Consider the following 57671-nt stretch of genomic DNA (forward strand, 5'->3'; position numbering starts at 1 on the left):
GCCCGATCGCTGCACCGCAAGCTCGGCACTTGCCGTTCTGGGAAAGCCACGACAAGATCGGCAGAAGCTCGATTACGGTCAGTGCCTTGCCGCAGCCGTCACAGGCCGATCGCCCGGTCACCACCGACTTTCCCGTCGGCAGCCGCTCAAGCACTGCTCCCAGGAAACTGCCAATCACCGCACCAAGCACCGCCGCTGCCGAAACCAGCAGGGCCAGCGGCAAGGACGAAAAAGCGCCGTCATCCATGGGTTCAACCCCCGCCCCATTTGCTTTCGTTGCGCTGCAGCACTATTGACGACAGTGTCGTCGGGTGCAGCAGCATCCACACAGCGCTTAATCCATCAGGGGCAATCAAGCCATGGCACAGTTCTCTTCCGCCGATCCGGTCGTCATCCTTTCCTATGCCCGCACGCCCATGGGCGCGATGCAGGGCTCGCTTGCCGATGTCGCAGCGACCGATCTTGGCGCCACCGCCGTCAAGGCCGCGGTCGAGCGCGCAGGCGTTGCCCCCGATTCCATCGAACGCCTCTACATGGGCTGCGTCCTTCCCGCAGGTCTTGGCCAGGCCCCCGCGCGCCAGGCTGCGATCAAGGCCGGCCTGCCCAAGTCGGTCGAAGCGACGACGGTCAACAAGGTCTGCGGCTCGGGCATGCAGACGATCATCATGGGAGCCGAAGCGCTCGCCTCGGGCAGCGTCGACATGATCGTCGCCGGCGGCATGGAAAGCATGACGAACGCGCCCTACCTGCTCAAGAAGCACCGCTCGGGCGCTCGCATTGGCCATGACACCGCCTACGACCACATGTTCCTCGACGGTCTCGAAGACGCCTACGAAGCCGGACGCGCCATGGGCACATTCGCGCAGGACACCGCCAACGCCTATCAGCTGACGCGCGAACAGCAGGATACCTACACGGTCGAATCGCTCCGCCGCGCTCAGACGGCGGTTACGGATGGCACCTTCAAGGACGAAATCGCCCCGGTCACCGTCAAGAGCCGCGCCGGCGAAACCATCGTCGATACCGACGAAGCCCCCGGCAAGGGTCGGCCCGACAAGATCCCGTCGCTCCGCCCTGCCTTCGCCAAGGATGGCACGATCACCGCGGCTACCTCGTCGTCGATCTCTGACGGTGCTGCCGCCGTCACGCTGACGCGCGAAAGCGTTGCCAAGGCTGCAGGCCTCACGCCCGTTGCCCGCATCGTCGCCCTTGCCGCGCACGCGCAGGAGCCCAAGGACTTCACCGTCGCCCCCGTCGGCGCCATGAAGAAGGTTCTCGAAAAGGCCGGCTGGTCGATTGCCGACGTTGATCTGTTCGAAGTGAACGAAGCCTTCGCGTGCGTCGCCATGTTCGCCATGCACGATCTCGGCATCCCGCACGACAAGATCAACGTCCACGGCGGTGCCACCGCACTTGGCCACCCGATCGGCGCGTCGGGCACCCGCATCGTCACCACGCTGCTCGCCGCGCTGAAGAAGCACGGCAAGACCAGGGGCGTTGCCAGCCTGTGCATCGGCGGTGGCGAAGCCACTGCCCTCGCGGTCGAACTGGTCTGATCTGATCGGGTAACTCCCCGGTCGCAAGACCGGGGAGACCTGCCCTGAAACCTCAGGCGATCAGGGCTTCTGTGCGCCCCACACGCTCGAAGCGCGAACAAAGCCCTTGCGGCCATCCACGTCGAAAGCGCACCAAGCGCCGGCGCATTCGCCAAGTTTTCCGATGACGCCGGGCGCAACCCGCCACAGGATCTGGCCCGTGCCGTCCTTGTTGGCACGAATGCCGGTAATCGAACCTTCGACGATCCCGGCGCGCTCGCGCGTCAGGAACTGCGACAGGATCCATCCGCGCGATCCGTCCTTGTCCTCGACAAGGCGCCAGCTTCCCATCACGCGCAGGACTTTCAGCGGAACGCCCTTGCGCACGTACTTCCAGCTGATCCGGTATTCGCGACCGGGACCGACACGCATGTTGGCTTCGTTCTTGGCGGTCGCGACCCAGTAGGGCACGCCCTGATCGTCGTCCTGCGCAAACGCGGGCGATGCCATGGCAAGCAAGGCCGCACCGCCAGCCGCGATGCCCGCCGAGACGCCAGCCGAAACAATTGCAGAATGTCTGAGCGCATATCGGATGTTCATGCGCCAGCCGTCGCAAAATTGAGGGTCGAGGGCAACACCTTGGCGCTCGCTGTCCACCGCATCGGCATGGCTTGCCTGCGTTACGCTGCGGGTGCTTGACCCGCTCCCCTCCCAGCGCCTAGCCTCGTGGAGCCATGCCAAGTTCTGCAGACTATCGCCCGACGCGCCGCATCGAGGGCAAGCCCCGCGTGATCGTCACGCGGCGTCTCCTGCCCGAGACCGAAGCCCGGATGAGCGAACTTTTCGACGTCACGCTTAACGCGACCGACGGGCCGATGTCGCGTGCCGAGCTCGTGGCGGCCATGCAGCAGGCGCACGTACTCGTCCCCACGGTGACCGATCAGATCGATGCATCGATGATCGCCGAGGCCGGACCACAATTCGGCCTGATCGCCAATTTCGGCGCAGGCACCGAACATATCGACCTTGCGGCGGCGCGCGCTCGCAAGATCATGGTCACCAACACTCCCGGCGTCTTCACCGACGACACCGCGGACATGACCATCGCGCTGATCATCTCGGTCACACGGCGCCTCAACCACGGGGGCCGCGTCCTGCGCGCAGGGAAGTGGGAAGGCTGGGCACCCTCGACGATGCTCGGTCATCGCCTTGCCGGAAAGACGCTCGGCATCGTCGGAATGGGCCGCATCGGACAGGCCGTGGCCTGGCGCGCACGCGCTTTCGGCCTGAAGGTCGTCTACAACAACCGTCACCGCCTGCCCGAGGCGCAGGAAACGATGTTCGGTGCGCAGTTCGAACCCGATCTCGATGCCCTGGTGGCAAACGCGGACATTCTCACCCTGCACTGCCCCGCCAACGCCGATACCCACCACATCATTGATGCCCGCCGCATTTCCCTGATGAAGCCCGAAGCCTACCTCGTGAACACCGCGCGCGGACAGCTCGTGGAAGAAGACGCATTGATCGCGGCGCTGGTCGATGGCCGCATCGGCGGCGCCGGACTCGATGTGTTCGAACATGAACCCCAGGTCGATGCGCGCCTGCTCGGCCATCATAACGTCGCGATCCTGCCGCATATGGGAAGTGCCACGTTCGAGGGCCGCATCGCCTCGGGCGACAAGGTCATAGCGAACATCCGGTTCTGGGCCGACGGTCATCGCCCGCCGGATCAGGTGCTCGAAGGTCTCGTCTGAGACTAACCTTTTCGCACAACAATCGTTCGCAACCCCGCTTGTGCGCTGGTGCAATATTGCTCTAGAGGCTCGAACGGAGAGGATCTGGCGTCGACCTGTCGGCGCGAGGGGGAGATGTCTATGCGTAAAATACTCGCGACGGCGCTGGCCGCCGCAACGGCGCTGCTGCCGGTGCTTGCCCATGCGCAGGTTGATGCGATCAGCATCGAAGATGTTGCCGATACCGGCGATACCGCGTGGATCCTCGTCTCGTCTGCCTTCGTCCTGCTCATGGCCATGCCGGGCCTGACGCTGTTCTACGGCGGCCTCGTCCGCGCCAAGGGCTTCCTCGCCGTGCTGGTGCAAGTCGGCGCGATCGCTGCGGTCGCATCGGTCCTTTGGATCATGGTCGGTTATACGCTTGCTTTCGGCAACGTCAGTGGTGGCTGGCTCGGTGGCGGCAATGCCTGGATGCTGCTCGATCTGGGCAACGTCCGCGCCAACACCGCCATCCCCGAAAGCGCCTTCGCACTCTACCAGATGTGCTTTGCCCTGATCACGCCCGCGCTGATGGTCGGCGCCTGGGTCGATCGCGCGCGCTTCGGCTGGGTCGTCGCGTTCTGCGCGCTCTGGGGCCTGATCGTCTATGCCCCGTCCGCCCACTGGATCTGGGGTGGCGGTTGGCTCTCCTCGAAGTTCGGCACGCTCGATTTCGCAGGCGGCATCGTCGTGCACACCACTGCTGGCATCTCCGCGCTCGTCGTCGCCATGCTGCTCGGCAAGCGCAACGGCTTTCCCAAGACGCTGATGCTGCCGCACAGCCCCGCGCTCACCATGGCCGGTGCCGCCCTGCTCTGGGTCGGCTGGTTCGGTTTCAACGGCGGCTCGGCCCTTGCCGCCAACGATGATGCCGCCTCGGCCATCATCAACACCCACGCAGCCGCCTGCGTCGCCGCGCTGGTCTGGCTGGTGATCGAGAAGTTCTCGGTGGGCAAGCCCACGTCTGTCGGCTTTGCCACCGGCGCGGTCGCTGGCCTCGCCACGGTAACCCCTGCTGCGGGCTTCATTGCGCCGGGCGCGGCCATGCTGTTCGGCGCCATCGCGGCCATCGTCTGCTACCCGATGATCCAGATCGTCAAGCAACGCCTGCAGGTCGACGATTCGCTCGACGTCTTTGCCGTTCACGGCGTGGGCGGCATGATCGGGTCGATCCTGCTGGCGGTGTTCATCGCGCCCCAGTTTGGCGGCACCGGCTATGCCGAAGGCATGGACCTCACCCGCCAGCTCGTGGCGCAATTCGCCGGCGTCGGCGTCGTTGCCGTGTGGAGTGCTTTTGCCACGGTCGTCTGCGCGCTGATGGTCTCGATGATCATTCCGATGCGCGTCACCGACGACGAGGAACGTGAAGGCCTCGACATCACCAGCCACGGCGAACGCGCCTGGGAGTTCGATTGACACCCGGCCGCCCTTCGTCGCCACGCAGCTTGCGCGGCGGTCGTGCGGTCCATAGTCTGACCGCATGACCGCCGCCTCGCAGACGCTCCCGGACGACCAGCATCTGTGCACAAGTTGCGGCATGTGCTGCGATGGCACCCTGTTCGAATACGTCGAGATCGAAGATAGCGAGCGCGCGCAGGTAGCGCCGCTGTTCGATCTGAAAGACGGAGCCAAGGGGCCGGTATTCCTGCAGCCCTGCCCCCACGCCGTCGCGCGCGTCTGCACCGTCTACGACAGCCGACCCGCCACCTGCCGCGCCTACCGTTGCAAGACGCTGATCGCGCTCGAAGCCGGTGAAATCGCCCCGGCCGAAGCCTTGCGCCGCGTCGACGAAGCACTCCATGCGCGCGAAACCCTGCGGCCGTTCATGACCGAGGGCGAGACCATGTTCCAGGCCCGGCAGCGCCGCGCCACGATCGCAGCCGAACCGGTACGCGCGCCCGGCGCACTTCAGCTCGTCCTGAAACTGACCGCGCTTGACCTGATGCTCGACCGATATTTCCGCAAGCAGGGCAAGACGATGCTCCGCTGATACGAACTTTAATTCAATCTTGTTCTCACTTTAGATAAATAGCCGATCCGGACATACCGACATAAACTTCCGTCATGTCGGAGCCTACGGAAGACCTGTCGCTGGCAAGCCGCCTGTGCCTTGCCTGCGCGATGTGCTGCGACGGGACAATCTTCGACGTCGCCATAATGCGTGAAGGTGACGCCGCTCCCGCCCTTGCATGCGGTTTTCAGCTAACCGTGGCCGATGATGGTCGCGAAGCCTTCCGCCTGCCATGTCACTACCTCGAAGGCACCGCCTGCACGCGCTACGACCAATGGCGTCCGTCGACATGCGGAAAGTTCCAGTGCCAGACGCAGGTCCGCGCCCTTGCGGGCGAAATCTCGGAAACCGACGCGCTTGCGCGCATTTCCAGCGCCCTGCGCGCGCGCGGCGATGTGCTTTCGCTATTGCCGGAGGGCCAGACGCTGGCACAGGCGCGCACCCGCGTCGAAACCATCGCCACTGCCAGTGGTACACTCGACCCCGTCGACGCACGGCTCGTTGTAAAGCTCTTCGCGCTTGAGCGGTTGCTCGACCAGCATTTCCGCAAGCCCGGCAAGGGACGGCTGCCCTAAAACTGGCCACCATGGACTGTGGCGCGCGCTAGACCCAACGAAAGTTGGCGATTAACCGTTGAAATAGTTGAATTACATACTCCAATTAGGCTGGTCATCAAACTTACGCATGCCAAATGGTTGTGCTGTTTGCGGCGCGGTAGAACAACCGCAATGGATGAATGCGCCGAACCTTCCCTTGCGAGCCGCCTGTGTCTCGCCTGCGGCATGTGCTGCGATGGAACCGTCCACGATTTCGCCTTCCTGCAGGAAGAAGACATGGCGCCCGCCGGCGCTTGCGGCTTCCAGACTTATCGTCGTGCCGACGGCACCCCGGCCATGCGGTTGCCGTGTCACTATCTCGATGGCGCGGCCTGCCGCCGATATGACCAATGGCGCCCGTCGATCTGCGGCGACTACATGTGCCGCCTGCAGAAGCGCACGGCTGCGGGCGAGGTAACCGAGGCGCAGGCCCTCGAAACGATCGGGATCACGCTTGCCAGCCGCGCGCAGGTCGAGGCATTGCTGCAGCCTGGCGAAACCCTGGCGCAGGCGCGCGCGCGGTTCGACGCCATTGCCGAATCCGGTGACACCCTCTCGCCTGATGACGCAAAACTCGTGGTCCGGCTCTTCGTGCTCGATCGCCTGATCGACCAGCATTTCCGCAAGCCCGGCAAGGGCCGCCTGCCCGACGCGCAGACACGCCGGGCCTGACCCGAGCGGGCGCGTCAGTCGCCCGTCAGGATACGGTCGACCAGTTGCTTCACCGTGGGGGTGAAGTTGTTCGAATAGAACGGGTCCTGCTTGAACCGATAGGCGGCATGGCCCGCGAACATCAGGTTGCGGTCGATGTCGCCGCCATGCGCGATATCCTGCAGCGTCTTCTGGATGCAGAAGCTGCGCGGATCGGCGAGCCGTCCGGTGGTGTAGTCGTCGTGGTCCTTCCACGAAGAGAACCCGCAGTGCGACAGGCAGCCCATGCAGTCCTTCTGGTCCTGCTGGATAACCGCGCGCTCGTCGGGCGCAACGAACACGACCGTATCGTCAGGCGTGCGCAGCGCATGGGTATAGCCTGCGCCAAACCAGTTGCGCGCTCGCTCCAGATCCTTGGGGGTCACCCAGAAGTTCTTGCCCTTTACGCCTACGTCGAGCTGCGCGGTATGTTCGCCTGCCTCGACCTTGGAATAGGGGATCTGCCGCTCGGACCGGGCCTCCAGTTCGCGCAGGAACGGGTTGCGCACCGCCGAGGAATAGAATCCCGTCGGCGAGAAGCGATGCAGCAGAACGTCGCCCGGCTCGAGCGTGCGCAGATGATCCTTCCACCCCTGCGGGATCGGGCTTTCCTCGGTCAGCAACGGTCGCGTGCCGAACTGGAACGCGATCGATCCGAGCTCGGGATTGTCGATCCAGTTGTCCCATTCGCGCAGGAACCACACGCCGCCCGCCATCACGATCGGCACCTCGTCCGAAATGCCCTCGGCGCGCATGACATCGCGCAGCGCCTTGACGCGCGGATAGGGGTCCTCCGGCTTCTTCGGATCTTCGGCGTTGGAAAGGCCATTGTGCCCGCCCGCCAGCCATGGGTCTTCATAAACCACTGCACCCAGCAGTTCGGGCACCTTGTTGTAGGCGCGTTTCCACAAGGCGCGGAAGGCTCGTCCTGATGATACGATCGGCAGGTAATAGACGTTGTAACGCGACGCGATCTCGGACAGCTTGTAGGGCATGCCCGCGCCGCAGGTCACGCCGGTCACCAGCCCGCGCGTCTGCTCTAGCACGCCTTCGAGCACGGCTTGCGCCCCGCCCATTTCCCACAGGACGTTGATGTTGATCGCGCCATTGCCGCCCGAGATCTCGTGTGCGCGCTTGACCTGTTCGACAGCGCCGTCAATCGCATACTGGATCAGTTGCTCATGCCGTTCGCGACGGGTCAGGGCATCATAAACCTGTGGAATGATTTTGCCTTCTGCGTCGTAGCTGTCGGCGTTGACCGCACTCACCGTGCCGATGCCCCCGGCTGCCGCCCAGGCACCCGAACTCATATGGTTCGTCGCTGCCACACCCTTGCCGCCCTCGACCAGTGGCCAGACCTCACGGCCACCATAGAGAATCGGCTTCAACCCCTTGAACGCAGACATTAATTCCCTTTCAGCGCCGCTTCGCGCTCACATTCTTTGCCGGCGCGAGCCGGCATGGCTTGATACCCGACGGTTCCGGTCGCGCCGAGGCGACCACGAACTGCGCATAGTACCCGGCGATTTCCGGCTTACGGTGAAATTCCTCCAAGCGAAAGCCCACCGACTCCAACTCGCAGAACAGCAGTGCCGGTGGAATGCCATGGCGGTCGCTCGACCTGTCGACATCCACGACGATAACCCGGCCACCCTGCTTCAGCGACGGCCACAGCCGCCACAGGAACGCATAAGGCTCGGCCACCTCGTGATACATGTGGATCAGGAAGACCCGATCGAACCCGCCTGCAGGCAGCCTTGGGTCGTCGGTCGCGCCCGGTTTGATCGAGACGTTGTCGAGCCGGTCCTTTTCCACGCGTGCGCCTAGCCGGCTGAGCGCATCGCCGTCGATGTCCTGCGCCAGCACGCGACCGCTTGACCCGACTCTCTCTGCCAGGCGCACGGTGTAGTAGCCCTCGCCCGCGCCGATGTCGGCCACGCTCATGCCGGGCTTGACCTCGGCAAGGTCCATGACCGTGTTGGCCTCGTTGCGGTCATCGCGGTCGGCCTCGGTCGAGAAGGCGTTGCTGCCCAGCTTGGAAACCGGCCGGTCGGCCTTGGGAAACGCGCGTGACGTTTCGGCGCGGTCGTCCTTGGCTGCCGGGTGGCAGGCAACCAGAGCAAGCGATGCCAGCACCGCCAGCGATGAGCAAGCAAGGGCCCCCGCCCTGCTCAATCGTCGTCCTCCACCGTCACCTTCTCGCCGGTTACCTTCTGCGAGAGCGCGGCGGCCATGAACGGATCGAGCGCCCCATCGAGCACTTCGGCGGGATTTGTCGAGACGACGCCCGTGCGCAAGTCCTTGATCTGCTGATAGGGCTGCAACACGTAGGACCGAATCTGGTGGCCCCAGCCGATCTCGGTCTTGGCCTGGTATTCGCCGCTTGCCGCCGCTTCGCGCTTGGCCAGTTCCGCCTCGTAGATGCGCGCCTTGAGCATGCCCATCGCGGTCGCACGGTTCTTGTGCTGGCTGCGATCGTTCTGGCTGGCCACCACGATCCCGGTCGGCATGTGCGTGATGCGTACCGCCGAATCGGTCGTGTTGACGTGCTGCCCGCCCGCGCCCGAAGCGCGATAGGTGTCGATCTTCAGATCCGACGGGTTGATCTCGACCTCGATGTTGTCGTCGATCTCGGGATAGACCCAGACCGAGCTGAACGAGGTGTGGCGCCGAGCCGAACTGTCGTAGGGGCTGATGCGCACGAGACGATGCACGCCGCTCTCGGTCTTGGCATAGCCATAGGCGTTCTCGCCCTTGATCAGCAGCGTCGCGCTCTTGATCCCGGCGGCTTCGCCAGCGTGGTAATCGACGAGATCGACCTTGTAGCCATGGCGCTCGGCCCAGCGCGTATACATCCGCTGGAGCATTTCCGCCCAATCCTGGCTCTCTGTCCCGCCGGCCCCGGCATGGACTTCGAGGAAGGCGTTGTTGGCGTCGGCTTCACCCGCCAGAAGTGCCTGGACCTTGTCGTTGTCGGCTCGGGCAGCCAGTGCAGACAGCGTTGCGAGGCCCTCGTTGATGGTGGCCTCGTCGTCTTCCATTTCACCCAGTTCGATGAATTCGATCGCATCGGCCATTTCCTGGCCGATTTCCCTGACCGTGCCGATCGAAGCCTCGAGGCGGCGACGCTCGCGCATCACTTCCTCGGCCTTCTTGGGATCGTCCCACAGTTTCGGGTCTTCGACGCGGGCGTTCAGCTCGTCGAGACGGCGCACGGCGCGGTCCCAGTCGAGGAACTTGCGCACAAGTGCCAGTGCCGCCTCGATGCGGTCGATATGGGCCTGCCCTTCGGCACGCATGACAATCTCACTCCCGAAAAATCAAAACGCTTGAAACCTGCCGCGCCGCTTAGCGCAGCGGGCAGGCATGTAAAGCCCAAGCGTGCGGATCAGTGCCCGCAAGCCCGTCTGAAAATCAGGACTTCGCACCCTTGAGCTTGCGCACGGCTTCCAGCGTCATCTTCACGTGATCGCGATAATCCATGTCCGAATGGACCATCACGACCCTGCCGCTGCGCGAAATGACATAGCTGGTGCGCTTGGTCAGGCCGGTGGAAACGCCATCGGGCTTCTTCAGATCGACATCGTAGGCCTTGATCACCGCAGGGCTGGCTGCCGCAACCGCAAACTTGTCGCGGCAGGCCTCGGTCGAAAACTTCTGCAAAGTGACGATATCGTCGTTCGACATGCCGATCACGGTCGCTCCTGCGGCCTTGAACTGGTCGCTCGCCTCGGCAAAGGCATGGGCTTCGAGCGTGCAGCCCTGCGTGAAGGCCTTGGGATAGAAGTAGAGAACGACCGGCCCCTTCTTCAGCGCCGACCTGAGCGTGAAGGAAAACGGCTTGCCCGCCAGCGCGCCCTTCGCAGCAAAATCGGGCGCACGAGCGCCGCTCGGCAATTCCGCCATAGCCGGGATGGAGAAGCCGAGGGCGAGTGCTGCGGTAGCAGCAGCAAAGGTGCGAAGGATCATGGGCGCATGCTACCAGATCGCCCGAACCGGCGCCAATGTCTTTCGGTACAGGCGGCTCAGTAGATGCCGCCCTGATCCTCCACGAAGTTCTGCTCGACGGGCGCCTCTTCCTCAGCCGCTGCCGCAGGAATTCCGCGTGCGGTGCGGGCGCGACGCAGGGCATCGATCACGGCCTGCTTGGCCGTGACTTCGCCCTCGCGCACAGTCCGCTTGGGCTCGGTATCGGGCTTGAACGCTTCCCATATGATCGCGGCCTTGGCCTCGTCGTTGGCCGGCGTGCCGCCGAACACGCGCTTGCCCGATACGCGATCGATCTTGACCATGCGCACGCCTTCGGGAACGCGGAACGGAATGTCCTTCCAGCGCGCCCGCGTCTCCTGGACCAATTGCTTGAACACCGGCGCGGCGATGCGTCCGCCCTGCGCGTAGCCGCCAAGGCTGCGTGGCTGGTCATAGCCGATATAGACCCCGGCGATGATGTCTGGCGATCCGCCCACGAACCACACGTTCGTCGGACCAGACGTCGTGCCCGTCTTCCCGAACAGCGGCAGGCCAAGATCACGCAGCGTGATCGCAGTACCGCGCGTCACCACGCCTTCGAGCATGTGCACGGTCTGGTAGGCGGTGCGCGGATCGATCACTTGCTTGCCGGTCGGTTTGAGCCGCGGCATCGGCTTGCCGTCCCACTGCGCCATGCTGCACCCGTCGCACCGGCGATTGTCCGCGCGCCAGATGACCTTGCCGTTGCGGTCCTGGATATAGTCGATCAGCGTCGAAGCGTGCTGCCGCCCCTGATTGGCCAGCGCGGAATAGGCGCTCACCATCTTGAGCACCGTCGTGTCGCCCGCGCCCAGCGCCATCGACAGATAGGGCTCGTAATCCCCGATGCCGACAGTCTTGATTGTGCGCACGACCTTGTCCATGCCGACATCGTTGGCGACGCGCACCGTCATCAGGTTGCGCGATTGCTCGAGCCCCCAGCGCATCGTGTGGCTGCCCGATCCGCCTTCGTTACCGAAGTTGCGGAAGCATTTCTCGCCCAGCGCCGCACCCTGATAGACGCAGAACGTGCCGTCCACGACCATCGAGGCCGGCGTCATCCCGTTGTCGAGCGCGGTTGCATAAACGAACGGCTTGATCGTCGATCCGGGCTGGCGATTGGCCTGCGTTGCGCGGTTGAACGATCCCAGCCGCGCGTCGAACCCGCCCTGCATCGCCAGCACGCGGCCGTTCTGCGGATCTTCGACGACCATGCCCCCGGACACCTCTGGCACCGTGCGCACTGCAAAGGTCTCAGAGTTCACCGGCGCCACGGCCGATATGTCACCGGGACGCATCGCGTCGGGCACGCCGATCAGCGAAGCGGTCTTTCCGTCGGAAAACCCGATCTTGCCCGTCGATCCGCTGCGCGAAAGCAGCACACCGGTGCGCCAGTTCTGATAGTTGATCGAGATGTTGCTGGTGATCAGCTGGGTCTGCCAGTTGCCGTCCTCGAGATCTATCCGCGCGATCGGCCCATGCCAAGCCCTGCCGCCGCCATAGCGCAGCAACGCCGCGCGCAGCGAGTTCTGTGCCGCGGTCTGCAATTGCGTGTCGAGCGAGGTTCGCACCCACAGGCCGCCGGCATAGACGCTGTGCGGTCCGTCCTCTGCCTTCTCGCCGTATTTCTCGATCAGTTGGCGGCGCACTTCCTCAAGGAAGTACCCGGCGTCGGCGGTATAGTTCTCGGTGTGGCGGGGCTTGAGGCCGAGCGGCATTGCCTGCGCCGCAGCGGCCTGCGCCTGCGTCGCCCAGCCATTCTTGACCATCTGGTCGAGCACCCAGTTGCGTCGTTCGATCGCCTGCGATTCATAGCTCGCCCGGCCATAGCGCTCCGGCGCCTTGGGCAGGATCGCGAGGAACGCGGCCTCTTGCAGCGCAAGATCGCCCACATCCTTGTCGAAATAGGCCCGTGCCGCCGCCTGCACGCCAAAGCTCTGCCGGCCCAGGGGAATTTCGTTGAGGTAAAGCTCGAGAATCTGCTGCTTGGTGAGCACACCCTCGATCCTGCGCGCAAGGATCATTTCCTTGAGCTTGCGCGTGATCGAATATTCGTCGCCGATCAGGATGTTCTTGGCGACCTGCTGGGTGATCGTCGAACCACCCCGCGCGCGCTCGCCCGAACCGAACTTGGTGGCATAATCGACCACGGCCCCGGCCAGGCCCAGGAAATCGATGCCGCCGTGTGACCAGAAGGTCTTGTCCTCGGCCGACAGGAACGCGTTGATCATCGGCTCGGGAAAATCGACGAACCTCAATTGAACGCGCCGCTCGCGGGCATAGCTCGACACGATCTCGCCATCGTTGCCGCGCACCATCGTCGGCAGGGGCGGCTGATAGGTGAGCAGCTTGTCCGCCGAAGGCAGCCCTCTTGCAACCGTCAGCCACAACACCAGCCACCCGGCCAGCACCGCACCCAGTACGTAGTTGGCAATGCGGAACCTGCGGCTCTCATGCCAAGTCGCGAGATACCATTGCGACGTCGCGCGCCAACGGGCGAGACCGCCTTCGCGCAGTGTTGCGAACCGGGATTGCTTTGGGGTCTCTTCGGCCATCGTGATGCGCCTCTAGCACGCCATCGCCGCTCCAAGCCAGTGCCTGCCTGCGCGAAAGCTGTTCAGCGCTCCGCTGCAGCACTTTCATCAGCGGACTCAGGCGTCGGCGAGGATTCCACGAGTGCCGGCGCCTGCCGCTCGGCAAGGAAAATCTCGATCGCCCGAGCGACCGATCCGGAAAACACGGCGCGCCATTGCGCATCGCGCATCGCCCGCGCGTCGTCGGGATTGCTGATATAGCCCGCCTCGATCAACGCAGAGGGAAGATCGAGCGACTTGAGCACGATGAAAGCCGCCTCGCGCCGGGGCTGATCATGGAAGGCGATGACGCTTTCGCCCTCCCGCACGACCAGTTCGCCAAAGCGTTGAGAGTTCGCGCGCATTTCGCGCCGCGCCAGATCGACCAGGATCGACGAGACCGCCCTGCCTTGCCCTTCCAGCCGCACGCCGTTGACGGAATCGGCCTTGTTTTCGCGCGAGGCCAGGGCTTCGGCCACCGAATCGGAAGCCTTGTCGGACAGCGTATAGATCGTCGCGCCATGCGCGGTATCAACCTGCGCGGCATCGGCGTGAACCGAAACGAAAAGATCGGCGCCCAGCCTGCGCGCGATGTCGGCCCGTTCATCGAGCACGAGGAAACGGTCGGTGTCGCGGGTCAGCGCCACGCGCACGCGCCCTTTGGCCAGCAGCGCGTCCCGAAGCGAGCGGGCCAGCATCAGCGTCAGATCCTTCTCGCGTTCCCCGCCCTGACCGCTCGCGCCCGGATCGTGCCCCCCGTGACCAGCATCGATGACCACCAGCGGGCGACTGGCATCGGCAGGGCCTTCGATCGGCGGAAGCCCGATCCGCGCACCGCTGCCGGGCATCTCGAGGCGCACGACATAGCGCGGCTCGATCTCGGCAAGGCCGGTAGAGAACGTGACCAGCAGCAGGGCCGCCGCCAGCACCGGCGCGGCAAAGACCGCCGCGAGCATTCCCCGATCCCTGATGCTGTCGAAATCTGCCGCGTCGTCGTTCATCAATGTGGCCTATGCCCCGGCGGGATTGTCGCGGTCCAGCGGGAAATGGGCCACATCATTAACCAATCTTGCAGGTGCCACCTGCGCACGATCACCGCCTCGACCCTCGGGCTCATCCGAGATTGTTTTAATTGCCGCTTTGCAATTGCGGTGCTAGCACTTGCGCACCGGGGCGAGCCAGCACCGAGGCCATCCACGCCGAAACCGCCAGAAAGCGCTGATTTGCGCCGCGGAGGGCGAGGGAGAAGCACCGCTGGCGAAGATCCCGTCAACGTGGGAAAGAAGTTGCGTACGCGCCCGTTTCCCACGCCACAAGGTTGATGCCGTGATGATGAGCCGCGTTTCGTTCCTGCCTGTCTGCCCCTTGGGGGCGGCATCGGCTTGGACGAATTCCGGCACGCGCATTTCGCCGCGAGTTGTCATCTCAGCAGACGCAAACCAACCGCCGCCGGGCGGCGAGCGACAGGACCGGACAGGCGCAAGGCCTGATGTCCCGACGCTCCGATCCGGCAAACCCGCATTCGCGCGCATCCGTGAATCAGGCCCCGTCTCCGCACGGTCCCTGAAGAACGACGCGCGCATATCCCAAACGATCCGCGCCCGACACGCAGGGGCAACCCGGCGACGGCGCGGCTGGAGAATTTGTAATGACCACGCGCATGCTTATCGATGCGCGCCACCAGGAAGAAACCCGGGTGGCGGTGCTGAAGGGCAACCGGATTGAGGAATTCGACTTTGAATCTGCGGATCACAAGCAGATCAAGGGCAACATCTATCTCGCCAAGGTTACACGGGTAGAACCCTCGCTTCAGGCGGCGTTCGTCGATTTCGGCGGCAACCGTCACGGGTTCCTCGCGTTCAGCGAAATCCACCCTGATTATTACCAGATCCCCAAGGAAGACCGTGAGGCTCTTCTGGCCGAGGAAGCTGCCCACGCCGAGGAAGAGGCTGCCCTGCGCGCCGCCGAGGATGCCGAGGACGAAGACTACGCCGACGGCGAAGGCTATGATTCCGAAGGCTACGATTCCGATCAGGGCGTGACCGAGGTCGACACCTCGGAAAAGGACCAGGTCGCCACGATCGAAGGCGGCGTCGTCGAGAACGGCTTTGATCATGAAGCCGAAGAGGGCGAGGAAAACGCCTCCGCCAACGAAGACGAAGGTGAAAGCGAAGGCGAGGACGACGGCAACCGCCGCCGCCAGCGTGGCCGCGGTCGTCGTCAGGGCGGTCGTTCGCAGGGCAAGGAAGCCGACGAACTGCGCGCCAAGCGCATGGCGCTGCGCCGCCGCTACAAGATCCAGGACGTCATCCAGCGCCGCCAGGTGCTGCTCGTCCAGGTCGTCAAGGAAGAACGCGGCAACAAGGGCGCTGCCCTGACCACCTATCTCAGCCTCGCGGGCCGCTACTGCGTGCTCATGCCGAACTCGAGCCATGGCGGCGGCATCAGCCGCAAGATCAGCTCGGCATCCGACCGCAAGCGCCTCAAGTCGATCATCACCGAGATGGAACTGCCGCGTTCGATGTCGTGCATCGTGCGCACCGCTGGCCTCCAGCGCACCAAGCCCGAGATCAAGCGCGACTTCGATTACCTCGCCCGCCTGTGGGACGAGATTCGCGAAGGCACGATGCGCTCGGTCGCCCCTGCGCTGATCCATTCGGACTCCGATCTGATCAAGCGCGCGATCCGCGACATCTACAATCGCGAGATCGAGGAAGTCGTGGTCGAAGGCGAGTACGGTTATCGTGCCGCCAAGGACTTCATGAAGCTGCTGATGCCCAGCCATGCCAAGCGGGTGAAGCAGTATGCCGATCCGGTGCCGCTGTTCCAGCGCTACGGCGCCGAAGACCAGCTCACCGCGATGTACGATCCTGTCGTCCAGCTCAAGTCGGGCGGCTACCTCGTCATCAACCCGACCGAGGCCCTCGTCTCGATCGACATCAACTCGGGCCGTTCCACCAAGGAACACGGCATCGAGGCGACCGCGCTTTCGACCAACCTTGAAGCCGCGCGCGAGATCGCCCGCCAGTTGCGCCTGCGCGACATGGCCGGCCTTGTCGTGATCGACTTCATCGACATGGAATACGGGTCGAACATCCGCAAGGTCGAGAAGGCAATGAAGGACGCGCTGCGCAATGATCGCGCGCGCATCCAGGTCGGCCGCATCTCGGGCTTTGGCCTGATGGAGATGAGCCGCCAGCGCCTGCGCACCGGCGTGCTCGAAGCCACCACGCGCGGCTGCCCGCATTGCGATGGCACCGGCCTTGTCCGCACTGCCTCCTCGGCAGGCCTTTCGGCCCTGCGCATGATCGAGGACGAAGCCGCCAAGGGCAAGGGCAACGTCGTCACGCTCTATGCTTCGCAGGAAGCGGCAATCTACGTGCTCAACGCAAAGCGCACGGACCTTGCCGAGATAGAGGAGCGCTACGGCGTCACTGTCGAGGTGATCCCCGAGGGCGAGAACGAAGGCGCCAAGATGCGCGTCGCCTCGCGCGGGCCCAAACCCGAATTCGTGCCCCGCTTCGAACCGATCGTCGAACCTGAAGAGGACGACATCGTCGAGGACGATTACGAAACCGAGGAAGAAGAAGAAGTCGAAGTCCGGCAGGAGCGTCCCGCACGCGCGCCTCGCGGCGATGGCGACGAGAGCGATCGCGATGGTCGCCGCAAGCGTCGCAAGCGTCGTCGTGGTCGTGGTCGTGACCAGCGCGACGAAAACGTGGCCGAAAACGGCAACGCAGACGGCGGCGACTCCGAAGGTGGCGAAGAAGACGAGAGCTTCGATGCGATCATCGATGCTGCTCTTCCCTCGGGCGATGCACCGGCGTCAGCAGATGCCGAGACGGACGCCGAACGTGGCCAGCGCAAGCGCCGCCGCCGTGGCCGCCGCCGGCGTGGTGGCCGCGACGGTGCGGACGGTAATGGCGCTGAGGGCAATGGTGCTGAGGGCAATGACGATGAGGGTAACGGTGCCGATGGCACCGATCCCGAAGGTCTGTCCGACGAGGAAGGCTCGGCCGAGATCGTTCGCGAAATCGTTGCCGAACCGGTCGCTCCGGTCGAAGCCGAAGCACCGGCCAAGCCCAAGCGCACGCGCCGCAAGAAGGCTGATGCTCCAACGGTAGTCGAAGCCGAAGTCGAAGCCGAGGCTGCTCCTGCAATGGAAGCAGTAACCGAAGCGGCGCCTGTCGTTGCAGAGGAAGCCCCGGCCAAGCCCAAGCGTGCACCGCGCAAGAAAAAGGCCGATGCTGCGGCCGAGGCGTCACCCGCGCCGGTCGCCGAAGCAGAAGCTGCGCCCGCCGCAGAGGAAGCGCCGGCCAAGCCCAAGCGTGCTCCGCGCAAGAAGAAGGCCGATGCGGTCGCTTCCGAAGCCGCACCGGCAGAAACGGTGACCGCCGAAGCGCCGGTTGCGGTCGAAGCAGAGGCTGCACAGGACGGCGACGCTGCGGCACCACGCCGTGGCTGGTGGCAGCGCACCTTCGGCGCCTGATCCAGGCCGCATGAACATGGAAAGGGCCCCGCCGGACATACCGACGGGGCCCTTTTTATTGGTAGGCCAGACAACTCACCGGATCATCAGACAACTCGCCGGATCAGAGGGGCTTGATGCCCGTGCCCCACTCCATCCACGATGCCCATTTCGGCATACCCGCCATGTACTGATGCCCCGGATGCTCGATCTGGAACCCGGCCCTGATCACGGGTGCCGTGGCCGCGCGCGAGAGGTGGCAGCCGCCCATCAGCGGCTTCCACAAAGGTTCGATCCGTCGCTGCCATTTCGCCACCCCCGCGTCGGGGCTGAGCCCATGCTCGAGGAACAGCAGTTGCCCGCCGGGCCGCAATACACGGCGGAGCTCGCTCAGCACCTTGGCCGGGTCATCCACCGAACACAGCGTGTACGTGCACACCACTGTGTCGAAGCTCTCGTCGGCAAAGGGAATATCCTCGCCCACGCCCTCGCGGATGTCGGCGTTCCAGCCCTTGCGGGCAGCAGCTTCACGCGCATAGTCGAGCAGCTTGTCCGAAGGGTCGATCCCGGCAAACCCGGTCACCCGCGCCGGGTCATAGAACTGCTGGTTGAGTCCGCCCCCGCACCCGATCTCGAAGACCTTGCCTTGCGCGCGCGGAACCACGCCTGCGCGCAGTTCCATGATGTTCGGCGATGCACATGCGCACTTGATAACACGCGGAACGACATGCGCGTCCCAGACAGCCTTCAGTCCCATCTCCAGCCCCCGCCTTTTCCGGTTCCCCGCTAGCGGAGACTGCCTTTCACCCGCCGATTTCGCAAACCTCGCGCGGCACAGGTTTCATTTTACGCCGCAACCCTCCGGCGCCACGCCCATCGCCCAGGCAATCCCCTGGTCGAGCAGCTTCAGGCTTTCGGGCTGCGTGTAGCTTTCCGGCCGGTGACCGATCGCGGTATAGAAGCTGCGCCCGCGTCCGAGGCAATGCGTCCAGGCAATCGGATGATCGCCCATCGCCAGCTTGCGCCCGAACCCCTCGCCCGGCGCATAGGTGCTCTCGTCGAGCGTCGCGAGCACACGGAACGACTTCGCGCGCACGCTGCGGTCAAACGAATACCATTCCTCGGTCATGCGCCATTCCAAAGGCAGGCCGTAAGTCGCCGGATGGGCCTTGTCCTCCACGACCACGCGCGCTTCCTGGAACTGGGGCGAGCCCGGATGCCCGATGAACCGCGCGCCGATCAGCGTGTCGGCATACCAGTCCCAGAAGAACTGCGGATCGCCGCCCGCGCCGTGAATCCCGGCATAGCCGCCGCCGTTCTCGATCCAGCGCCGGAACGCTGCACGCTGCGGCACGGTCAGGGCATCGCCGCTGACGTTGTTCCAGACCACCGCGTCGAACTTCGCGAGATCGGTCGCGTTGAATACGCCGCCCTTGTCGGAGAAGACGATGCCCCATCCGTGACGCGCGGCAATCCCCTTGAGCGCCGCCTCGGCAGCGTCGATCGACGGCGCGTCGCGATACCCGGTGATCTTGCCGAACACGAGCAAGGACGGGCGCGACAGCTTTGCCGGCAATTGCGGACGCTCGTTGTCATAAGTTGCGCAGCGCGCGATCACGTCGGCGCGGGTCAGCCTGACCTTGGCCAGCGCGGCATCAAGCTTCGCCACCAGCGCCGGATCGGTCTTGCCGATCAGACTCAACACCCCGCGCGAGGTTACGATTCGGTCAAACCCCGGCGGCAGCGCCTGCCCGAAAAACGGCTTGCTCATGGCTTCCAGAAGCCCCGGCGATGCAGCCTCGACCGCCGCCTTGGCAGCCGGTACCACCATCACGTCGCCCAGCGGAGATGTGGTCGAAAGCGGCGCGCGCGCCAGCGGGCAATCGGTCACCGGTGCGGCCAGTGCTGGCACGCACACCAACCCCAGCATTGCCGCCCCTGCCACGGCCAAACCCTTGCGCATCTCTATCTCCCATGTTCTTCAAGACGAGCATGCCCCACCTTGACAGCGCCGGTCAATCGCCGCGCTGGCAGACGGCCACAAAACCCGTATTGTCCGCTCACAAGCGACTGACCAGGACCGGCATGGGCATGAACGAAAACAGGCACGGCGCAGGCGAACACAGGCTGGAGGCCGCGCTTCACGCAAGGCACGTTGCGATGATCGCGATCGGCGGGATCATCGGCGCTGGCCTGTTCGTCGGCTCGTCCACCTCGATCGCCCAGATCGGTCCGGCGGTCGTCGTCAGCTATGGCCTTGCCGGGCTCGTCATCCTGCTGATCATGCGCATGCTCAGCGAAATGGCGATGCTCCATCCGGGCGCGGGTTCCTTCACCGAACTGATCCGCCTCGCGCTCGGCCCTCTGGCCGGTTTCGTCGCCGGCTGGCTCTACTGGTATTTCTGGGTCATCGTCGTCGCGATCGAGGCGATCGCAGGCGCGGTCATCCTCGCGCTCTGGCTGCCCTTCGCGGTCTGGCAGATCGGCTGCGTCCTGCTCGCGCTAATGACCATGGTGAACCTCTTCTCCGCCCGCTCATATGGCGAATTCGAATTCTGGCTTTCGGGCGCGAAAGTCGCCGCGATCATCGGCTTCATCCTGATTGCTGGCCTTTGGGCATTTGGCGTCACCTCGCCCGATGGCCCGACCTTTGCCAACCTCACCGCGCACGGCGGCTTTGCCCCCATGGGCTGGGGCGCGGTGATCGGCGGGGTGACATCGGTGATCTTCGCGCTGTGCGGAGCCGAAATCGCCACCGTTGCCGCTGCGGAATCCCACGCCCCTGCCAAGGTCATCGCGCGCATGACCGGATCGGTCGCCTTGCGCATCCTGCTGTTCTACGTCGCCTCGCTGATCCTGATCGTTGCGGTCCAGCCCTGGAATACGGTCGTTCCGGGAGAGTCGCCCTTTGCCAGTTCGCTTGGCCTGATGGGCATTCCGGGCGCGGCCACGATCATGAACGTGGTCGTCCTCGTCGCAGTGCTCTCCTGCCTCAATTCCGGGCTCTATGTCACCTCGCGCGCGCTGTTCGGCCTTGCCCGTCATGGCGATGCGCCGCAATCGCTGGTCCGGCTGAACCGCCGCAAGGTGCCTGCGCGCGCTACCCTGATCGCCAGCCTGTTCGGTTACGGCGCGATGGCCGCCTCGATCCTCTCGCCCCAGGGCGTGTTCAGCTTCCTCGTCAGCGCCTCGGGCGCGCTGATGCTGGTGATCTACCTGATGGTCTGCGCAGCCCAGGTCCGGTTGCGCCGACAGGTCGAGGCCACCGCGCCCGAAACCCTCGGCTTGCGCATGTGGCTCTTCCCCGGCCTCAGCTACGCCACCATCGCGGCCATCGCCATCGTGCTGGGTGCAATGGCCCTCGTCCCGGAACTGCGCCCGCAATTTGTCGCCAGCGCGGTCACGGTCGCAACAGCGGCGATCGCCTGGTTCCTGTTCCGCAGAAACTCCCGCACGTCGGCATGATGAACGAAGCTCAATCGCGGGGCTCGTTCACCCCATAGGCAGCGATGAAGGCCGATGTGATCTGCTCCACCACGGGCCGCAGCACATGCCGGAAGTCGTCGCGATAGGCCGCAGCGCCCTGCAGCGTGACGAACTCGAACGACGGGAAATAGAACACGCCCGCGTGTTCGCGCGCCAGTTGCCCGGCCACCGCGCGCAAGGTCGCCTTGCCCTCGATGCTCTTGGTCACGATGTCCAGATCGCTGAACGTGCGCTCCAGCGCTACGGGGGAAACCGAAATGAAGATCGGAGCGTCGGGCTTGGTGCGGCGGATCATCGCGACGATCGCCTCCATGTTCGAAAGGTTCTCGGCAAAAGTGCTTTCGTGGCGTTCGGTCTCCATCTCGCCACCTCCGCCGGCATAGGCCGGCTTCTGGCACACCACGCGCCCGTTCCGTTTTGACCGGAACACCTCGGTCATGCCCAGCGTGAAGACAAAGGCGTCCGCTGCCGCTATCCCCTCGCCGATCTTGGCGTTGATCCGCCGCACCAGCTCGGCCAGCTTCCGGGGTGAGCGCGCCACCACGAGCCTGCGATACGGGTCCTGGAAATTGGGCGTCTCCTCCCATCGCCGCACCGGCCGCGCGACTTGCCCGATCGTCCAGAAATCGTCCTCGTCGTGCGCCAGCAGCCCCAGCGATTCCTCGAACTGCGCACGCATCGTGAAGGTGTTGTAGTAATTCAGATGTTCCTGATCGGGCAGCGTGTCGATCAGCGCCTCGGCCGGATCGAAGGCGATCGTGTTGTAGGCCGGAACGCACGTCCAGCCATGGCTCCCGAGCGCGCCCCTGATCTCGGCGGCAAAGCAGCTGCCCATCGTGAAGATCACATCGCCGGGATGAATGACCCCCTGTCGCGGCACGGTGATCGTCCGCCCTTCGGCAAACCGGCGATACCGGTCGTTCGCCCGCTCTGTCGCCATGATGCGCAAGGGCGCTGGAGCAACCGGTTCAGGCGCGGGTGAACTGTCTTCGGTCATTTGGCGATCCTTCCGGGATGATCGACCAGGCGCGTGGAATCCCGCCATGCCCATCCGCGTCGACCTTCAATAGGCAGGATTGTGCCGGGCAAGGAAGCTTTCGATTGATGCAAGCAGCGTCGCGCGATCGGCTTCCCGCGTGAAGTAGTGGTCCGCCAAGGGAACCGAGACGAACTCCACGTCCTTCCCCGCAGCCTTCATCCTGGCATACATCGATTGGGACTGCCCATGCGCCACGGTCAGATCCTTCTTGCCGTGGATCAGAAGCATCGGCGTCTTGATCCGCTCGATAAAGTTGATCGGTGAAACGGCCGCAAAATCCGGTGTCATCTTGCCCCATTGCTCGCGATAACGGCGCTCGTACAAGGTTCGCCCGAAGTCGTTCACTTCACGGCGCAGGTTCGCGACGCCCGCAATGGATATGGAACACTTCCAAATGTCCGGATCGCGAGAGGCGCCCCACATCGCCACGTATCCGCCATAACTTGCCCCCACAACGCAGGCACGCTTGGGATCGGCAAGGCCCTGGCTCACCGCCCAGGCCAGCGCATCATTGACGTCGTCCTGCATCGCCAGGCCAAGCTGCCCCTCGCCCTTTTTCAGGAACGCATCGCCATACCCAGTCGAGCCGCGAAAGTTGGGCTGGATCACCAGATACCCACGGCTTGCGATGAACTGCGCCCAGTAATCCCAGGTCGGCGCATCCTGCGCCCAGGGTCCGCCGTGCGGCAGGATAACAACGGGCAACTGCTTTGCCGCACGGCCCGGAGGCGTGGTCATTATCGCCTCGATCTCAAGACCATCGCGCGCCTTGTATCGGACAACGCTTACGCGAGCCGTCTGCCTGGCAGTTATCTGATCGTTGAGTCTGGCAAAGACATGCAATTTGCCGTCGTCGACATCATAGTAATAGAGTCGGCCCGGGTCGTCCGCCCGTCCGATCCTGACCAGCATCTGCCTGCGATTGGCCGAAAGACTGATTATCCGGGCCGATTGCCCCTTGACCGCTGCGTCGAAGGATTTTTGCAGTTCAGCAAGGGCTGGATCAATCCAGTGAATCTCTCCCTCGGATGTGCCTCCCAGATAAAGACCCAGCAGCCCGTCTTTCGAATCGAATATGCCCCCTTCGATCGTGCGCGAGGGCGGTGCCGCAAACACGGTCCTGAGCGCCTTTCCCGTGCCCGGATCGATTTCTACCACTGCATCGCCGGTCTCTATTTGGCGTTGGACCAGAGCCCTTGCCTCGCCCGGAAAAATCCACCACGGCACTTCGATGTCATCGGTCTTTCCCCATGACACCCGTTCAAACGCCCCGTCGCCGCTCTTTCGATAAAGCAGCGAGCTCTGCGTCCCGCCCTTGTCGAAGTCCAGCGCCGCCCTGACTGCGCCGGAAGAATCGGCGATGTAATCCATCACGCCGAACCGCGGGTTGACCACGCGTTTGTTGCGGCCCGTGGCGACATCGACGAGGTACACACGCGGCCAGAAGTCGTCGCCCGCGTAGATAGAAGGCTGCCCTGCCATGAGGATGCTCGTCGATCCATCCGAGGGAATCCACAGGATGTCGGCAGTGTTCTGACCATTGAGGTCCTTCAGCAACCGCGTGAACTTGCGGGTTTCGCGATTGTAGGCGACAGCCCAGCTGACATACACGCTGTCCGTCACCTCGACCCGGCTGATCCCGCGCAGGCGAACGACGATGTTCACATTGTCGACCCATTGGATGCTCGCAACTTCGATATCGTCGGGCAATAGCGCCTGCGTCATTTTCGCCTCGCCGGCGGCAAAGGGCGACATGACAACCAGGCGCTGCTCGCCTTTCACCGCAAACATGCCGGCGATCCATTGACCATCGGGCGAAAGCTTGGCGCCCTCTACGAATGGAAGGCGCGCGAATGCAGCAACGGGAGGCGGCGCGACCGGAGCCAATACCGTAGTAGCGGAGGCCTGTGGATCAACTGATACCTGTGCCCAGACTGTTGCCGATGAGGCGAACGTCATTGCGGCTGACATCAATGCCGCTGCTTTCCTGGTCCAATCCTTCAAACTCGCCCCCAGATGTCCGTGCCCCTGAACAACCTATGGGAGCGCGCCCTTCAGGCAAGTGCGGAGTGTCACCATTGCGGATCGAAGCCGCGAGGCAGATACGCTGTCCTACAGACACGAAAAATGGCAGGGTCTGGACATGCACCAGGGCCCAACCTCGCAACACGCCACGGCTTTCGCGCCTCGTGGCCCTGTGCGTCGCGTCTTTGAAAAGGGGATCGTGGGGGGAGGCCCGGTTTTTTCCCTGGACTGTGTAAACCGTGTAAACCTCGTTCGCATATGTGAAGAGGGGTACCTCTACCATAGGGCAGGCCGCGCCCTCTTGCCCCTCGCGCTGCATTCGCTAAGGACGACTCAGCACGCCGCGAAGCACGCGCAAGACAGGATATGACGATGGCGACCTTTTCGCTTCCGAAGAACTCCACGATCACCGGCAAGGCCCGCCACCACACGGCGCCCACGCAGGGCAAGGTGCGAAAGTTCAAGGTCTATCGTTACGATCCCGACAGCGGCGAAAATCCACGTTACGACACGTTCGAGATCGATCTCGAACAGTGCGGCCCGATGGTGCTCGACGCGCTAATCAAGATGAAGGGTGAACAGGACCCTACCCTCACCTTCCGCCGCTCGTGCCGTGAAGGCATCTGCGGATCGTGCGCGATGAACATGAACGGCCGCAACGGCCTTGCCTGCACCACCGCAATCGAAGATCTGTCGGGCGAAATTCGCATCACCCCGCTGCCGCACATGGAAGTGATCAAGGACCTCGTCCCCGATTTCACGCACTTCTACGCGCAGTACGCCTCGATCCGCCCCTGGCTGCAAACCGTCAGCCCTACGCCTTCGGGCAAGGAACGCCTGCAGAGCCCCGAACAGCGCGAAAAGCTCGACGGCCTCTACGAATGCATCCTGTGCGCCTGCTGCTCGACCTCGTGCCCGAGCTACTGGTGGAATTCCGACAAGTTCCTCGGCCCGGCGATCCTGCTCCAGGCCTATCGCTGGCTGGCCGACAGCCGCGACGAGATGACGGGCGAGCGGCTTGACGAGCTGGAAGATCCGTTCCGTCTCTATCGCTGCCACACCATCATGAACTGCGCCAACGTCTGCCCCAAGGGCCTGTCCCCGGCGCGCGCCATCGCCGAAATCAAGAAGATGCAGGCCGAGCGCCTCGTCTGACCGGCGAAGCGGCCAAGCGCGTGAGCAGCCATAGTTTCCACTACGAACCGGCCGCGGATCATCCCGGCTGGTTCACCTGGAACCTGACCGACGAAAGCCGCTTCAACGCCCAGACCATGGGCCGGATGCTCACCCGCGTCGAAGACCGGCCCGATGGCGGCAAGGCCGCGCGGCTGCGCATGTTTCCCGAGCGCCGCCATTCTAACCTGCTCGACGCGGTCCACGGCGGCGTCACGCTCGCCCTGATCGACATCGCGCTGTTCGCCGGAATGCGCACCCTGCTCGACGGCGATGCCGCCGGCTCGGTCACGCTCGATCTTTCGACCCAGTTCATCGGCGCGGGCCGCATCGGCGAACCGCTCGATGCCGTGGTCGAAGTGCTGCGCGAAACCGGGCGTCTCGTCTTTCTGCGCGGCCTGGTCGTCCAGGGCGACGAAAAGGTCGCGGCATTCAACGGCACGATCCGCAAGCCAACCCGCCGATGACCAGCGTCCTCCAGCGCTATCGCGAACTCGTCGCGGCAGCAGAATTGCGGCCCGATGCCGAGCAGGAGGCCGCCGCCACCCGCCTCGACGCGCTCCAGCGCGAGCTTGAAACGCCAGCGCCCGGCCCCGGTCTTCTGGGCAAGTTGCTCGGTCGCAAACCGGCACCTGCACCGCGCGGGCTGTACATGTGGGGCGGCGTCGGGCGCGGCAAGTCGATGCTCATGGACTTGTTCCACGACAACCTCGGCATCGCGCAGAAGCGCCGCGCGCACTTCCACGAATTCATGCTCGACGTCCACGCGCGCCTGCGCGAGGAGCGCAAGAAGGAAAGCGGCGATCCGATCCTGCCGGTTGCCGCTGCGATCGCCGCCGAGACGCGTGTTCTGTGTTTCGACGAAATGGTCGTCAACAACAGCGCCGACGCCATGATCATGAGCCGCCTGTTCACCGCGCTGATGGTCGAAGGCGGCGTCACGATCATCACAACATCGAACCGCGCGCCCGGCGATCTCTACAAGAACGGACTGAACCGCGAGCATTTCCTGCCGTTCATTGCATTGGTGGAGAACAGGCTGGATGTCGTCACTCTGAACGGCCCGACTGATTACCGGCTAGAGCGAATGAAGGGCGTGGGCACTTGGCACGTCCCGGTCGGGCCGGAGTCGACAAAAGCGGTGAGCGAGGCTTTCTTCCGCCTGACCGACTATCCACCCGAGGACCGTGAGCACGTGCCTAGCGCAGAACTCGACGTCGGCGGTGGTCGCATGCTGCACGTTCCCAAAAGCCTTAAAGGCGTGGGCGTGTTCAGCTTCAAGCGTCTGTGCGAACAGGCGCGCGGGGCTGCCGATTATCTGGCCATTGCCCGCAATTATCATACGGTGATTGTCGTCGCCATTCCGCGCCTCGGTGCGGACCTGCGAAACGAGACTGCCCGGTTCATCACGCTGATCGATGCCCTGTACGAGCACAAGGTAAAGTTGATCGCCACAGCAGACGCCGAACCACACGCTCTTTATGATGCCGCTGGAAAAGGCGACGATGAAGGGCGCTTCATGTTCGATCGGACCGTCAGTCGACTGATCGAAATGCAGAGTCAGGATTATCTTGCGCTGGGCCACGGCGAGGACTGATCCTCAGGCCTTGTGCCGAGTAGGGCAATCACTGCCCATTTTCACGGCTAAATTTCCTTAAAACCGTTAACCGCGAATCGCGCAACAGACGCTCGCCAAAAAACAAAGCGCTGCAACGCCGATGGGCGTGCAGCGCTTGGGTAAGCTTACCTTTTGAATTCCCTAAGAAATCCAGAGGTAATCTTACTTGAAGAAGTAATCCCAAACGCCTGCGAGAAGCGAGATTGCTGCCAGCATTGATGCCTCCATCCACGAGTTGACCCGTGTTGGTTAACACCAAGCTAACTGGTTAACAAGTTCTAAACACTTCCGATTTGGTTTCGTCCCATTTTGAGAAGTGTCTGGCGAAAATCCGGGAACGCCATCGGGCGGCCCAAATGGTAGCCCTGCCCCACGTCACAACCCAGTTTTGCCAGCATTCGCCAGGTGGCTTCGTCCTCTATTCCTTCGGCGACGACTGACTGTCCCAGCGCATGGGCCAGGTCGATCGTGCTCTGAACGATCTTCATTTCCCGCTCGTGCGTGAGCAGGCGCGAGATGAAGCGCCGGTCGAGCTTCAGTTCGTCGCTCGGCAAATCGGCAAGGTAGGCAAGGCTCGCCTCGCCCGTGCCGAAATCGTCGATCGAAAGGCGGAAGCCGATTTCCCGAAGTCGCGTCAGATTGTGCACGGCCGCGGGCCGATTGCGGACGCTCGACGTTTCAGTGACCTCGATCGTCAGGAGCGTCGGATCGATCCCCCGTCGACTAACGATCTCCTGAAGGCTGGGAACAAGTTCGGGCTTGTCGACCATTTGCGCGGACAGGTTCACGCTCATCTGCAAGCGATGCCCCATGGCATTCACGGCAAGTGCAGCGGTAATGGCTTCTTCGACTACCCAGTACGTCAAGGCGTCGATCCGTCCGGCCCGCTCGGCTTGAAGGATGAATGCGTCGGGCGGGATCGGACCACGCGTGGGATGATTCCAGCGGATCAGTGCCTCGGCACCGCAGGGAAGGCCTGAATGCATGTCCCACTGTGACTGGAACGCCAGCCAGATTTCGCCGTTGCGCAGGCCTTCGTCGATGCGCGCGTGCAGCGACAGTTCCCAGCTGGCTTCCGCCAGGCGATCGGCTTCGAACAGTTCTACCGCACGACCGCTGCCGAGCGCGTCGTTGGCGCTTGCGACGGCCGAATTCACACGCGTCAGGGCGTCCAGCCCTTCGTTGCGATCAAGCCCGAAGTGAATGTTGGTGTCGAACTTGTACGGCCCGATTTCCAGCGGCGCCGAAAACAGGGCCCTGAGACCTTCAAGATGATCGAGCTGCATCTCGAGAGGCCGGGCCTCCTCGGTCCAGGCAAAATGGCCACCCTCGCCGTTGAAGATCGTCTCGATCCCCGATCCGACGCCAAGTCGGCGCGCGATCTGGCGGGCGCACTCGCCGTGGAGGTCCTTGGGCAGCGTCGCCAGTATTTCTTCGTAACGCGCGATCACTGCTACAATGACGTCGCGACCGACATCGATCGGGCTTGCGCTGAGAGCGAGCAGGTTGGGCAGGCCCGACGCGCTAGTAAGCTGTATTCGCCGGACGCGACGCTGCCACAGCCTGCTGGAACCATAGATGGCAACAGCAAACAGCCCAGCGCTGATGTCCACCGAGATGCCGAGAAACTGCAAGGCGATCGGCCCTGAGAAGACAGCGATCATCGCGAGACTGTGGTAGGCGACCTTCGCACGCAGCCTGGAAGAGCGGTGACCGGCAAGCAGCATCAGCCAAACGAATGCCAGCAAAGGCAGCGGCCCCAGCCAGACCGACACGGGCTGCGACAAGGCGGCCGCACCGGCGATATCGAGGGCCAGCGGATGGCGGCGGCCACTGCCATAGAAACCGATAGGCGCAACGTTCCCTTCGAACATCACGATGACGGTCCTGCCGGTGAGCAAGCCGGGCTTGAAATTGCCAGCCTTCAACTTGCTCGAGCGAATCGTCGGTATGGTATCCGGATCGATCGAGAATTCCGGCCGGAAGATCGACTGAAGGCCCGATGAAACCCCGCTTAGGGCCGAAGAAAGCGAGGGGTAGCGCTTTCCGTCAATAGTGACGAAATATGGGGCCGACGTCGCATAATCAAAGAAGTTAGCGTTCCAGGACGAAACAACCAGCGGAGAGTTTTGCGAAATTGCCACGTCCGGCATCCGGAAATCGTGAGGCTTCAGGTCGCCCACATTGCTCACGACCTTCTCGTTGCGGATGACGAATGAAACGTCTGATTGAAGTTCGTGGACGGCGGCAATGAGATTGCGATCTCCCTGCGGATCCTGGCCGAAGTCGACGGGCGCATCCACGAAAACGCGATAAGGAATTTGACGCGTTACTTCATGCAAGACATCCGCGAGGCCAGATGAAGACGCAGTGGATGCCCCCCGCTCGTTTGCTCCGCCTTCGAGCGTGACAACGACCACCGATTCAGGGGCGGCCAGCTTGCCCTGTTTGAATCGGATGTTCCAGAACGTGTGGTCAACCGGCTCGAGCCAGTTTCCGGCAAGAGTCAGCAATGCTGGAATTAGCAGCGCGAGATACAGCGGTGAGCGCAGTTTCTTCAGCATGACCATCAGCGTTGTTTCCACGCCGGATTAGTCCGCAATGGTGAAGATCAGCTTACCGAACGCGCATGATTAATGCCGGATCAACCAAGCAGATCCAGTGATCTCCGCAACATCAGCAGTTGCCAGATCAGGCGGCTATGGTCTGCCCGGGCGCTGATATGCTCTTCCACGAGATGGCCGATACGCGCCGTATCGAACCATCCGGTCCGCGCGAGCAGCCCGTCGGTCGCCACGCTGCGCGCCTCTGCTGCAAGGGGGCCGCGTAGCCATTGGGCGATCGGAGTGACGAAGCCCATCTTGGGGCGAAACAGCACATCCTTGGGCAAGTAGCGCCCCATCGTTTGCTTCACGAGCCACTTTCCGGTGTTTCCGCGCACGCGCATCCGCTCTGGCAGACGGGCGCCGAATTCGATCAGGCGATGATCGAGCAGTGGCTCGCGCGCTTCGAGGCTTACCGCCATGCTGGTGCGATCGACCTTGGTGAGGATGTCACCGGGAAGGTAGAACTTGAGATCGGCATACTGCGCGCGGTCAAGGCCGCTGCGCGCAGGTGCCTTTTGCATGAGTTCGACCAGCGGCTTCTCGGCACGGTAGTCTCCGCGAAGCTTCCGGAAATCCGCGCTGTATAGTGTTTCGCGCAATTCCGGCGAAGTCACCGCAAGCGCGCGGGCATAACCCTCTTCGCCCGAAGCCGCGAGGCTGAGCAGGGTAGTCTTCGCGCGCAAGGGGCGCGGTGCCCAATCGGCTTTTGGCCACAACCGGCCAAGCGTGCCAAACAAGGGCGCTCTCAGACCCGCCGGCATCAGCGACCGGGCCTGCTCCTCGCGGTGATGAAAGGTTTGGCGACGATACCCGGCGAAGGCTTCGTCTGCGCCGTCACCCGAAAGCGCGACCGTCACATGTTCGCGCGCCAGTTCGCAGACACGGAACGTCGGCAGAGCCGAGGCATCGGCGAAGGGCTCGTCGAACATGCCTGCCAGACGATCCATCAGTGCGAAATCATCGGAGGAAACCGAGCGTTTCCAGTGCTGTGTGTTAAATTGCTGCGCAATACGATCGGCGTAGGCGGTCTCGTCGAGTGCGGCGACGTCGAACCCGATCGAGCAGGTCTTGACCGGCGAAGTGCTGGCCTCGGCCATGAGCGCGACCACGCTAGAGCTGTCCACCCCGCCCGACAGGAACGCGCCGAGCGGAACGTCGGCAAGCATGCGCGATGTGACGGCTTCGCGCATGGTGTGCAGCAGATGTGCGCCCAGATCGTCGGCATTCCCCTTGGCCCGGTCGGCAAAGGACACATCCCACCATTGGACCGCAGGCGCGGGCGGCGCATCGTGGCGCAGCAGCTGATAATGGCCGGCGGGGAGCTTTTCGACACCCTTGAGCATCGAGCGATGGTCCGGGACATACCCCCAGGCAAGGTAGTCTTCGACCGCCAGCGGATCGATCTCTCGACGTAACGAAGGATGCGCAAGCAGGGCCTTCAGCTCCGAACCGAAGATGACCGATCCATCGGAAAGACGTGCGGTGTGCAGCGGCTTTACGCCAAGACGATCGCGCGCAAGCAGCAGCGTGCGCTGGCGAAGGTCGTAAAGCGCGAAAGCGAACATGCCATGCAGGCGTGGCAGGCACCCAATACCCCAATGGCGCCACGCCTGCAGGATGACCTCGGTGTCGCCATGCGTGCGGAACTGCGCGCCAAGGCCTTGCAGTTCCTTGCGCAGGTCCTGGAAGTTGTAGATCTCGCCGTTGAATACGATGACGGCGTCGCCCTCGGCGGAGGCCATCGGCTGCGGGGAACCTGCAAGATCGATGATCGAGAGACGGCGGTGGCCAAGCCCCACGCCAGGCGCGACCCACACACCTTCTCCATCGGGCCCGCGATGCGCAATAGCATCGCACATATGGCGGACGCGATCAGGATCGACGGGCTTGAGGCCCTCGGTATGGAAAATTCCGGCTATTCCGCACATGCGAACAGGACCTAGCGGGCGCTGGCGACGCGGTCCATCCATGCTTCTACCGGTCCGGTGGCGGCAAGGAAGGCGCGGATCGAGGCATCGGCGGGAGGATTTCCGGGCAAACCGTCCTCGCTGGACAGGATCAGCGTGGCGGTGGTGGGGCTGCGCAGGAACAGGCGGTCGAGAATATTGCGCAGTTTCAGCTGGCTATTGCTGCCAGACAGCAGGCTGCCCGAGCGATACCAGGTCTCGGCGAGGCGATGCACCGGCCCTGCGGTCTGGATGCGGTCGGCGTGGCCGCCACCAAGCGCAGGAGGTGACGCTTCCCACGCCCAGCCACCATCGAGGGGAAGTGCGCCCTGCCCGAAGCCACCCGCCTCGCGGCCATCGCCCTGCGCCGCGTAAAGCGCAAAGGATACGTCGACGATGTGTCCTGCGGGGTCCTGATAGCGTCCGAGCAACACGTGATCCGCACCGGTATGTAGCGGTTGCCACGGGGCAAGCGGTGCGTAATCGACCTGATGCCAGCCTGCGACTTGCGGCAGATGCAACTGGGCAGGTACAGCCGCTTCGAGGCGACTTGCCCAGAGGCCCCAGCCGGTAAAGGTGAGCGCGAGCGCCGCCATGATCGCGAGCCCGCGCGGCTGCGACAGGCCACGCCCAGTCAGACGGCCAAGCAGCGGATTGGCGGTGACGGCCTCGACGTCGACCATGCGATCATCGATGGCGCGATCGAAGAAGCGCCAGGCGATGGCCATGACCAGCGCCATGACCAGCGCGAAGAATATCCAGCCATAGAAGATGTGATCGAAGCCCGAGGCAAACTCGATGCCGCGGTGTTCGGCGATGAAGATTGTTCCCCAGGCGCGCACACCGTTGGCTAGGATCGGCAGGATCGCGCTCAGGGCCATGAACGCAATGCGGCGCGGCCAGGCGCGGAAGCAGACATTGGCGACCAGCGCGCCATAGGCGATCATCGCGATGAGAAATTTCACGCCAGAACAGGCCTCGGCGACCTCGAAATAGCCGCCCGGCGTTGTGATGAACACGCCTTCGATATGCGCGGGGACGTTGGTTGCATCGAGCAGCACCATCGTGATTTGCGCGGTAATGGTCTGGAGCGCGGGGATCAGCTCGTCGCCGGCCGGAACGAGGAACAGCATGTAGGCAAGCGGAAACAACATGGCGACGGACACGCGCAGGCCCAGAAGCGTCAGTACGCTCGCCTGAGCCATGAGCACGACGCCCAATTGCGAGGCGATGGAGAGACCCGCGAAACTGCCCAGCAGCCAGATGAAACCCGCTCCACCGAACAGCACCAGTCCCGGCCACCACCCTTGCGGCTCGAGTCGCCCGACCTCGCGCCAGCGCAACGAAAGCAGCCAGCCGAGGATGAACGGGATGAGAAGCACATGGTTGTAGGTCGAGCTGTCCCACCACTGCATCGCCATGGCACGCCAGTCAGCGGAAAAGAGCGCGATGTTGCCGACCCACGCGAGGCAGAGCAGCGCCAGCGGGCGTCGCCACGTCACCGGGATCGCCTGCCACGCGCGCGCCAGAGGCGCCTCGCCCGCCGTATCACGCAGCGACACGGGCACCTCCGCCGTCATCGGAAAATCCCAGCAGACCGGCAAGCGGGGAAAGTACATGGTCCCAGCCACAATGATCTATCACGAAAGCGCGCGCGGCCTGACCGATATTGGCCGCGCGGACCGGATCGTGCAGCAGGCCAAGCGCCTGACGCGCGAGGGCATCCGCCCCCTCGGCGACGAGCAGTTCATATCCGTCGCGCGCCGGTATGCCGGTAGCGGCCTGCGGCGTGGCGACGACCGGCCTTGCCATGGCCATGGCTTCGAGCACCTTGTTCTGGACACCGCGCGCGATCGTCAGCGGCGCGACAACCAGATCGGCCCCGACGATCCACGGACGCACGTCGAGCACGGCCCCGGTCACGCGAGTGCCGTTCACGCCATCGAGCGCGCGGACTGGCCCCGAAGGTGCGCGCCCGACCACGTTGAAACGCGCCTCGGGAAAAATGCCGCGTATTGCGGGCATGACCTCACGGGCGAACATTTCCACGGCGGCGACATTGGGCGGATAGTCCATCTGGCCAGTGAAGCTGATCTGCGGCCCCTCGCCCGCCATTTCGGGCGCGGGCAGCGTGCCTGCGGGATCGAAGAATTCGGTGTCGATGCCGTTGCCAAGTGCTTCGACATCAGCCCGATCGGCCACTCCCATGCGCAAGCGCAACAATGCTGCCTCTTCCGGGGTGACGAGCAGGCTGGTGGTTGCTCGAAGGGCTGTCCGGCTTTCGAAGCGGCTGAGCAGCCGGGCCTCGCGCCGGTAAAGCATATCGGCTGGAAAGCCCGCCGCCTCGGCATAGGCTTCGAACTTGGCCGAATCGACATCGACGAAATCCATGACCGTGCGCCCGGCAAAGGACGCCGGGACATATTGCGCCATCTGACCGGAAAAGACGTAGATCGCAGAGATCGGTCGCTGTGCCAGAACCTGCGCGACATAGGCGTGGATGGCCTTGTCTGCGAAAGCCGTGAGGCTGACAGGCTTGCCCATTGCCAGCGCCTGTAGCCCCGCAACGGGCAAAGGCCTGGACCGTCGGACTAGGCAGTGACTTTGCGCAACGGCGGCGAGTTCGGGTTCGTAGGCGAGATCCGCCTCATCGTCGGCAAAGCAGGCGACGTGAACTGGCGCCAAGGCGGCAATGTGCCGCAGGATGTGGCACGAGCGGATCTTGTCGCCACGATCGGGCGGAAACGGAATCCGGTGCGCGATGAACAGGACTTCGCTCATGCCAGACCGCGTGCGATCAGCGGCCCCAAGCGGTTGGCAATTCCGAGCGGCAATTTCTGCCACACCGCGATCTTGGCCTGATAGCGCGGGCTGAGCGGATTGACGTCACGCGGGGGCACACCATCTGCTGTCCAGCTGGCATAGGACAAGGGCTGCGGCTCGAAGCCCCAGTTGCGCTTGAAATGATAAGCGCCGGTATCGGTTTTCGAACGCCCGAAGTCGAAACGATCGCAGCCGCGTCCGCGCGCATGGTTCATCAGCGCATAATACATCACGTCGTTGGCGCGCATCGCACGCGCCGCGAACACTCCGCCGCCCCAATAAGGCATGACCGCACCGCGATGGTAGAGGCTCAGCACCGAGGCAAGCGGCTTGCCATCATGCGAAACCGTGAGGATGTCGGCATCGTCGCCGAATGAATCCATCACCGCATCGAACAGCGCCTTGGGGAAAACCGGCGTGCCGAGATTGCGCACGGATTCAGCATAGACGGCGTAGTGTGTGGCGCGCGCCTTTGCGTCTGTGCCGATGGAGATTTCCATGGCGTGGCCAAGGCCCCGGCGCACTTCGGCGCGCTGCTTGCGCGGTATCGCAAGTAGTTGCGCCTCCTCATCGGTGGCGAGCGGAGTGACGAAGCCTGCGTGGCTGTCAGTCTTCACGTGCCAGCCCTCGACCAATGTCAGCGGACCGCCGCGCAATTCAAGGCTGGGGCACTGCAAGCGTACGGCGAGTTCCTGCGCGGCAGCAAACAGCGCCGGGTCAGCCTCGCCCAACACGCCACCGCCGACGGCAAAGCCGGTGGAGACCAAGGCTCGTCCGAACAGCGGGCTGTGGGCTTCGTGCAGTGGCAGCACCGCGCGGATCGCGCCGTCCTGCTCCGAAAGCAGAACATGCGCGCGATGGCCGGTCGAGCGTTCCACAGCGTCAAGCCATTCGAGACGGTGGAAGGCGGTCGTCTCGGGATGCTCTGCCAGGAACCGGGCGATGGCTCCCCGGTCTCCCGGATCGGCCAGGCGGACAGCGATCCGCGAAGGCACAAAGGGTGCGTTCATGCTGCTATCTTCGCAGGGGTGTGCGCAGCCTCGATTGCCGCAACCTCGTCCATGCGGCCCCAGCGGAATTCATGGACCAGCCGCGACAGCTTTGCCGCCATGACATCAAGGTTGGTGTAGTGCCGCAGGCGGGATTTTAGCGGAGCGCTGGCGGGACGCGGCTGTTCGGGGTCGATTTCCCAAGGGTGAAAATAGAACACCGCAGGGCGGCCATCGCGCAGATTGACCTGCCGGATCGCCCAGCGCGACACCGAATAGGGCAGCAGCCGGAAGAATCCGCCACCGCCCGCAGCCATGCGTCGTCCGGCGACTTCGGCGGTGGTTACCGGAATTTCGATAAAGTCGGCACCATCGACCGGGCGAAATGCAAATCGCGGGGCCTCGCGCCAGCCGTAATGGTCGTGGACGATCGGTGCGACCGAGGAAGAATAGACGTAGCCGTGTTCGGCCAAAACCTCGTGCGCCCAGGGCGTGCGGGCGTCGATCGAGAAGCTAGGTGCGCGGTATCCAGTCACGTGCTGGCCAGTCGTGTCCTCAAGCACCTTGCGTGCGCGTGAAATGTCCTCGGCAAAGGCTTCGCGGCCCAAAGCGAAAACGCGGGCGTGGTCCCAGCCGTGGCTGGCAATCTCATGCCCGGCATCGGCGATGCGCCGCATCATTGCCGGGTAGCGCTGCGCCACCCAGCCGAGCGTGAAGAACGTGCCTTTCACGCCTGCGGCATCGAAAAGATCGAGGATCTGCGCGCAGTTGCGCTCGACGCGGCAATCGAGCCCGTCCCAATCCTTGCGGTCGATCACCGTTTCGAACGCGCCGACCTGGAACCAGTCCTCGACGTCGACGGAAAGTCCGTTGAGGACGGACGGCGCGGTCATCGTACTACAGTCCCCGTGTTGCTCCGCGTCAGGCAGCGGCGCGGTGGAAGTCTTCGGCTTCGATCCATTCGATCAGCATGGTGAGCGTGTGGCGGATCGCCTGCTCTTGCTCGACAGTGCGCGTCTCGAGCGCTGCTATCCGGCGCTGGGCCTCTTCCAGCGCGGCGATGACTTCTTCATCACCATCGCGCGCTTCGAGCGCCGCAATGCGGCGATTGGCCTGCGCAAGTTGCTCCAGGATTGCTGGATCAGCGACCAGTTCTGCGGCGGCAGGGCGCATGTCGGCCAGTTCGATGATCGCCTGCTGCAGCTCGGCAATCTGTTCGTCGCGCTCGGCCAAGGCTGCGCGCCATGCGCTGTCGTCGAAAACGGGCGCAGCAGCTGCCGGATTGGCCTGTGCAAATTCGGCGACGGGTGCCTGCGCGGCAGGAACGGGCGTCACGACCTGTTGCGGAGCGCTGACCGCACCATCACCAGCAAGATCGGCAAGCACGGCCTGAAGCATCGCGGCATCGATATGCGGACGCTGCTCGACCGCACCCATCAGGAGCAGGCGATTGACGATCTGGTTGACCCGGCGCGGCACGCCGCCGCTGGCCTTGGCAAGATCGGCATAGACCCGCTGGTCGAAAGCAGGATTGCCCTGCCAGCCGACGCAAGCGAGGCGATGTTCGATGTAGGCCCCGACTTCGCCGGGTTCCATTGCATCGAGATGATGCGAGGCAATCACGCGCTGGCGCAACTGCTCAAGTTCGCTCGAGGTCTGCAGAAGCGTGCGGAATTCCGGCTGACCGAGCAGCAGGATCTGCAGCAACGGATGCGCGCCAAGCTGGAAGTTCGAGAGCATGCGCAGCTCTTCGAGCGCTTCGACCGAAAGGTTCTGCGATTCGTCGACGACGAGCAGGCAGCGCCGGCCTTCACGTGCCTCACGGTGGAGGAACGCTTCGATCTGCGCGAGCGCGGATGCCTTGTCGTGGCCTGCGACTTCAAGCCCGAAGGCGCGCGCGGCAACGTGGATCAGTTCCTCGCCATCAAGCGACGAGGTCACGATCTGGGCCGCCGTCAGGCGCTGGCGGTCGACCGAGGCCATCAGGTGCGCAGCCAGCGTCGACTTGCCCGCGCCCACTTCGCCGGTGATGACGATGAAGCCCTCGCCCTGTGCCAGCCCATAACCGAGATAGGACAGCGCCTTGCGGTGCGTTCCGCTCTCGAAATAGAAGCGCGGATCGGGCGTCAGCTGGAACGGGCGGCCGGTCAGGCCATAGAATTCATCATACATCGAGGCCGTCTCCGGGCATCAGAAGGAATAGCGCAGGCCGACAAGGCCTGATGCGATTACTTCATCTTCAATCACTTTACGGTTAACAGCATCCAAACCGACGGCCGCGGTCGCTACGAGGCGATCGGTGAGATTGCGGAAATAGGACGCGTTGGCACCAACCGTGGTCACGTCGCCAAGGCTCGAGGCTCCGCTCTGGAACCATGCGGCATAAGCCGAAACGCCGAAGCTGGAACGGCGGTCGATCGGACCGCTGAGGCCGGCGTCGACATAGAAGCTCTCGTCCACCTGGCCGTTTGCAGCGCCCAGAACCGAATCCCTGCGCGCGATATACTTGCGGCGCATGTACCCGACACCGATCCCGGCCTGCATGCGGCCGATGCGGTGCGAATAGGTGGCGTTGACGCCGCGCGCGCGGAACACCGACGAGGAAACCGAGGACAGCGCGTTGTTGACGCAGCCCCCGCTCTGGGTGCCGATGGCGCAACCGCTGATCTGGCCGTTGAACGGATCGCGGTTGACCTGGAAGTCGGTCGGCAAGTCCTGCACCGCGCGGGTCACCTGCCCGCCGAAGCCCGAGACATTGTCGAAGGCCGAAACGGTGAGCGAACTGCGGTCGTTGGGATTGTACGAGAAGCTGCCGTAGTAGGTCATGCTGTCGTAACGACGACCGACGAACGCGGACAGGGCCGTGCGGCGGCTCGGTCGCCACATGACGCCTGCATCCCAGGTGAGACCATCGGTCTCGTAGGCAAGCTGGCGCGGCTTCGACTTGTCGGTAACGTACCGGCCATCGTTGCCGATGACTGGATCGCCGTTGGCAAGGCGGACCGCATCGCGCGAGGAAACCTCTACGTCTTCGTAACCGACCGCGCCGATTACGGCGAGATCCATGGTCAGGGGATAGGTCACCTGTACCCCGGCGCGCATGTCGCGCACGCGCTGGTCCAGGTTCGAGATGTCTTCCTGGTAGAACGCCCCGGTCGCGGTGATGCCGACAGGCAGGACCGTGCCGGGCGCGATGCCGGCAGAAACCTGTGCCGACTGCGAGAACGAATCGTCGAATATGTCTGTGCGCGCCTGACCCGGTGCGAGTTGCAGCGCGTCCTTCTGTTCGACCCGCGTGTAACCCAGCGCGTAGGATCCCTTCAACGCCACATCTCCGGCGTGAGTCGAGAGCGAAGGCCCGGCGTAGAGCGAATAGACCTGACTTACCGCATCGCCATTGGCGAGCGGATTGAGCGTAGATGCACCACTGGCCTCGGTGCGGGTGCGTGCGGCCAGGCCGCCAGCCTCGATCGAGAGCGTGCGCGGCACGAGATCATGCTTCACCCGGGCAAGACCCGAGAGGGTATCGCCATTGGCGACACGGTCGTTGCCCTGCCCGAAGCGGCGCTCGTACCGCACCGAGACCGCGCCTTGCGTGCGCCGTCCGTTGAGCGCGACGTCCACGCCGGCCGCGATCGTGCTGTAGGTCAGCACCTCGTCGCCGGGCGAAAGTTCGTAAAGAATGCTCTGCGTCGCTTCGATGTAGGGACGGATCGTGGTGCGCGCACCGCCACCGGCACCGCGCAGCGTGTGGCCGCCGCGCGCTTCCGACTTTTCAGACGATGACGCGGCATCGCCGTCGACCGGCTCGTAGGGCATGGTCTGCGCGTGCAGCGGCTGCACGCCGAACACAGCGAGCGCGGCGCCCGCGGCCAGCATGTGGCGGGCCAGGATCACAGGACGGGTCATTCCTTGTATCCGTAGTAAGTGCCGAAGCGGCGGCCCGTCGTGGAAAAGCGGGTGCCGTTGAGCAGGAGCTTGATGTCGTCACATGCGCCCAGCAGTTGCACCGCATCGCGCAACGCGGCCTCGCCGGTCACATCGGCGCGGACGATCATGACGGTCTGTCCGACATGTTTGGCGAGCACGGATGCAGGCGATGCGGCGAGCGCGGGCGGCGAGTCGAAAATGACGATGCGGTTGGGCGCATGGCTGGTCAGGCGCGCGAAAACTTCGTCCGTGCGCGTCGAGGCGAGATATTCGGTGTCCGATCCCGTCGCATTGCCGGCAGGCAGAACGAAAAGCCCGGCAATGTCTGTGCCGATTATGCAGTCCTCGACGGCGATCGTCGGGTCGGCCAGCGCGTCCATCAGTCCGGGTCCGCCAGGCAGGCCGAGGGTCGAGAGGACCGAGGGCTTGGCGAAATCGGCGTCGACCAGCAGGACTTCATTGTCCTTTTCGGCGGCGATCGAGAGCGCGAGGTTAACCGAACAGAAGGTCTTGCCCTCGCCCGGATGGGCCGAGCAGATCAGGATGCGCTCACCATGGGGCGCGCCCTTGCCTTCGCGCGAATCGGCGGCTGTCCGCAGAAGCTGGCGCTTCACGATGCGAAATTCCTCGAGCAGGCCGGTAACGGCGCTCTCGGGCTCGATCAGGCATTGTTCGCGCAGGTGAGCGCGATCGATCACGTGATAGGTGCCGCGGAATGGCTGCGGATCGGCCTGCGGCAAGGTGGTTTCGAACTGCGTGGCGACCTTGGGCTGCGGCACCAACGCAGGTGCGGGCGCTGCTTTGGGCACCACGGGTTCGGGCGCAGGCGGAAGGTCCGCAATCGGCGGGCGCGTCAGCGTGCGGAAATCGAAGCTGCCCGAGGCGCGCTCGATCAGCGAGGGACCCGAAGGCGGGACGGGGATCTTGCTCTGGTCGGTCATCGGCCCATACCCCTCATGCCACCATGCCGCGCTTCAGCATCTCGATGCCGAGCAGGACAAACAGGACGACGAACAACCCGGCAAAACCGCCGGCAAACCACTTGATGCGTTTGGCCCGCTGGGCGCGCGCGGCGCGGGTCAGCGCCTCGGACACCGAGCCAAGCACGGGCAGGCCGGTGGCGCGCTCAAGCTGGCCGGTGGTGGAATAGGCCGATTTGAGCTGGCCGAGCGCAAAGGCACCGCCGCAGCCCGCACCGATGCCGACGACGAGCACGAGCATCAGCAGCAGCGGACGGTCGGGCGCGGCAGGGCCGGTCGGCATCGTCGGCGGATCGATCACTTCGAACTTGACGGCGTCGCGCTCGGTTTCGACCTGGCCGCGCAGGCGCAGCGCCTCGCGATCGCGCAGCAGCTTGTCGTACTGTTCCTTGAGCACGTCGTAATCGCGATTGATCCGCGATGCTTCGGCCGCGATCGCGGGCTCGCCGTACTGCTGTGCTGAAAGACGCGCGACTTCGCCCTGGAGCGAGGCCTTGCGCGATTGCAGCGCGACGACGCTGGCCTCACGATCGGCCTTGATCGAGATGAGCGAACTGTAGGCCGGATTCGGCGCGCCGCCACCCGGGCCTTCGGCATGGGCCGAGCGCTGGAGATTGGCGATCTGCGCCTTGGCGGCGATCACGTCGGGATGGCTGTCGGTCAGGCCGCGCGCGCGCATCGAACCAAGATCGGATTGCGCCTGGGCGAGCGCACCCTTGGCACCACCCTGAACACCGGGGATGGCAATGGTCTGCGGCGTGCCCGAAAGCTGGCCGTTGATCGAGGCCAGCGCGCTCTGGGCCGCTAGCAGGTTCGATTCGATATCGCGCATCTCGCCGCGCGCCGCCTCGAGCTTGGTCGAGAGCGAGCCGCTGCCGGGGATCATGTCGGCGTTCTTGCCCTCGAACTCGGTCCGCTTGAGTTCGGCTGCTTCGAGCGCCTGTTTCCGCTGAGAAAGCTGCTGGTCCATGAAGGCCAGCGTGTCGGTCATCTCGCCGCGCCCGCCCGCAAGGTTTTCCTCGCGGAAGATGTCGATCATCTTCTGGACGATATCCTGCGCAAGCTTGGCGTTCTCGGCATCGTTGAAGCCGCCGCCACCGGCCGTGCCGGTGATTTCGAACAGGTTGTCCTGCTGGCTGACGACGGTCACGCGCTTGCCGAGGCCGGCGACGGCCCCCTGCATCTGCTTGTCACTGGTGACCTTGTCGCCCAGCCGCGTGGCGCGGATGACCTTCTCGAGATTGACCGAGCTGGTCAGCGTCTGGCGCACGCGTTCGATGTCGCGCTTGCGATCGCCACCGATGCCGATCTGGTCGGCCAGAACGTCGTCGATCTGCACGAAGATGCGCGCCTTGGACTCATAACTGTTGGGCACGGTCGCGACGACCAGCCAGCCGAGCATGCACACCGCCCAGGCAATGCCGAGCGCTACCCAGCGGCGAAGCCAGATGCCGTGGAGCGCGATGCGCACTTCCTCGTAGATGTTGGTCATGGCCGCCCTGTCCCCCGCCCGCCGCTCAGAACGTGCTCTCGGGGATGATGATCACGTCACCGGGCATCAGCAGCACGTTGGCCTTGGTATCGCCCTTGCGCAGCAGATCGCCGATGCGCACGGCATATTCCTTCTGGTTGCCCGACTGCTTGTCGAAGCGGACCAGCCGCGCCTTGTTGCCTGCGGCATACTCGGACAGCCCGCCCACCGCGATCATCGCATCGAGCAGGGTCATGTTGGCGCGGAAGGGAATCGAGGCGGGCTTTTCGGTCGCCCCCACGATACGGACCTGCTGGCTGAAGGTGCCCGCAAACTTGTTGACGATGACCGAGACGATCGGCTCCTGGATGTATTGCGACAGCTGGAGCTTGATGTCTTCCGACAGCATCGAGGGTGTCTTGCCCACTGCCGGCATGTCGGTGATCAGAGGTGTGGTGATGCGCCCGTCCGGACGGACCTGCACCGATGCGCCGAGTTCCGGATTGCGCCAGACGAAGATGGTCAGCTCGTCGAGCGGTCCGATCACGTATTCCTCGCCCGGGCCTTCCTGAAGCGCCACGAATGAGGCCGGCGGTAGCTGCTGCCCTCCGCCCACGCCGCCGCATCCCGAGAGGGCAAGGCTCAGCATGGCCGTGCCTGCAAGCATACGGGTAACGCGCGAATTCAACGGCATGGCCTGTCCTTGTCTGCTGCGGGACCTGGGCCGCGCACCGATAAGACGGGCGTGGGACACAGAACCGCAATTCATCACCGGCTATCGCCAAAAAGGGTGAAGATTGCGTTAGCCTTGATTGGCAGGGGCGCGGCCACAAGCAGCCATTTGCCGCTGTCCCGATACGGGACTGCCGTTACGTCACAGGTTAACGCACCTGCGGCATCACTTTGTTACAAAAGAATTTCCGCCGCAGGTCCCTGTCCCAGGAACATTGCCGGACTGGCACTGGCACCATAGGCACCGGCACAGAAGATTGCCACCAGATCGCCGGTATCGGCGCGAGGGAAGCCCCCCTTGTCGGCCAGCCGATCAAGCGGCGTGCACAGGCAACCGACGATGCTCACCTCTTCCTCAATCGCCGCGCCAAAGCGGGTGGCGATGGCGCTGGGATAGTTGCGCCTGACAACCGTGCCGAAATTCCCGCTGGCGGCCAACTGGTGATGCAGGCCCCCGTCGGTGACGAGATATATCTCGCCATGGCTTTCCTTGCGATCCACGATCGTGGCGAGATAAACGCCCGCTTCCCCAACGAAATAGCGACCAAGCTCGATGCAGAAGGCGGTGTCTGTCAGGACGTCGGGCAGATTGTCGAAGCGTTCGCCGAGGGCTGCCCCGATCTTGCCGATGTCCGCCGGTTCATCGCCCGGAAAGTACGGTATGCCGATGCCGCCGCCAAGATTGCACTTGGGCAGCGGAGCACCGGCCAGCTCCGCAAGGCGGGCGGCGAGTTCCAGCGTCTGGCCCTGCGTTTCGATGATCGCATCGGCAGACAGCGCCTGGCTTCCGGCAAAGATGTGGAAGCCGCACCACTCGGCACCTTCTGCGATCAGCAGCCGTGCAAGTGCAGGCACGCGCTCGGCATCGATCCCGAAAGGCTTGGCACCGCCCCCCATCTTCATGCCCGATCCCTTGAGATCGAAATCGGGATTCACCCGGATCGCAAGGCGCGGCGCAATGCCCAGACGCGCTGAAATCCGCAGCGCCCGCGCGGCTTCGCTTTCCGATTCGAGATTGAGCGTGACGCCTGCCGTGATGGCCGCCTCAAGTTCAACATCGCGCTTGCCGGGCCCGGCAAAGCTTACGCGCGAGGGCTCGATGCCGCCTGCGCGGACCAGTTCCAGTTCCCCGCCCGAAGCTATGTCGAACCCGTCGACCAGCCCCGCCATGTGCTGCAAGACCGGCCCGAAAGGGTTGGCCTTTACCGCATAATGCAGCGCAAGGCGGCTGGGCATCGCTGCACGCAAGGTCGCAACACGCTGGGTCAACAAGTCGCGCGAATAAACGAACAGCGGTGTTCTGCCGACTTGCGCGACAATATCGGACGCCTTGTGTCCGGCAATGGCAAGTTCGCCGTCGATCGCGGCGTAACCGGGAGGGATTGGGCCGAGCGGTTTCATGCCCCCTGTTCCTTGGCCAGTTCGAGCCCAAGCGCAACCCGGTCGAGCTTGCCATTGGGGCTGACCGGCATTTCTTCGCGCCAGTGGACGTGGCGCGGCACCATGAAGTTGGGCAAGGCCCTGGTCAGCGCCGGGATCAGGTCGTTGCGAGACGCCCCGGCATTTTCACGAGCCACGAGGTGAATCGCCTGCCCCAGTTGCGGGTCAGGCAGGCCAAGCGCGACGGCCTCGGCCACGATGCCCGTTGCCACGGCGGCCTCCTCGACCTCCTGCGGGCTGACGCGGTTGCCGCTGGTCTTAATCATCGCATCGCGCCGTCCTACGAAGTGCAGGAGGCCATCGCCATCACGCCGCACCCGGTCGCCCGACCAGACGGCCATGCCGCCGAGCTTTGAAAACGACGGCGCGGGCTTGAATCGTTCGGCAGTGCGCTCGGCGTCATGCCAGTAGCCTTGCGCGACCAGCGGACCGGTATGGACCAGTTCGCCTTCCTCATTCTGCGCGGCTTCGTTGCCGCTGTCATTGACGACGAGAATCTCGGCAAAAGGAATTGCCTTGCCGATCGATGTCGGATTTTCGTCCACCAATGACGGGTCAAGGTAGGTCGAACGGAAGGCCTCGGTCAGGCCGTACATCGGATAGATGCGGGCCTGCGGGAACCTGGTTCGCAACGCGCGCACCAGCGAGGGCGTAAGTGCTCCGCCGCTGTTGGTCAGGCGCATGAGCGACGCGGCGGCATCCTCGGGCCAATCCAGTTCGGCCAGTTGCAGCCATAGCGGCGGCACGGCGGCGATTGTCGTCACGCCGTGGCGCGCCACGGCCTTTACCACGTCGCGCGGCGTCAGGTAGTCGAGCGGCACGACCGATCCGCCTGCATGCCAGGTGGAGAGGAGCTGGTTCTGGCCATAGTCGAAAGCGAGAGGCAGCACCGCGAGAACCCGGTCCTGCGGGGCAATCGCAAGGTAATGCGCAACGCTGACCGCACCGAGCCAGAGGTTCGCCTGGCTGAGCATGACGCCCTTGGGTCGGCCGGTCGAGCCACTGGTGTAGAGGATAGCGGCGAGACTGTCGGACGCGGCGTCGGAGGGCGGTAGGACTTTGCCCAAGGCCCCGGCCTCTGACCAGGCGGCAGCTTCCTCAATGATCGGGCAAGCGGCATCACCCGGCTCGAGCGTTTCGAGCCGTGCCTTGTTCGAGATGAGCAGTGACGCCCCGCTGTCAGCCAGGATATGGGAAACCTGCGCGCGCTTGAGCAAAGGATTGACCGGCACATGGACCAGACCTGCCCGGACCGCAGCCAAGGGCATGAGGCAGGCAAGCTCGGTCTTGGGCAGCCACGTCGCGATGCGCGCCCCCGGCGTGCCCACCTTTGACCGCAGCCATCCCGCCAGCAGGCCTACACGCGCATTTAACGAGTTGTAGCTATGGGTCACGTGCCTGAGCACAAGCGCAGGCGCATCACCTGCCCCGCGCAGGACAAGATGATCGAGCGGATAAACGGTTGGATCGGGATCGGCGGGCACGCTGCGGGGTCTCGGCAAGGGATTTGCGATTTGGACGTCTATCACGCCAGTCTTAATGAAGCGCAAGCGGACCCGCGCCTTGTTGCACTGGCATGCGGATCGCCCTTCGAGCGGCTTGACTGGCTGGACCTTCTGGCAGCCGAATGCCTCGATCCCGCAAAGGCTAAAGTCAGCGTCGCCGCAGACGGCGAGCGCATCGCGGCGCTGCCGTGGTTTGACGCTGATGGCCAGGTGCAGCCGCTTGCCAACTGGTACAACTTTTTCGTCGCACCTGTGGGCGAGCGGAGCCTGCTTCCGGCCATTGCTACAGCGATCCCGCATGGACGCGCGCACTTCGCGCCGATGCGCGAGGATGATGCGGTCGCTCTGGGCTCCGCCCTGCGCAAGGCAGGGTGGTTCGTCCTGTCCGAGCCTTGCGATGCCAACCACGTTCTGGACGTTCGCGGTCGCAGCCATGCCGAGTACTGGTCAACCCGTCCCGGCGCGCTTCGCGAGACGGTAAGGCGCAAGGGTCGGAAAGGCGAAGTCGCGCTGCGGATCGCCACAGCGTTCTGCGATGCCGACTGGGAAGCCTACGAGACCGTGTACAAACTGAGCTGGAAACCGGGCGAAGGCAGCCCGGAATTCCTGCGCAAATGGGCCACAGCCGATGGCGCGCAAGGTCGCTTGCGGCTAGGCATTGCCGAGATTGAGGGCCAGCCGGTCGCCGCGCAATTCTGGACGGTCGAAAACGGAACGGCGTTCATCCACAAGTTGGCGCATGACGAACGTTTCCGCAAACAGTCGCCCGGAACACTGCTCACTGCCGCAATGTTCGAACACGTCATCGACCAGGATCGCGTCGATCTGGTCGACTTCGGGACTGGCGACGATCCCTACAAGCGCGACTGGATGGACACGGTCCGCTCCCGCTGGCGCATACGCGCCTGGCGCCCATCAGCAGTCCGTCACTGGCCCTCGCTGGCACGCGCACTGGCGCGCCAGATGCTCCAACCCCTTGTTTCCGCAAACCGCGATGGTTAAGGGCGCAGTTGCACCCGTCCTTCTTCGATCTTTCAGGGCAGAAATGAACGACACCGACAGCACCCTGCGCACGATCCTTTCGGACGTGCTTGGCCTTTCGGCAGACCGTGTGGCGTCGTTCGATGCGTCCACTGGCCTGTTCGGTGACCTGCCCGAACTGGATTCGATGGCAGTGGCCGGTCTGCTCACCGAAATCGAGGACCGTCTCGATATCGTGATCGAGGACGACGACGTCGATGGCGAACTTCTCGAATCCTATGGCAACCTGCTGACGTTCCTCGAGGCCAAGGTCTCGCAGAGAACCCTGGGGTGATCGCAGGCTGGCCCTGCCCCGGCCCTTCGGGTCAGAGCGAGGAATATGCGCTGGCCTTCGACCGTGTCCGCACGCACCGGTTGCTGATCGTTCCTGCGCTCTTCGACGAAGCAAACCGCCTGCGCCGGATGCTCGTCGATACGATGCGATTGCTGGATCAAGCCGGGATCGACAGTTTCCTGCCCGACCTTCCCGGCTGCAACGAAAGCACACAAGAGTTCGCCGCGCAGAGCGTCCATGGCTGGCGCGTTGCCATGCAGCACGCCTCAAATCATTTCCGCGCGACCGATGTTCTTGCCGTCCGCGGCGGCGCGCTGGTCTTTCCGAACGCACTACCGGGTTGGGTCCTCGAACCTGCCAAAGGTCCCGCCATTCTGCGCCAGTTGCTGCGCGCGCGAACGATCGCAGCGCGCGAAGCGGGCCGCCACGAGGACAGCGCAAGCCTGCTCGAGATCGGGCGGACCGAGGGACTTGAACTGGCTGGCTACCGCTGTGGCGCTTCGCTGATCGCCGGGTTGCAGGATGCCCTGCCGCAGATCGAAGGCCAGCGCCTGATCGCACAGGCCGAGCTGGGCGGCGGCGGCCTGTGGCTGCGGGCCGAGCCCGCTGTTGCACCCGAGCAATCGGCCGCGCTTGCTCGACTGATCGTCGCGGATCTCGGCGCATGAGCCGCCGCCACCTCACCTTTGCCTGCGAAGGCGAGACGCTGGTCGGGACGCTCGACATCGGCGAAGCCAGCGGGTCGGCAGGTCTTCTGCTGATTTCCGGCGGCAACGAATTGCGCAGTGGCGCCTGGGGCGGTCAGGCACAAATGGCAGCGCGCCTCGCTGAAGCCGGCTTCCCGGTGTTCCGCTATGACCGGCGCGGGGTGGGCGACAGCGCGGGCGACAATTTGACGTTCCGGCATTCAGGACCGGATATCGAGGCTGCGCTTGCAGCCTTCCGGTCGGCGGCTCCGCACGTGACGCGAGTGGTCGCATTCGGCAACTGTGATGCGGCAGCGGCGCTGATGCTGTTTGCCCAAGCGTTGCGGATCGATGGCCTCGCCTTGGCCAACCCTTGGACGATCGATGGCGAAGCAGCGCCCGAGGCGATGCCCGCTGCCGCGATCAGGAGCCGTTATCTGGCCAAGTTGACCAATCCGCGCGAGTTGTGGCGGCTGGTCACGGGCGGCGTAAATCTTGCCAAGCTGGCCAAGGGTTTGCGTGATGCGGCCTCTGCCCCCTCGCCCGAACCCGCAGGATTGGTGACCGAGATGCAGGCCGGTCTTGCCGCATTCTCGGGCGACGTTGCCATTCTGCTCGCAAACGGAGACAGGACCGCGCAGATGTTTGAGGCCGCATGGGGAAAGACCGATTCCCGCATCGCGCGCCTCGCCAGCAACTCGCACAGCTTTTCGGACGACGCGGCGCGCGAATGGCTGTTCGCGCGCCTTCTGGAACTGCTCAGGCCCGGATTGCTCAGGCAGGAACCGCCTGGGTCGCCTTGAAATCAAGCTCGGCAAGGAAGCGCTCTGAATCGAGCGCGGCCATGCAGCCGGTTCCCGCTGCCGTTACGGCCTGTCGATAGGTGTGGTCCATGACGTCGCCGCAGGCAAAGACGCCGGGAATCGCCGTCTTGGGGGTGCCGGGTTCGACCACGATGTAGCCGCTATCGTCGAGTTCGAGCTTGCCCTTGAACAGTTCCGTAGCCGGCGCGTGACCGATGGCGACAAACGCGCCGTCGGTTTCGACGATCGATTCCGCGCCGGTCACCGTGTCGATGACCTTGACCCCTGTCAGCCCCTTGCCAACCTCGCCGACAAAGCTTTCGACTTTCTGATTCCACAGAACCTTGACGTTGGGATGCGCGAACAAGCGGTCCTGCAGGATGCGCTCGGCGCGAAGCGAATCGCGGCGGTGAATCAAGGTCACATCGGGTGAATGATTCGTGAGATAGAGCGCTTCTTCGACCGCGGTGTTGCCGCCGCCGATCACCACGACCTTCTTGCCGCGATAGAAGAACCCGTCGCAGGTGGCACAGGCTGACACGCCCTTGCCCGAAAATTCCTGTTCGCCTGGAACGCCGAGCCACTTGGCTTGCGCGCCGGTGGCAATCACGAGCACATCGCCTTCATAAACGTCGCCGCTGTCACCGATGGCGCGGAAGGGCGAGCCCTCAAGGCTTACCTCGAGGATCGTGTCCCACATCATGCGGGTGCCGACGTGCTCGGCCTGGGCCTGCATTTCCTGCATGAGCCACGGACCTTGAATCACATCGCGGAAGCCAGGGTAGTTCTCGACGTCGGTAGTGATCGTCAGCTGTCCGCCCGGCTGGAGGCCCTGCACGACAATCGGCTCCATCCCTGCGCGCGCGCCGTAAATTGCGGCGGACAGACCGGCGGGGCCGGAACCGATAATGAGCATGCGGGTCTTGTGCGTCGTCGCCATGGGAACTCCTCCAGAGGCCCAGCGAGATAAGGCTCGTGCCGCGCAAAAGCGAGTCCGGCTGGGCCGGTTTTTCCGCAGGTTCGAACAGAATATCTTGTCGGGGATTCAGCTGACGACGAGGCGCTGCTCGATTTGCGCGATCGTCTGGACGCAGACACCGAGACGTTCGCGGGCATAGGCCTCAATTGAACCATGCTTCGCTTCGATCGTCTGGAATGCCCGGTCAAGAAACTGCTCCTCGACGCTCATCAGCACGCGCAGCGCCTCATCGCTCATCTCGATGCCGAAGCCTTCGCGGACGTGTCGCGCCCCGGCGGCAATGCGCGCTTCGGCGTTTCCGGCGGTGTTGGTCAGCAGATAGTCACTGAAGATGTCATCGCGGTGCACCCCCAGCAGCGAATGGAGCAGAGCGGCAGCCAGTCCGGTACGGTCCTTTCCGGCCAGGCAATGTAGCAGGCTTGGCGCATCGCGCTCGGCCAATGCCTTCATGAAGAGCCGGAAAGTGCCGACAAGTACAGGGCGGAACGGCAGCGATTCATAAAGCCTCAGCATCGCAAGGCGGGCATCGTCCGGGGTGCGGACTTCACTTGCGCCCTCTTCATGGACTGCACGACCGAAAGTTCCGGCAGTTTCGCCCGGATGGAACAGGACCTCGCCGGTAAATTCCGGGTGCCGCGCGCAGACATTCTGGGCCCGTTCACTGTCGCCGCGCAAATCGATCACCGTTGCGATGCCCAGGGCATGCACCGTGGCAAGATCATCGGGCGAGGCATCCATGTGCTGGCCCGAACGCCAGAGCTTTCCACGCTTAAGGCGTCCGGCGCGCGCCTGATAATTCCCGTAATCGCGGAAGTTATGGATACCGGACATGGTGATTACGCGTCCGTCGGTATGGTCGTTCTGCATTCCGGTCCTCCGGCCTTATCGCTTGCAGCCTTGGGACGCTGCAGGCAAGCCGTCAGGACAACGGAGGGTTCAAGGGTTCCAGCGCACGCGCGACCACGACCGCCGCAGGCGTTGGCTTGGGGACGAGCGTTCCGCCAAGCCCGCGAACGGCCTCGTCCATGCGATCCAGATCGCCGGTATGAAGGACATAGGGAACGCCTAGCGCGGCCAGGGTTCGCGCAACCTGCTCGCATGTCTGGCCCTTGCCGAGCGAGACGTCGAGAATGGCAGCGGAAATCGCGTTGTTCTCGACAATGTTCAGCGCCTCGACAAGATCGAGCGCCGTCAGCGGCTTGCAACCGGCGTCTTCCACCGCGAATTCCAGATCCAGAAGGATCAGAGGTTCGTCATCCAGCACCAGAATGCGACACGGTTCGGTTGAGGAGGGATGCATCCCGGTCATTCTGCCATCTGCCGCAAAGGTATCTTGAGGCTCGCACGCAGGCCACCGCCGTGCCAATCGCGAACGATTCCGCCACGGGCCATTTCCAGCATGCGCTCGATAATCCCGCCTCCAGCGCCGAGCAGCGACTGACGGGGCTTCCCGCCCTGTTCGATCCAGTCGATGCGGATCTCCGGATTATCTGGCGTGCCATTCTTGTGCCAGCCAACCACGACACGGCCGCGATCGCTGCCGAGCGCGCCATATTTGATCGCATCTACCGCAAGTTCATGCAGCGAAAGGCCAAGGATCGAAACGGAGGCGAAGTCTGACCGCAGGCCATTGCCTTCAAAGGCGATACGCGTGCCATCGGGGTCATAGGGCGCGAGCACCGCACGAATCGCCTGCCCCACCTCGACCGTGCCGCGATGAGAATCGTCCAGCGTGGTTTCATAGGCGCGGCCCAGTGCCTGGATGCGATCGTTGATCTCGCGCGCCTCTGGTTCGATGCCGCGCATGCGTCCTGTGAAGTTTACGATGCTGCCGATGACCGCGAACATGTTCTTCATGCGGTGCGAAAGCTCGCGCGCAAGGTCGCGCGCGTGTCGCTCGTCCGCCCGGGCGGTGCGGACATCCGAGACGTCCCACTGGCTGCCGAACAGGTAAACCAGCTTGCCCTCGGCGTCATAGACGGGCCCAAGGTGCAGCGCATTCCAGAAGGCTGTGCCGTCCTTGCGGTAATTGAGCAGTTCGACGACGACGACGTCTTCGTTGGCGATGGCTCGACGTATTTTCTGGATCTGCTTCTTGTCGCTGCCCGGCCCCTGGAGAAACCGGCAGTTACGCCCGATGATTTCGTGCTCTTCATAGCCGGTCAGGTGGCGGAAGGCGCGGTTGGCGAACACGATCGGCAAATCCGTCTCGTGCGGATCGCACAGGCAGATTGCCATGCGGGTCTGCGCCATTGCCTGTTCGAACAGCACGCCGGACGCCCCATCGAATGAGTCCTCGGGATGCTGCTCGCGAAACCGGGCAACGGCGGGATCGAAGGCGGTATGGGCTTGGTCCGTCCGAAGCCGCCCGGATGAATAGTGGTCAGTCGTTCTGTCTTGCATGTCTAGGGCACCTGCCGCCTCCAATGCAGATGCCCCAGCTTGGTTCCTGAAAACGTTAGGTTAATTCGAACTATCGTTGATCGATCGGAATGACTGCCAAAGTCAGCCGCGATATGCACACCAGTTTGCCAAGGGCATCCTCGATCCGGATCGACCACACATGGGTGGTGCGCCCTAGCGCTTCGGGCCGGGCGGTCCCGGTCACCCAGCCCTCGCGAACCGGCCTGACGTGGTTTGCATTGATCTCCATGCCGACGCACAGGAAGCGCGTCGGATCGACCACCATTGCCCCGGCCATCGAACCGATCGTCTCGGCCAAGGCGACCGAAGCCCCGCCATGGAGACGTCCGAAGGGCTGATGCGTGCGGTGATCTACCGGCATGCGCGCGCTGACCCAGTCCGGGCCGCAATCAAGGAACTCGATGCCCAAGTGCGCCGCCATCGTCGACGCCCCTACTCGCGTGAGGCGCGCTATCGACGGCATCTCGCCATTCCACCAGATCATGCAAAGCCTGTCGCAAGGAAGCGCTCGGCACAGCCGGCCAGCACGGCGGTGCCAAGCGGAAGGACGCTCTCGTCGACCATCATGCGCGTCGAATGGATCGAGCAACACGAGCGCCAGTCCACGCCTTCGTGCGCGACGCCAAGGAAGAACATCGCGCCCGGGACTTTCTCGAGGACATAGGAGAAATCCTCGGCCCCCATGATCGGATGGTCGAGGTGATGAAAGGCTTCGTCGCCGACCAATTCACCAACGACGCTTTCGCCCAGCGCGACCGCGCGAGCATCGCAGACCGTAACCGGAAATCCCGGCGTGATCCGCACATCTGCCTTCATGCCGTGCGCTGCGGCGACATGCGTGACCAGCTGGGTCAGTACTTCGTGCATACGCGCGCGGTTGGCCTGGGACAGCGTTCTGATGGTGCCCCGCATGGTCACGCGATCGGCTATCACGTTGTGTGCGGTGCCAGCTTCGATCTTCGCCACGGTTGCCACGACAGGATCAGACACCGGGAACTTGCGCGTCACCACGGCCTGCAGTGCGGTCACGATCTCACAGGCGACGGGCACCGGATCGAGCGCGTCGTGCGGCATGGATGCGTGGCCGCCGCGTCCTTCGACCACGATGTCGAACTGGTCGGCCGAAGCGAGCAGCGCGCCCGTGCGCCCCGCCACCAGCCCATGCGGACTGTTTGGCATGATATGAAGTGCGAATGCAGCGTCAGGCAGCGGATCGATCAGACCGTCTTCGAGCATGAAGCGCGCGCCGTGAAAGCCCTCTTCTCCCGGCTGAAACATGAACTGCACTTCGCCCGCCAGACTGTCGGCCCGCGCGCACAAAACCTCTGCCGCACCGGCCAGCATCGCCGTGTGCGTATCGTGGCCGCAGGCGTGCATCGTGCCCGGAATGGTCGAGGCGAACGGCAGGCCGGTTTCCTCGGTCATCGGCAAGGCATCCATGTCACCGCGAAGAAGCACACGGCGGCCCTCGCCTGCCCTGCCCTTCAGCGTAGCCACCAGTCCCGTGGTCGATGGCCCTTCTCGCCATTCCAGCGGCAGATGGGCAAGCGCCAGGCGAACCTTGTCGCGCGTCTTCGGGGTTTGCAGCCCGAGTTCCGGCTCGGCATGAATTGCGCGGCGCAGTGCGATGATCGCATCGGAAAATCCGCGCGCCTGTTCGAGCAGTTGATGATGAAGCATCGGAGCCTCTCGAGAGATGGGATTGCGAAAGGCTGGCACGTTGCGGCTGGCCTGTCGACCCTGCACCTTTGCCCTTGCACAAGTCCGGCCGCAGCGTTAATCGATCGATTAAAGAAAAGTCGGAGAGTTCGTTATGCCCGAAGCCTACATCATCGACGCGGTCCGCACACCCCGCGGGGTTGGCAAGCCCGGCAAGGGTGCGCTTTCGCATCTGCATCCGCAGACCCTCGCGGCAACGGTCCTGAAGGCGCTGAAGGACCGCAACAATCTCGATACGTCGACGGTGGATGACATCATTTGGTCGACATCGTCGCAGGTCGGCAAGCAGGGCGGCGACCTCGGACGCATGGCGGCCCTTGCCGCAGGCTACGATATCACGGCCAGCGGAACCACGCTTGACCGCTTCTGTGGCGGCGGCATTACATCGGTCAATCTTGCCTGTGCTTCGGTCATGTCAGGCATGGAAGATTGCGTGATCGCCGGCGGCACCGAGATGATGAGCTTTACCATCGCCCATGGCGCCAAGCAGGCGAACGCCGGGATCAAGCCGATGGGCATGGGATCGGGCAACGTGGCGCTTGACGCGCTCCATCCGCAATCGCATCAGGGCGTATGCGGCGATGCGATTGCCAGCATCGAAGGCATCAGCCGCGAGGCGCTCGACGCTCTGGCTCTGGTAAGCCAGCAGCGCGCCGACATTGCCATCAAGGAGGGCCGCTTCGCAAAGTCGGTCGTGCCGGTGTATAACGACAACGGCACGGTTGCGCTTGACCGCGAGGAATTCCCGCGTCCGGAAACCACCGCCGAGGGGCTGGCCGCGCTGAAGCCCAGTTTTGCGGCCCTCGCCGATTACGATCTTGGCGGCACGACGTTCCGCAAGCAGATCAACCGCCGCTACCCCGACGTCGAGATCCAGCATTTTCACCACGCCGGAAACTCCTCGGGCGTGGTCGACGGTGCGGCGGCGCTGCTGATCGTGTCCCCGGACTACGCGCAGGCGCATGGTCTCAAGCCGCGTGCGCGCATCGTGGCCTACGCCAACCAGGGCGATGATCCGACGCTGATGCTCAATGCCCCGGTACCGGCGGCGAAAAAGGCCCTGGCCAAGGCAGGCCTGACCAAGGACGACATCGACGTTTGGGAAATCAACGAAGCCTTTGCCGTCGTCGCCGAGAAGTTCATCCGCGATCTCGGACTTGATCGCGAAAAGGTGAACATCAACGGTGGAGCCATGGCGCTCGGCCACCCGATCGGCGCCACCGGATCGATCCTGATCGGTACTGCTCTCGATGAACTTGAAAGGTCCGGCGGGCGCTACGGCCTTGTCACGATGTGTGCGGCAGGCGGAATGGCGCCTGCAATCATTATCGAACGGATCTGAACACACAACGCGGGCCGGGCAATCCCGGCCCGAAGCGTTACCCCTCCTTGATCATGTGGACGATCGAACCGGTCGGCACCAGCCAATGCTCGCGCCCGATATACGGCGAAGTCACGAAACGGACCGGATGTTCGCGGGCAAAATCGATGACCGAATCGAGAACGTCGGAACCGTGGTAGCAATCGTGCAGCACGATGTGCCCGCCCGGCGTTACGGATTCGAACCAGTTGACGAGGTCCGCCGTGCAGCCTTCGTAACTGTGGTCGCCATCGATGAACAGCATATCCACGGTGCCGACCTCGGGGTACTTCGTGTGCTGTGAATCCCCGACGATGATCTTTGCATTGCCGCCGATCCCGGTTTTATGCAGGAGTTCGCCAAGCAATTCGTCATTCTGTGGAGCAATGTCGACCGACCAGATCGGCGCTTCCTGATTGGCGCAAGCCATCAGGAACAGGCTGCCGCCGTTGTAGCGCCCCACTTCGACGATGCCCTTTCGCGCACGCGCCGCCAGCATGAACAGGTACTCGCCTTCCCACGGTTCCATGCGGATGAATTCCTGCGGAATTTCCGTGTCGCGCAAGGGGTAATACGTGCGCGCGTTGCGGGTCGTCTTCTTGAACGTGACTTCGATGGGCGAATTGACGTGCTTGGTCCGGTAAGATCCGCCAAATCGTTTGATGAACGTCGTGTAATCCATCCCATTCGCTCCTCGCCGCACCGAACTGTCGTCGTCAGCGGCGGCTGGTAGCGCGAATTGCGGGCAAAGCAAAAGCCCTCTGTGTCCGTTCAGGATTGATACGGCCCATCGCACCCGCTACAGATCGCAATACGGGCGGATATTCGGTGAGGGAAAAGATCGTTGCCCCGGCGTGGTTGCATTTGTTACCGCACTCGGCCAGTAAAGAAAAAGATGACCTCGTTGCCGCGTGCATTATTTCAGCCCATCCGCGGCACCGTGCCTCGCTATGGAACGGCGTTCCTGCTTGCGGGATTGGCCACCGCTGCCCGTTTCCTGGCCGACGGCATGCTGCCGCCGGGATTTCCGTTCCTGACGTTCTTTCCGGTTGTCATCATCTGCACGTTCCTTGCCGGTCGAGGCCCTGGGATCGTGTGTGCGGTCGTAAGCGGCCTTGCAGCATGGTACTGGTTCATCCCCCCGTTTCAAAGCTTCCATGCCAACGGCCCGGTCGTGACCGCCATGGTCTTCTTCGGTCTTGTGGTAGCTGTAGACATCGCGCTGATCGATGGCCTGCTCCAGCGCCAGCGCCAACTCGTCGAGAGCCAGCGGCAACTGGCCGACATGGCGACGCACCAGACGCTGCTGTTCAAGGAACTGCAACACCGCGTCGCCAACAATCTTGCGTCGATCTCCTCAATGTTGCGCTTGCAGCGCCGCCAGATCGAGCGTGATCCGACGTCGGCTCTCGCCGTGGTCGACAGCGCCGATGCACGCATCGAACTGATGGGGCGCGTGCACCGCCAGCTCTATGACCCAGCTGCGCGGCAGGTTTCGCTACCCGACCAGATCGGGCACGTGTTGCGACAGGCGCAGGACGTTGCCGGCGCAAGCCACGTCGAAGTCGTGGTTGATGCCATCGAGGCGAACCTGGCGGTGGACCGCATGATGACCTTGATGCTGCTCGTGACCGAAGTCGTCACCAACTCCATCAAACATGCCTTTGCCGACCACGAGGCAGCCTGTGTCAGCCTGCGGCTGGAGCGGATCGCGGATGAGCGATTGCGGTTGACCATAGCCGACAATGGACGCGGTATGGCCGCCTCGGCCTCCGCCGACGCGCCCGGCAAGCCGCGCGGGCTCGGTACGACGATCATCCGGGGTTTTGCGGCCCAGCTCAACGGCCAGCTTGAGGTCATCGACGACAATGGCGTGACCACGATCGTCGAATTCCCCGAAGACACCGACTGATCGGTTCCCGGGCGGCTCAGTGCGTCGGAGCGAAGTCTCCCGGCTCGTTTGCCACGATCTTCAATACCTGCGTCCATGCCGCCACGTTCTGCGCAAGATCGACAGGATCGACCTTGTCGAGCGTATCGTCTGGCGTGTGGTGCAAGTCGAAGTAGTGCGTGCCGTCCTGATTGAGATCGACAACGGCCAGCTTCTGCTTCTCGATGATCGGCTCGACATCGGTCCCGCCCTCGACAGGCCCTGATCCGCGTACGATACCCATCGGCGAAAGCGCATCGGCGATCCGATCGGCCAGCGGCTTGTTGCTGGTCCAGAAGTTGGTGTTTACCCGCCAGACGCGGCCCGCACCGAAATCACTTTCCATCGCCAGTCCATGCGGCTCGCCATGCTTTTGCGCATAGGCTTTGCCGCCAAAGCCGCCGAGTTCCTCGGAGCCTGCCCAGAGCACCCTGATCGTTCGCAACGGCTGCCCGCCCTCCTGCGCCTTGAGCGCGGCTGCCGTAATTATGGCGCAGCCGGCGGCATCGTCGATCGCGCCCGTGCCAAGGTCCCAGCTATCGAGATGGCAACCGACGAGGATTGCAGGCAACGCAGGATCGCGCCCCGGCAGTTCACCGATCACGTTGCCCGAAGGAAGATTGTCGGTTGTCTTGCCCGTCAGCGTCAACGAAAGACGGATCGGCTTTCCGCTGCGGGCGATGCGCGCGATCAAGTCGGCGTCCGGGTTCGACACCGCCCCTGCCGGTATCGGCTTCACGCCATCGGGAAAATTTGTGGCACCGGTATGCGGATTGCGGTGACTGTCGGTCCCGATCGATCGGATGACGACACCAGCCGCCCCCTTGCCCGAGGCAATCGCGGGCCCTGCGCGGCGCACCTGCCCGTATGGCCCATAGCCGCTGCCGTCCTGGTTGCGCTTCATCGCATGGTCGATGAACGCGATCTTGCCTGAGAGCGAGCCTGCTGGTGCTTGCCTGAGTGCATCCAGCGTCGGGAAATAGACGACATCGGCCTCGATGCCCTTGTCCGGGGTCGTCCCGCTGTATCCCAGTGCCGT

General features: G+C 63.8%; 50 protein-coding genes (1 of these 50 running past the window's edge). 17 read left to right on the top strand and 33 right to left on the bottom strand.

Features of this window, described 5'->3' with window-relative positions; all coding sequences use genetic code 11:
• Positions 1 to 247 (bottom strand): prepilin peptidase (locus tag AC2A04_RS14200; protein ID WP_484213012.1); only part of this gene is annotated, 247 nt, incomplete at its 3' end.
• 112 nt (positions 248 to 359) lie between these two features.
• On the opposite strand from AC2A04_RS14200, the gene AC2A04_RS14205 reads away from it, so the two are divergent.
• On the top strand, positions 360 to 1556 hold the full coding sequence (locus AC2A04_RS14205) for an acetyl-CoA C-acyltransferase (RefSeq protein WP_484213013.1): 1197 nt from the start codon (positions 360 to 362) through the stop codon (positions 1554 to 1556).
• A gap of 60 nt (positions 1557 to 1616) precedes the next feature.
• On the opposite strand, the gene AC2A04_RS14210 is transcribed toward AC2A04_RS14205, so the two are convergent.
• Entirely contained in the window at positions 1617 to 2135 is a 519-nt protein-coding gene (locus AC2A04_RS14210; protein ID WP_484213014.1) for an SH3 domain-containing protein, read from the bottom strand.
• A gap of 134 nt (positions 2136 to 2269) precedes the next feature.
• Here AC2A04_RS14210 and AC2A04_RS14215 point away from each other — a divergent pair, with 134 nt between their 5' ends.
• From AC2A04_RS14215 to AC2A04_RS14235, 5 genes are all read left to right on the top strand, one after another.
• Positions 2270 to 3289, top strand: coding sequence for a 2-hydroxyacid dehydrogenase (locus AC2A04_RS14215; protein WP_484213015.1), 1020 nt, complete (start codon positions 2270 to 2272; stop codon positions 3287 to 3289).
• 120 nt (positions 3290 to 3409) lie between these two features.
• Complete coding sequence (locus AC2A04_RS14220; RefSeq protein ID WP_484213016.1) at positions 3410 to 4723, top strand: ammonium transporter; 1314 nt, start codon at positions 3410 to 3412, stop codon at positions 4721 to 4723.
• A 64-nt stretch (positions 4724 to 4787) separates the two neighbouring features.
• Complete coding sequence (locus AC2A04_RS14225) at positions 4788 to 5297, top strand: YkgJ family cysteine cluster protein (protein ID WP_484213017.1); 510 nt, start codon at positions 4788 to 4790, stop codon at positions 5295 to 5297.
• Between the two features lie 74 nt (positions 5298 to 5371).
• Complete coding sequence (locus tag AC2A04_RS14230; RefSeq protein ID WP_484213018.1) at positions 5372 to 5893, top strand: hypothetical protein; 522 nt, start codon at positions 5372 to 5374, stop codon at positions 5891 to 5893.
• A 207-nt stretch (positions 5894 to 6100) separates the two neighbouring features.
• Complete coding sequence (locus AC2A04_RS14235) at positions 6101 to 6586, top strand: hypothetical protein (RefSeq protein WP_484213019.1); 486 nt, start codon at positions 6101 to 6103, stop codon at positions 6584 to 6586.
• A 14-nt stretch (positions 6587 to 6600) separates the two neighbouring features.
• Here AC2A04_RS14235 and AC2A04_RS14240 read toward each other — a convergent pair whose 3' ends face one another.
• The 6 genes from AC2A04_RS14240 to AC2A04_RS14265 form a co-directional block, all read right to left on the bottom strand.
• Positions 6601 to 8010, bottom strand: coding sequence for an NAD(P)H-dependent flavin oxidoreductase (locus AC2A04_RS14240; RefSeq protein ID WP_484213020.1), 1410 nt, complete (start codon positions 8008 to 8010; stop codon positions 6601 to 6603).
• 10 nt (positions 8011 to 8020) lie between these two features.
• The gene (locus tag AC2A04_RS14245; protein WP_484213021.1) at positions 8021 to 8740 is read right to left on the bottom strand and encodes a class I SAM-dependent methyltransferase; all 720 of its coding nucleotides are present in this window, start codon (positions 8738 to 8740) and stop codon (positions 8021 to 8023) included.
• 35 nt (positions 8741 to 8775) lie between these two features.
• The gene (gene prfB, locus AC2A04_RS14250) at positions 8776 to 9903 is read right to left on the bottom strand and encodes a peptide chain release factor 2 (protein ID WP_484213022.1); all 1128 of its coding nucleotides are present in this window, start codon (positions 9901 to 9903) and stop codon (positions 8776 to 8778) included.
• 115 nt (positions 9904 to 10018) lie between these two features.
• Positions 10019 to 10573, bottom strand: a complete 555-nt coding sequence (locus AC2A04_RS14255; protein WP_484213023.1) for a peroxiredoxin — start codon at positions 10571 to 10573, stop codon at positions 10019 to 10021.
• A 56-nt stretch (positions 10574 to 10629) separates the two neighbouring features.
• Entirely contained in the window at positions 10630 to 13167 is a 2538-nt protein-coding gene (locus AC2A04_RS14260) for a penicillin-binding protein 1A (RefSeq protein ID WP_484213024.1), read from the bottom strand.
• A 62-nt stretch (positions 13168 to 13229) separates the two neighbouring features.
• A complete protein-coding gene (locus tag AC2A04_RS14265; protein ID WP_484213025.1) occupies positions 13230 to 14186 on the bottom strand; it encodes an N-acetylmuramoyl-L-alanine amidase family protein in 957 nt (318 codons plus the stop codon).
• A gap of 647 nt (positions 14187 to 14833) precedes the next feature.
• Between AC2A04_RS14265 and AC2A04_RS14270 the strand changes: the two genes are divergently transcribed.
• Complete coding sequence (locus tag AC2A04_RS14270; RefSeq protein WP_484213026.1) at positions 14834 to 17674, top strand: Rne/Rng family ribonuclease; 2841 nt, start codon at positions 14834 to 14836, stop codon at positions 17672 to 17674.
• A 103-nt stretch (positions 17675 to 17777) separates the two neighbouring features.
• Here the strand turns inward: AC2A04_RS14270 and AC2A04_RS14275 are convergent, their stop codons facing one another.
• Together AC2A04_RS14275 and AC2A04_RS14280 are read right to left on the bottom strand one after the other, a co-directional pair.
• Positions 17778 to 18410, bottom strand: coding sequence for a class I SAM-dependent methyltransferase (locus AC2A04_RS14275; RefSeq protein WP_484213027.1), 633 nt, complete (start codon positions 18408 to 18410; stop codon positions 17778 to 17780).
• 84 nt (positions 18411 to 18494) lie between these two features.
• Positions 18495 to 19616 (bottom strand): ThuA domain-containing protein, encoded by a 1122-nt coding sequence (locus AC2A04_RS14280; protein WP_484213028.1) that lies wholly within the window; start codon positions 19614 to 19616, stop codon positions 18495 to 18497.
• 128 nt (positions 19617 to 19744) lie between these two features.
• Here AC2A04_RS14280 and AC2A04_RS14285 point away from each other — a divergent pair, with 128 nt between their 5' ends.
• Positions 19745 to 21118, top strand: a complete 1374-nt coding sequence (locus tag AC2A04_RS14285) for an amino acid permease (RefSeq protein ID WP_484213029.1) — start codon at positions 19745 to 19747, stop codon at positions 21116 to 21118.
• A gap of 10 nt (positions 21119 to 21128) precedes the next feature.
• On the opposite strand, the gene AC2A04_RS14290 is transcribed toward AC2A04_RS14285, so the two are convergent.
• Both AC2A04_RS14290 and AC2A04_RS14295 read right to left on the bottom strand, forming a co-directional pair.
• On the bottom strand, positions 21129 to 22136 hold the full coding sequence (locus tag AC2A04_RS14290) for a GSCFA domain-containing protein (protein WP_484213030.1): 1008 nt from the start codon (positions 22134 to 22136) through the stop codon (positions 21129 to 21131).
• A gap of 66 nt (positions 22137 to 22202) precedes the next feature.
• A complete protein-coding gene (locus AC2A04_RS14295; protein ID WP_484213031.1) occupies positions 22203 to 24149 on the bottom strand; it encodes an alpha/beta hydrolase family protein in 1947 nt (648 codons plus the stop codon).
• Positions 24150 to 24575: 426 nt separating this feature from the next.
• Between AC2A04_RS14295 and AC2A04_RS14300 the strand changes: the two genes are divergently transcribed.
• The 3 genes from AC2A04_RS14300 to zapE are packed head-to-tail and all read left to right on the top strand — an operon-like array spanning position 24576 to position 26973.
• A complete protein-coding gene (locus AC2A04_RS14300) occupies positions 24576 to 25358 on the top strand; it encodes a succinate dehydrogenase iron-sulfur subunit (RefSeq protein ID WP_484213032.1) in 783 nt (260 codons plus the stop codon).
• A 20-nt stretch (positions 25359 to 25378) separates the two neighbouring features.
• On the top strand, positions 25379 to 25843 hold the full coding sequence (locus AC2A04_RS14305; protein ID WP_484213033.1) for a PaaI family thioesterase: 465 nt from the start codon (positions 25379 to 25381) through the stop codon (positions 25841 to 25843).
• Positions 25840 to 26973: a cell division protein ZapE gene (gene zapE / locus AC2A04_RS14310; RefSeq protein ID WP_484213034.1), complete on the top strand. Its 1134-nt coding sequence runs from the start codon at positions 25840 to 25842 to the stop codon at positions 26971 to 26973. Before AC2A04_RS14305 ends, zapE begins: the two co-directional genes overlap by 4 nt.
• A 299-nt stretch (positions 26974 to 27272) precedes the next feature.
• On the opposite strand, the gene AC2A04_RS14315 is transcribed toward zapE, so the two are convergent.
• From AC2A04_RS14315 to AC2A04_RS14375, 13 genes are all read right to left on the bottom strand, one after another.
• On the bottom strand, positions 27273 to 29579 hold the full coding sequence (locus AC2A04_RS14315) for an EAL domain-containing protein (RefSeq protein ID WP_484213035.1): 2307 nt from the start codon (positions 29577 to 29579) through the stop codon (positions 27273 to 27275).
• 59 nt (positions 29580 to 29638) lie between these two features.
• Positions 29639 to 31528: an XrtA/PEP-CTERM system amidotransferase gene (locus tag AC2A04_RS14320; RefSeq protein WP_484213198.1), complete on the bottom strand. Its 1890-nt coding sequence runs from the start codon at positions 31526 to 31528 to the stop codon at positions 29639 to 29641.
• Positions 31529 to 31539: 11 nt separating this feature from the next.
• Positions 31540 to 33108: an exosortase A gene (gene xrtA, locus AC2A04_RS14325; protein ID WP_484213036.1), complete on the bottom strand. Its 1569-nt coding sequence runs from the start codon at positions 33106 to 33108 to the stop codon at positions 31540 to 31542.
• Positions 33095 to 34327: a TIGR03087 family PEP-CTERM/XrtA system glycosyltransferase gene (locus tag AC2A04_RS14330; RefSeq protein ID WP_484213037.1), complete on the bottom strand. Its 1233-nt coding sequence runs from the start codon at positions 34325 to 34327 to the stop codon at positions 33095 to 33097. Before AC2A04_RS14330 ends, xrtA begins: the two co-directional genes overlap by 14 nt.
• On the bottom strand, positions 34324 to 35379 hold the full coding sequence (locus AC2A04_RS14335; protein WP_484213038.1) for a FemAB family XrtA/PEP-CTERM system-associated protein: 1056 nt from the start codon (positions 35377 to 35379) through the stop codon (positions 34324 to 34326). The genes AC2A04_RS14330 and AC2A04_RS14335 overlap by 4 nt, the downstream gene beginning before the upstream one ends.
• The gene (locus AC2A04_RS14340; RefSeq protein ID WP_484213039.1) at positions 35376 to 36251 is read right to left on the bottom strand and encodes an XrtA system polysaccharide deacetylase; all 876 of its coding nucleotides are present in this window, start codon (positions 36249 to 36251) and stop codon (positions 35376 to 35378) included. The genes AC2A04_RS14335 and AC2A04_RS14340 overlap by 4 nt, the downstream gene beginning before the upstream one ends.
• A 28-nt stretch (positions 36252 to 36279) precedes the next feature.
• The gene (locus AC2A04_RS14345; RefSeq protein ID WP_484213040.1) at positions 36280 to 37530 is read right to left on the bottom strand and encodes an XrtA/PEP-CTERM system-associated ATPase; all 1251 of its coding nucleotides are present in this window, start codon (positions 37528 to 37530) and stop codon (positions 36280 to 36282) included.
• Positions 37531 to 37548: 18 nt separating this feature from the next.
• Entirely contained in the window at positions 37549 to 39267 is a 1719-nt protein-coding gene (locus AC2A04_RS14350) for a preprotein translocase subunit YajC (RefSeq protein WP_484213041.1), read from the bottom strand.
• Positions 39264 to 40229 carry a P-loop NTPase family protein gene (locus tag AC2A04_RS14355; RefSeq protein WP_484213042.1) on the bottom strand — a complete coding sequence of 322 codons (966 nt, stop codon included), beginning with the start codon at positions 40227 to 40229 and terminating at the stop codon, positions 39264 to 39266. Before AC2A04_RS14355 ends, AC2A04_RS14350 begins: the two co-directional genes overlap by 4 nt.
• A gap of 13 nt (positions 40230 to 40242) precedes the next feature.
• Entirely contained in the window at positions 40243 to 41760 is a 1518-nt protein-coding gene (locus AC2A04_RS14360; protein ID WP_484213043.1) for an XrtA system polysaccharide chain length determinant, read from the bottom strand.
• A 25-nt stretch (positions 41761 to 41785) separates the two neighbouring features.
• A complete protein-coding gene (locus tag AC2A04_RS14365; RefSeq protein WP_311506832.1) occupies positions 41786 to 42433 on the bottom strand; it encodes an XrtA/PEP-CTERM system exopolysaccharide export protein in 648 nt (215 codons plus the stop codon).
• A 212-nt stretch (positions 42434 to 42645) separates the two neighbouring features.
• Positions 42646 to 43872 (bottom strand): pyridoxal-dependent decarboxylase, exosortase A system-associated, encoded by a 1227-nt coding sequence (locus AC2A04_RS14370; protein ID WP_484213044.1) that lies wholly within the window; start codon positions 43870 to 43872, stop codon positions 42646 to 42648.
• A complete protein-coding gene (locus AC2A04_RS14375) occupies positions 43869 to 45395 on the bottom strand; it encodes an acyl-CoA ligase (AMP-forming), exosortase A system-associated (RefSeq protein ID WP_484213045.1) in 1527 nt (508 codons plus the stop codon). The genes AC2A04_RS14370 and AC2A04_RS14375 overlap by 4 nt, the downstream gene beginning before the upstream one ends.
• Before the next feature lie 30 nt (positions 45396 to 45425).
• Between AC2A04_RS14375 and AC2A04_RS14380 the strand changes: the two genes are divergently transcribed.
• The 4 genes from AC2A04_RS14380 to AC2A04_RS14395 are packed head-to-tail and all read left to right on the top strand — an operon-like array spanning position 45426 to position 48220.
• Positions 45426 to 46418, top strand: a complete 993-nt coding sequence (locus AC2A04_RS14380) for a GNAT family N-acetyltransferase (protein WP_484213046.1) — start codon at positions 45426 to 45428, stop codon at positions 46416 to 46418.
• 43 nt (positions 46419 to 46461) lie between these two features.
• On the top strand, positions 46462 to 46731 hold the full coding sequence (locus tag AC2A04_RS14385; RefSeq protein WP_484213047.1) for an acyl carrier protein: 270 nt from the start codon (positions 46462 to 46464) through the stop codon (positions 46729 to 46731).
• Positions 46728 to 47399, top strand: a complete 672-nt coding sequence (locus AC2A04_RS14390) for an alpha/beta hydrolase family protein (protein WP_484213048.1) — start codon at positions 46728 to 46730, stop codon at positions 47397 to 47399. The genes AC2A04_RS14385 and AC2A04_RS14390 overlap by 4 nt, the downstream gene beginning before the upstream one ends.
• Positions 47396 to 48220, top strand: coding sequence for a hydrolase 1, exosortase A system-associated (locus AC2A04_RS14395; protein WP_484213049.1), 825 nt, complete (start codon positions 47396 to 47398; stop codon positions 48218 to 48220). Before AC2A04_RS14390 ends, AC2A04_RS14395 begins: the two co-directional genes overlap by 4 nt.
• Here AC2A04_RS14395 and trxB read toward each other — a convergent pair.
• From trxB to AC2A04_RS14425, 6 genes are all read right to left on the bottom strand, one after another.
• Positions 48192 to 49160: a thioredoxin-disulfide reductase gene (gene trxB, locus AC2A04_RS14400; RefSeq protein WP_484213050.1), complete on the bottom strand. Its 969-nt coding sequence runs from the start codon at positions 49158 to 49160 to the stop codon at positions 48192 to 48194. The two genes, AC2A04_RS14395 and trxB, sit on opposite strands and share 29 nt — an antisense overlap.
• Positions 49161 to 49265: 105 nt before the next feature.
• Entirely contained in the window at positions 49266 to 50066 is an 801-nt protein-coding gene (locus tag AC2A04_RS14405; RefSeq protein ID WP_484213051.1) for a tyrosine-protein phosphatase, read from the bottom strand.
• Positions 50067 to 50118: 52 nt separating this feature from the next.
• Complete coding sequence (locus AC2A04_RS14410) at positions 50119 to 50463, bottom strand: response regulator (protein ID WP_484213052.1); 345 nt, start codon at positions 50461 to 50463, stop codon at positions 50119 to 50121.
• A 41-nt stretch (positions 50464 to 50504) separates the two neighbouring features.
• Positions 50505 to 51602, bottom strand: coding sequence for a PAS domain-containing protein (locus tag AC2A04_RS14415; protein ID WP_484213053.1), 1098 nt, complete (start codon positions 51600 to 51602; stop codon positions 50505 to 50507).
• A gap of 70 nt (positions 51603 to 51672) precedes the next feature.
• A complete protein-coding gene (locus tag AC2A04_RS14420; RefSeq protein ID WP_484213054.1) occupies positions 51673 to 52107 on the bottom strand; it encodes a hotdog fold thioesterase in 435 nt (144 codons plus the stop codon).
• Positions 52104 to 53303, bottom strand: coding sequence for a M20 metallopeptidase family protein (locus tag AC2A04_RS14425; protein ID WP_484213055.1), 1200 nt, complete (start codon positions 53301 to 53303; stop codon positions 52104 to 52106). Before AC2A04_RS14425 ends, AC2A04_RS14420 begins: the two co-directional genes overlap by 4 nt.
• A gap of 133 nt (positions 53304 to 53436) precedes the next feature.
• Between AC2A04_RS14425 and AC2A04_RS14430 the strand changes: the two genes are divergently transcribed.
• Positions 53437 to 54684 (top strand): acetyl-CoA C-acetyltransferase, encoded by a 1248-nt coding sequence (locus AC2A04_RS14430; RefSeq protein ID WP_484213056.1) that lies wholly within the window; start codon positions 53437 to 53439, stop codon positions 54682 to 54684.
• A 37-nt stretch (positions 54685 to 54721) separates the two neighbouring features.
• Here AC2A04_RS14430 and AC2A04_RS14435 read toward each other — a convergent pair whose 3' ends face one another.
• The gene (locus AC2A04_RS14435; protein ID WP_484213057.1) at positions 54722 to 55384 is read right to left on the bottom strand and encodes a class I SAM-dependent methyltransferase; all 663 of its coding nucleotides are present in this window, start codon (positions 55382 to 55384) and stop codon (positions 54722 to 54724) included.
• A gap of 258 nt (positions 55385 to 55642) precedes the next feature.
• Here AC2A04_RS14435 and AC2A04_RS14440 point away from each other — a divergent pair, with 258 nt between their 5' ends.
• Positions 55643 to 56614 (top strand): sensor histidine kinase, encoded by a 972-nt coding sequence (locus AC2A04_RS14440; RefSeq protein WP_484213058.1) that lies wholly within the window; start codon positions 55643 to 55645, stop codon positions 56612 to 56614.
• A gap of 16 nt (positions 56615 to 56630) precedes the next feature.
• Here AC2A04_RS14440 and AC2A04_RS14445 read toward each other — a convergent pair whose 3' ends face one another.
• Positions 56631 to 57671, bottom strand: the 3' portion of a protein-coding gene (locus AC2A04_RS14445) for a M28 family peptidase (RefSeq protein WP_484213059.1). It continues 300 nt past the right edge of the window; the window shows 1041 of its 1341 coding nt (coding positions 301-1341); its start codon lies off the right edge, out of view; the stop codon is at positions 56631 to 56633.

This window comes from Novosphingobium sp. HNCC26DJ243 (assembly GCF_057180545.1).

Coding starts and splice junctions, on each gene's coding strand:
- AC2A04_RS14205 (WP_484213013.1), top strand. CDS start 360: ATGGCACAGTTCTCTTCCGCCGATCCGGTCGTCATCCTTTCCTATGCC.
- AC2A04_RS14210 (WP_484213014.1), bottom strand. CDS start 2,135: ATGAACATCCGATATGCGCTCAGACATTCTGCAATTGTTTCGGCTGGC.
- AC2A04_RS14215 (WP_484213015.1), top strand. CDS start 2,270: ATGCCAAGTTCTGCAGACTATCGCCCGACGCGCCGCATCGAGGGCAAG.
- AC2A04_RS14220 (WP_484213016.1), top strand. CDS start 3,410: ATGCGTAAAATACTCGCGACGGCGCTGGCCGCCGCAACGGCGCTGCTG.
- AC2A04_RS14225 (WP_484213017.1), top strand. CDS start 4,788: ATGACCGCCGCCTCGCAGACGCTCCCGGACGACCAGCATCTGTGCACA.
- AC2A04_RS14230 (WP_484213018.1), top strand. CDS start 5,372: ATGTCGGAGCCTACGGAAGACCTGTCGCTGGCAAGCCGCCTGTGCCTT.
- AC2A04_RS14235 (WP_484213019.1), top strand. CDS start 6,101: ATGTGCTGCGATGGAACCGTCCACGATTTCGCCTTCCTGCAGGAAGAA.
- AC2A04_RS14240 (WP_484213020.1), bottom strand. CDS start 8,010: ATGTCTGCGTTCAAGGGGTTGAAGCCGATTCTCTATGGTGGCCGTGAG.
- prfB (WP_484213022.1), bottom strand. CDS start 9,903: ATGCGTGCCGAAGGGCAGGCCCATATCGACCGCATCGAGGCGGCACTG.
- AC2A04_RS14255 (WP_484213023.1), bottom strand. CDS start 10,573: ATGATCCTTCGCACCTTTGCTGCTGCTACCGCAGCACTCGCCCTCGGC.
- AC2A04_RS14260 (WP_484213024.1), bottom strand. CDS start 13,167: ATGGCCGAAGAGACCCCAAAGCAATCCCGGTTCGCAACACTGCGCGAA.
- AC2A04_RS14265 (WP_484213025.1), bottom strand. CDS start 14,186: ATGAACGACGACGCGGCAGATTTCGACAGCATCAGGGATCGGGGAATG.
- AC2A04_RS14270 (WP_484213026.1), top strand. CDS start 14,834: ATGACCACGCGCATGCTTATCGATGCGCGCCACCAGGAAGAAACCCGG.
- AC2A04_RS14275 (WP_484213027.1), bottom strand. CDS start 18,410: ATGGGACTGAAGGCTGTCTGGGACGCGCATGTCGTTCCGCGTGTTATC.
- AC2A04_RS14280 (WP_484213028.1), bottom strand. CDS start 19,616: ATGCGCAAGGGTTTGGCCGTGGCAGGGGCGGCAATGCTGGGGTTGGTG.
- AC2A04_RS14285 (WP_484213029.1), top strand. CDS start 19,745: ATGAACGAAAACAGGCACGGCGCAGGCGAACACAGGCTGGAGGCCGCG.
- AC2A04_RS14290 (WP_484213030.1), bottom strand. CDS start 22,136: ATGACCGAAGACAGTTCACCCGCGCCTGAACCGGTTGCTCCAGCGCCC.
- AC2A04_RS14295 (WP_484213031.1), bottom strand. CDS start 24,149: ATGTCAGCCGCAATGACGTTCGCCTCATCGGCAACAGTCTGGGCACAG.
- AC2A04_RS14300 (WP_484213032.1), top strand. CDS start 24,576: ATGGCGACCTTTTCGCTTCCGAAGAACTCCACGATCACCGGCAAGGCC.
- zapE (WP_484213034.1), top strand. CDS start 25,840: ATGACCAGCGTCCTCCAGCGCTATCGCGAACTCGTCGCGGCAGCAGAA.
- AC2A04_RS14320 (WP_484213198.1), bottom strand. CDS start 31,528: ATGTGCGGAATAGCCGGAATTTTCCATACCGAGGGCCTCAAGCCCGTC.
- AC2A04_RS14330 (WP_484213037.1), bottom strand. CDS start 34,327: ATGAGCGAAGTCCTGTTCATCGCGCACCGGATTCCGTTTCCGCCCGAT.
- AC2A04_RS14335 (WP_484213038.1), bottom strand. CDS start 35,379: ATGAACGCACCCTTTGTGCCTTCGCGGATCGCTGTCCGCCTGGCCGAT.
- AC2A04_RS14340 (WP_484213039.1), bottom strand. CDS start 36,251: ATGACCGCGCCGTCCGTCCTCAACGGACTTTCCGTCGACGTCGAGGAC.
- AC2A04_RS14345 (WP_484213040.1), bottom strand. CDS start 37,530: ATGTATGATGAATTCTATGGCCTGACCGGCCGCCCGTTCCAGCTGACG.
- AC2A04_RS14350 (WP_484213041.1), bottom strand. CDS start 39,267: ATGACCCGTCCTGTGATCCTGGCCCGCCACATGCTGGCCGCGGGCGCC.
- AC2A04_RS14355 (WP_484213042.1), bottom strand. CDS start 40,229: ATGACCGACCAGAGCAAGATCCCCGTCCCGCCTTCGGGTCCCTCGCTG.
- AC2A04_RS14360 (WP_484213043.1), bottom strand. CDS start 41,760: ATGACCAACATCTACGAGGAAGTGCGCATCGCGCTCCACGGCATCTGG.
- AC2A04_RS14365 (WP_311506832.1), bottom strand. CDS start 42,433: ATGCCGTTGAATTCGCGCGTTACCCGTATGCTTGCAGGCACGGCCATG.
- AC2A04_RS14370 (WP_484213044.1), bottom strand. CDS start 43,872: ATGAAACCGCTCGGCCCAATCCCTCCCGGTTACGCCGCGATCGACGGC.
- AC2A04_RS14385 (WP_484213047.1), top strand. CDS start 46,462: ATGAACGACACCGACAGCACCCTGCGCACGATCCTTTCGGACGTGCTT.
- AC2A04_RS14395 (WP_484213049.1), top strand. CDS start 47,396: ATGAGCCGCCGCCACCTCACCTTTGCCTGCGAAGGCGAGACGCTGGTC.
- trxB (WP_484213050.1), bottom strand. CDS start 49,160: ATGGCGACGACGCACAAGACCCGCATGCTCATTATCGGTTCCGGCCCC.
- AC2A04_RS14405 (WP_484213051.1), bottom strand. CDS start 50,066: ATGCAGAACGACCATACCGACGGACGCGTAATCACCATGTCCGGTATC.
- AC2A04_RS14415 (WP_484213053.1), bottom strand. CDS start 51,602: ATGCAAGACAGAACGACTGACCACTATTCATCCGGGCGGCTTCGGACG.
- AC2A04_RS14420 (WP_484213054.1), bottom strand. CDS start 52,107: ATGATCTGGTGGAATGGCGAGATGCCGTCGATAGCGCGCCTCACGCGA.
- AC2A04_RS14425 (WP_484213055.1), bottom strand. CDS start 53,303: ATGCTTCATCATCAACTGCTCGAACAGGCGCGCGGATTTTCCGATGCG.
- AC2A04_RS14430 (WP_484213056.1), top strand. CDS start 53,437: ATGCCCGAAGCCTACATCATCGACGCGGTCCGCACACCCCGCGGGGTT.
- AC2A04_RS14435 (WP_484213057.1), bottom strand. CDS start 55,384: ATGGATTACACGACGTTCATCAAACGATTTGGCGGATCTTACCGGACC.